Source organism: Devosia sp. 1635, assembly GCF_013185955.1.
GTDB lineage: Bacteria > Pseudomonadota > Alphaproteobacteria > Rhizobiales > Devosiaceae > Devosia.
Map to the genome: position 1 here is coordinate 396,473 of NZ_JABAOM010000005.1, position 54,214 is coordinate 450,686.

A 54,214-nucleotide genomic window follows, 5' to 3' on the forward strand; every position below is an offset into this window, starting at 1 on the left:
CCTCGATATCGGCCGTGAGCCGATTTATGGGGAAGGGCGCGAATCAGCTATGGCAGATGCCGCCGATGAGTTGATGCGCGAGGCCATGAGTGGCCCCGAAGGACAACAGCGCTCCGGCGAAGCGGTTTAATACGGACGGCCCGGAGAGTTGCGCTCCAAGGGCAAGGACAAGCTTTGAGCCAAGTCTTATCTACAGCCGAGATCACGGAGACCCCGGTCTTGCGCTTTGCCGGACACTTGTTTGAGCCGCTCCCTTCGGGCGCCCTGTATTGGCACGCCCAAGGGACGCTTTTGGTCGCTGACCTGCATCTGGAAAAACTCAGCTCCTATGCCCGCCATGGCCAGATGCTGCCGCCCTATGACACGGGGGTCACGCTCGCCAAGTTGGAACGGGACCTGCGCCGCACGGGCGCGACCCGCCTTATTGCCCTGGGCGACAGCTTCCACCGCGACGAAGGCTCGCGCACCCTCAACGACGGCGATCGTGCTCGGCTCGATGGCATGACCGACATGGCCGAATGGCTCTGGCTTTCCGGCAACCACGATCCCGCGCCCCACGCTCTGGGCGGGCGCTGCCTGCCCCATCTCGATCTGGCGGGCCTGCACCTGACGCACGAGCCACGTCGCGACCGGCCTGGCCTCATTGCGGGCCATCTGCATCCCGGCGCTCATCTCCATATGGCCGGTCGCACCACGCGTCGGCCCTGTTTCGTGCACGACAACCGGCTGCTGATCCTGCCGGCCTATGGCGCAGCCACGGGATCGCTCAATATCCTCTCGCCCGCCTTTGTCGGCCTCTTCCATTGGCCAGCGCTCGAAGTCACCATGCTGGGCAAGCACCGGCTTTATCCGGTCAGCCCCAGGCGCCTGGTGCGCGGCTAAGCTAGCGCCGGAAGATCACCCCACCCGCCCAGCCGGTGAACAGAGCCAGCACGACGCAGATCAGCCCGTAAGCCAGCGGGTATTGCTTGGAGGTGATCGCCAGAAACCGCTCGAACCCGATCTTGCGCACGGCAAAGCCCTCGGATTTGCGGGCGATCACCTCGCCATTCTGGAACACATAAGTGAGCGCCAGATAAGGGCCGGGCGGCGCATTGCTGGGGAGGGTCAGGCGCGCCGAATAAAAGTTCTCGGTGGGAAAGTTGATGGCGTTCTCATCCACCCCAAACAAGCCCTGCTCGGTCATCAGGCGCACCAATTCGCGCCCGAACACCGCTGTCTTCCACCAGCCGGCATCATTGGGCGTGAGCGTATAGGCTTCGGGTAGGATCTTTTCGGCCGTCAGCGTCGTCAGATTGGTGATGTCACGCAGCCGCCCGCTCGAAAGCACATGGAAGTAGCTGGGGAAGTTGGGAAACACCACCTGGTCGGTGTTGAGCCAGATCCCCAGATTATGCGTTTTCTGCCGCGCCACCCGGTTCTGGGTCGGCCCGACCACCACCACCACCACATGGAACGGCCCAGGCACCGTCAACTGGCTCGAGCCCACATCAGGCGCGATGGTGCCAAAAAACGTCATCCGCTCACCCGAAAAGCTTGAGGTGATATCCACCGTATCGCTGGAGAGCTGGGACACCAGCCGCGCGCCCTGCGCCGGCATGGCGAGAAGCAAAGCGGCGACGAGCCAGAGCACCAGTCGGATCATTGCAGTGACCCAATCACGGCCATGCTGAACGGATCGGCCGGAGTCAGCACCAACGACAAGCCAAATCGGATCGCCACCGCCAGCACCAAAAGCGCCAGCAGTCCCCGCAACTGCTCGCCGCGCAACTGCTTGCCGGCCGAAGCGCCGAACTGCGCCCCCACCACGCCCCCCACCATCAGGCAGAAGGCGAGGAGAATATCGACGCTCTGGCTCTGCACGGCATGCAGCACCGTCGTCACCGACATCATCGCCACCACCTGCAGCGAGGACGTCCCGATCACCACATTGCCCGGCACTCGCAGCAGATAAACCAGCGCCGGCACCATGATGAAGCCGCCGCCAATACCGAGTAGCGAGCCGACAAAGCCGATAAACAGCCCGATCACCAGCACCGGCAGCACGCTGATATAAAGGCGCGACTTCTTGAACCGCACGCGCCAGGGCAGGCCGTGCATCCAATTATGTTGGTTGGCCTGCCGCTCCCGCACCACCACGCCCGACCGCCGCCGCAGGATGGCGCGGCTAGATTCGATCAGCATCATGATCCCGATCGAGCCAAGCAGCACCAGAAAGCCCAGCGAGATCACGAGGTCCAGCTGCCCCGCCGCGCTCAAGAACGAGAACATCGCTACGCCCGCAAAGGCGCCGAGCACGCTCGACAAGATGAGATACATCGCCAGATGCAAATCGATCCCGCCCCGTCGATAATGACTGAGGGCTCCCGAGGTGGACGCGGCCACCACCTGGCCGGTTACCGAGGCCACGGCAACAGGCGCCGGCACGCCCGAAAAGATGAGGAGCGGGGTGAGGAGAAATCCGCCGCCCACGCCGAACATGCCCGACAGAAAGCCGACCGCCCCTCCGATCCCCACGAGAAAGAAGAGGTTCATGGAAAGTTCGGCGATCGGCAGATAAACCTGCAAGATCCAAATCCATCCAGGGCGGCCGCCCGCTGGCAGGCCTGCCAAAAAACGCGGCAGGGTCCCGGCAGTGTTTTGCACCCCCGGAACCCGCAATGCTTGATGGGCTTACGTGCCCATCCCGCTCGTGTCAAACGGCTCGGGTCAGGCCGGCTGGCTACCCAGCACCGCGAGCAGCCGCGGATTGATGGCGCCGCTTTCGCTCATGCCCGTGCCGCGCTCGAAGGCCTTGATGGCTTCGGCTGTCTTGGGGCCGGCCATCCCGTCGGGCGTGCCCACATCAAAGCCGAGTTTCGCCAGCGCCTGCTGCACCTTGGCCACAACATCGGTCTTGGTGATGGTTTCGCCCGCTTCGAAGTTGGCCAGCCAGGTCCCGATCGGAGCATAGTTCGCCGCCAGATCGATGGGCTGGGCCCGCCAAGCCGCAATCTCGTCACCCACGGTCTGGACGGCGTCGGCCGTCAAAGACTTGGCCACGTCATCGCGCGCTTTGGTCGCATCCGCATCGCCACTGCGCGCCGCCAGCGAGAACCACTTGAACGACTGCTCGAGATTCTGCTCGACGCCCAGGCCACGGGCATAAAGCATGCCGAGATTGAACTGGCTGTCGGTCATTCCGAGCATTGCCGCTTTTTCGAACCATTCGGCGGCTAGCTCGAACTGCTGCTCGCCCATTTGCCCGCCAGCATAAAGCGCCGCCAGATTGTGCATGGCCATGCGATTGCCGGCCTCTGCGCCGCGCTGATACCAGAGCTTGGCGACTTCGAGGTCCTTGTCGACGCCGTTGCCGGCCTCATAAAGATTGCCCAGCCGATACTGCGCCGGGCCAAAACCCTGCGCTGCCGAGCGCTCATACCAGATGGCAGCTTCGGCATAGTCCTGGGCAATTGCCTGGCCTTCGGTGTAGATCGCAGCCACTTCGAACTGGGCCTTGGCATCGCCATCGGCAGCCGCCTGGCGCAACTCGATCGGACCGATCGCCTCGGGTGGCAAGCCAAAGCTCTGCACCGGCGCGCTGGTATCGGGAGTGCTTCCCGTCACCAGCCCGGCCGGCTCGCCTGCGGCAGGATCAAGCGGCAGGTAAGCCATGGCTGCCGCAACGGCGTCTTCGGTCAGGGCCTCGGGCAGGGCGGCAGCGTCGCTCGACTTGCTGAAGCTGGTCGTGGCCGCGGGGTTGATGGAGCCCGTGGCGGTGTCGTCGATCATGTCGATCACGCGCGGACCGGTGGAAACGTCGATCCCGTCCTCTGCGGGCGCAGGCTCGCCCGTAGGTGGAACTGCAGGCTCGGCCACGGGCTCTTCCGGAGTGCTTTGCACCATGGCCGCGGCGGCAGGCGGCGCTGCCTCTTCCATGCGCTGCATCACCAGGTTGAGCGCCAGCATCGATACGGCTGCCAGTGTGGCGGCCAGTAGAATGGGGCGGCGATGACGCAGCAGGAAGCTTTGCCGCGCCGGCTCGGCTTCGGAACCGTCCGCATCAAGATCAAGCACGGGCTCTGGTGCGGGATCCGCTGCAAGGCGCGTCTTGCGCTCCTTCTTGGGCTTTTCGCGCTTGATTGGATTTTCGGCTACCGCAACCTCATCGGGTGCAGCTTTGGTGTCGGGCGCAAGTGCTGTCTCATCGGTAGCAGCGGGCCGGACGCGGGCAAGTGCCCGGCCAATCAGCGAGCCGCCAGCAGCAATGCCGGTGGGCTGTTCCACCTTGGCCCGCTGGGCGCGGCGAGCGGCCGCCACAAACGTGCTGGTGCTGCTCTGGCTGGGGGTCGCCTGCACCGACGGGGCTGCCGGTTGGGGCGCCGGGGGCGCTTCAAACGGATCCACCGTGTCGCTGCCAAAGCTTGACTGGGGCCGCGGTGGCGGCTCCACCGTGCTTGGGTCAAAGCTGGGGCGTGCATCAGCCATTGCCGCCGTGGCGCCAGGCTGGGGCGGGCGGCCGACTGGCCGGGTGATCGGTCCGAAATCCTTGAAGCCCGGATCAAGCAGTGGCGCTTCATCGGCGGGATTGGCCGGCATGGAGTCGCCCTTGGATTGGGCAAGTGCGGTCAGCATGGCTTCGAGCCCCGCCATTTCCGCGGCAGCCTTGGTGGGCTTGCTGGCTTCCCGCGCCGGAGTGGCCGTGGCGTCGATCTGGACGGCTTCCCGCTCCCGCAAGGTGGCTTCAAGCCGCGCCAAGCGTTCGGCCGTGTCCTTGCCGGCGGTGTTGAACAAGGCCGTCATGCGCCCTTCAAGGGCCGAAAGATTCTCCTCGCTCAAGCCTGGGCCGGCTGTGGGAGCAACGCCGGCCACAGCCTGCGAGGTCTTTTCTGCCACCAGATTGGCGAGGGCCTCGATATCGGGTTCGCGTCCTGCCCGCTTGATCAGACCCCCGATACGGTCCTCAATGCTCTTGAGGCTTTCAGGGCCAAACATGGCCACTGGTGCCGGAGCCTTGCGGGTCACCGCATCGCTGGTGCGCTCAGCAACCAGGTTCGCCAGCGCCTCCAGATCGGGCGCATCGGCTTCCTTGGCCGAGTAAAGGCTCGCCAGGCTATTAAGCTGGGCGCCGGTCTCGTCCATGCGCTCCATCAACAGCTTGAGCTGGTTCTCGACCTGCGAATTGTCCGGTACCGGGGCGGGGTTGGCAGCAAGGTCGGTCAGCACTTCGAGCTGGCTCTCGATGCGTGTAAAGCGCGGCTCCATGCCGGCAATCACCGCCTGGCGCAGCGTCGAGATATCATCCTTGAGCCCATCGATATCGTCGTTGCGCGCATCAAACGCCCCAATCCGGGCCGCAAGGGCATCAACCTTGGCGACGAGCTTGCCGGGCTGAGCTTCCCGCTCCTTGATTGCCTTGGTGAAGGCGGCCATTTCGGCGGTCAGCCGTTCAAAGTCGCCCGATCCCAGCGCCACGTTCTTTTCGATCGCGTCGATGCGGTCATAAACATTGCGGACGCTGTTTTCGATCGCGTCCATCGTGGGCGCCAGCGCTTCCACGCCGGCGGGCCGGGGTTGCTGCGCGCGTCGATCCTCGCGCACAATTTCCCGCTCCATCTGCTCGGCCTGCAACTGGGCAAGCTTGCCCACCGTAGCCGACACATCGTCGAGCCTGGTGTTGATGGCGGAAAGATCAACCTGGGGCGCTTCCCCGATCAGGCGCGCCAGGCTCCCGATCTGGGCTTCGAGCCGCTTGACCTGCCCGGTTTCGCCGACGGCGCCAGCCAGCAGTTCCACTACATGGGTGAGTTGTTCGACCTGGCTGGCAACTTCGCGCACATTGCCATGGCCGTCGCGCTGCGCTTTGAGTTCGCCTTCCAGCCGCGCCAGCCGGTTTGATAGACCGCCCACCAGCCCGCTCAGTTCGCGGAATTCAGGCATGTCATTGGCTTGTCGGCGCAGGGCTGCTGCGGGCGCCGACATCTGCCGGCCGCGAATCTCGGCGATAGCCAGCGTCAGCGCATCGGTAGCCTCGGCGGCCTGGTCGTCCTCACGATCGGTGAAGCGATCAACGGCCCGCTTGACGGTCTTGAGCGCCTCGCTGCGGCGGATCGCCGGCTGAGGTACTTCCACTTGGCCACGCAGGCTCCGTACGCGTTCGGCCAATCCGTCGAGGGCGGGATCGGCCTGCTCTGCTTGCACATAGCGGCCTTCCACCTGATCGAGCAGGGCCACCAGTTCTCCGCGCAGCGCCTGCCACTCGCCCGGTTTGGATGGCGATGCTGTCTCGGCCGGTACGGATTTGGAAGAGGCGCGGGCCATTGGTGTCCCCTGATGGGTGTCGGCGGAGCCCTCGCGATGCAACACGAAGGTAGGGACCCTCATTTGCCGAAAACATGGTAAACATCCCGTTAAGCATTGTTGCATTTTGCCGATGCTGGCGAGCTCTGGTGCGGCTAAGTGCCGGTGAGTGCTTGCCGGCAAGCTCCAGGAGGACCACCATTCATGACGCGCCGCCGCATCATCATTGTTGATGACCACCCGCTTTTTCGCGCCGCATTGCGACAGACGCTGTCCGGGGGAGATGCCACGGTCAGCGTCGAGGAAGCGGGTGACCTTGCCAGCCTCAGCGCCGCGCTCGATGCCGATCGGGATTGCGACCTCGTGCTTCTTGACCTCAACATGCCCGGTGTTCGCGGTTTTTCCGGCCTGCTGCTGTTGCGGGCGCAATATCCCGAGATTCCCGTGATGATCATTTCCGCCGTGGAAGACGCGGTGGTCGTGCGCCGCGCCTTTGAGCTGGGGGCCGCGGGCTATCTGCACAAGTCGGTGGGCCCCACGGAAATCCGCCGCGCCATCGAAACCGTCTTGTCGGGCGAAGTGTTCGTGCCGGAAGGGGTAAGCCTTGGAGTGGAGGACGCCAACTCCGCCCTGATGCGGCGCCTCGCGACCCTCACACCCCAGCAGGTGCGCGTGTTGATGATGCTCAGCGACGGGCTGATGAACAAGCAGATCGCCTATGAACTCTCCATTTCCGAAGCCACGGTGAAGGCCCATGTTTCGGCCATCCTGCAAAAGCTGGACGTGGACAGCCGCACCCAGGCGGTGATCGCCGCGTCGCGGATCGAGGACGGCCAGTTCGAAGCCTTGTTCGCCACTGGCGCAGAAAAGGCCTAAGCAGCGCTCAGCCGGTGCGTTTGACGGGCCGGCCGGTCTGGCTGGCGAGTCCCGTGATCGCCGCGCGCAAGGCCGCGGGCTTGACCGGCTTGGTAACGACGGCCACGCCGCGCTCCTCGGCCAGCGTGCGCACTGCCGGGCTCCGGTCGGCAGTTACCAGCGCCGCCGGCAGGTGCCCGCCCAGATTGTGGCGCAGCCACTCGATGGCATCGAGCCCCGAAGTCTGGTCCAGATGGTAATCCATCAGCACCAGGTCGGGATACCACCCTTCCAGCAGCCGCTCCCGGTCGATCTGCTTGAGCGACAAGGCCGAGCGCACATCGCAGCCCCAATGGGTGAGCAGGCCCTCCATCGCCTCAAGGATCGAGCGCTCGTTGTCGACGCATAGCACTTTGAGGTTGAGCACGCCAAAGGCGGGTTCCGCCGGCGCCAGGTCATTGCCCTTGGCCGGCGTCACTGCCCTTGCGGTGGGCAAAAACAGCGAAAAGCGCGAGCCGCGCCCGATCTGGCTATCCAGCTCCAGCGTCAAGCCCATGGCCGCCACCAGCCTCTGCACGATTGATAATCCCAGCCCCAACCCCTGCGCCATGCGCGCGCCGCGTTCCAGCCGCGAGAACTCGGCAAACACCAGCCGGTGCTGATCCCGGGCAAAGCCGATCCCGGTATCCACCACATCGAGCCGCATTCTTTGCCCCCGCCGCCGCAACCCCACCAGCACCTTGCCGCCCGGCGGGGTATATTTGATCGCGTTGGAAACGAGGTTCTGCACAATGCGCCCCACCAGCGTGCGATCCACCAGCACCGCGCTCTTGGTGGGCAGGATACGCAGCGAAATCGAGCGCTCCCGCGCCATCGGCCCGAACTCGACCTCGAGCCGCTTGAGCAGATCATTGCCGTTCACCGGCATGGGCGCTGGCCGCAGCACGCCGCTATCGATCCGTGAAATATCGAGCAGCGCCCCCATGATGTCTTCCACCGCCGTCAGCGATGCCTCGATCGAGTTGGCGAGATCGGCCAGCCCGGTCAGCTTGGCGCGCTCCATCAGCGTGGCGGTATAAAGCCGCGCCGCATTGAGCGGCTGCAACAGATCGTGGCTCGCGGCGGCCAGGAACCGCGTCTTGTCGTGATTGGCCGCATCCGCTTTGGCGCGGGCAATTTCGAGTTCGGCATTGACCCGCGTCAGCGCCGCCGTGCGCTCCTCCACCCGGGCTTCCAGCGACTGGTTCATGCGCTCGAGCGAACCTTCGGTGTCCTCGCGCGCCGTCACATCGGCCACGCTGATCACGAGACCCCCATCGGGCAGGCGGCTCGACTGGAACTCCAGCATCTGCCCGCCGATCCCGGTGCGCTGGCTCACCGTCGTGGGTGCTGCCGTCAATGCATTGATGCGCTCGATGGCGAGGCGCGCGGCGTCCCCCGGCCCGAAATCCCCCCGATCACCCTGCCAGATCGCGAGGTCGAACAATGGCGTGCCCGGTCGCATCAACTCCTCGGGCAGCATCAAAAGCGTGCTGTAGCGCTGGTTGGAAAACACCAGCCGCAACGCATTGTTGAACACCGCAATGCCCTGGGGCACGAAATCCAGCGCCTGTCTGAGGCTCGCTTCAGCGGTGAAAAGGCTCGATTGCATCTGAAAATCCTGGTGACCGGCTGGACTATCGACCTCCGCGGTCTGCCTCGCAAGCTCAACTCTTGGCCCATTGCTTTGCCCGGCTGCTTGGAGGATGAATGATGCGCTCGATCAGCCAAGAGGATACTCAAATGCTCAAGGAATTTCGCGAATTCGCTATGCGGGGTAATATGATCGATCTCGCCGTCGGTGTGATCATCGGCGCCGCTTTCGGGGCTATTGTCTCGTCTATAGTTGATGACATCTTTATGCCGATCATCGGATTGTTGATCGGCGGCATCGATTTCTCCAATTTGTTTATTGTTCTTTCCAATCCCGACGGCGTTCCTGTTCCCTCAATTGAAGCTGCCCGCGCCGCTGGAGTTGCAACCCTCAATATCGGCCTCTTCATCAATGCCGTGGTCAAGTTCCTCATCATCGCTTTCGCGCTGTTTCTCGTGGTCAAGGTGATCAACCGCCTCAAGCGGGAGGAGGCTACCGACCCCGGCCCGGCCGAGCCGACCCGGCAAGAAGTTCTGCTCACCGAAATCCGAGACGCGCTGCGGCAAAGCCCGGTCCAGCCGACGGAAAAATAGGAATAAAAACCATTGACTTGACCTAATCTAGGCCGATATACCTATATTGGCCTAGGTAGTTCCTCCTACGTGTTCCCCTTATCGGACTGCATCTACACTTAGTTCAAATTACCCGGGTGATGACCGAGCAGCATCTTCAGTCAAGGCCAAAGTTCAGGCTAAGATTAAGTCGCCCTCAGGTCGGAGAGCATCGATCGTGCGACGCAGCCTATCAAGGACGAGGCAGGATGAGCGAACACCCTTATTACCATTCCTTTTTGAACCGTGACCGACTGATCCATATTGTTGATGCCGACCCGGCCGTGTGCGAAGCACTAAGCGTGCTGTTCCGGCTGGAAGGTTTTCAAACAACTTTCTCGCTGGACGCCACCCATTTCGCCGCCGCCATGGAGCGTCGGCGTCCTGATGCCGTGGTGCTCAATTTCGAACTCGGCGACCAAAGCGGCCTGGGCCTGCTGCAGCGCATCAAGGCGGCACGCCACAGCACGCCGGTGTTCATGCTCGCCCAAACCTCGCAGGTCGATGCCATTGTCACGGCAATGAAGCTTGGCGCCTCCGATGTGGTCACCAAGCCCATCAACAGCGATTATCTGCTTAGTGCCGTGCGGGCGGCCATGCGCCACGAAGCTCATCTTGGCGGCGGCCAGCAGTCGGGCCGCCCGGTGGAAGTGCGCGGCTTTTCCCAGCTGACGCCGCGCGAGCGCGAAGTGCTGCAGCTGATTTCCAATGGCCGCTCCAACAAGGAAGCCGGCCGCCAGCTCGGAATTTCGCCGCGCACCATCGAAGTGCATCGCGCTCGCGTGATGGAGAAGCTGGGCGCTCGCAACACGGCCGACCTCATGCGCATCGTGCTCACGAGCTAAGCTAGCAATTTTGCTTAAGGCGGCCCTTAAGGCGGAGCGTGACGTCCCGCTCCATGGCCGGGGCGTGGAGCGGACCACAATCCGCCTCGTGGGACATCCTATCCCCCGCCGGGCAATGGTGAGCGAACCCACCACGATGAGGGTTTTTGACGCCCCGGGGCGAACTTATTCGGCTGCGGGATCATAGCTTTGGGGTGGCTGAGCGGTGTCCGAAAGCTGCGCCAGGTCTACGCCGACCTCGCTTAAGGCTGCCTCAGCTTCCTTGCGCTCTTTCGCACTCAATTCGGGCTCGCGCGCCAGGATCCAGCCGGTATTGCCCTCTGGCGAATAAACCGCCGCCCAGGGATATTGCCCGCCGTCTTCCTCGCCAACTGCCGCCACGACATAGTTGACGCCTGGAGCGCCGCTATCTTCGCCAAACTCCACCGAGAACGTGTTGAAGTTGCCATTGACCACTTCAGCCGTACCAACCACGCCCTGCTCATCGCCTGAAGCACGATCGCAGCGGTTGATTACCTCGACGCTGGTTTCATCAAGCAGACTATAGGTGGCCGTCACCCCGCCCTCGCAGTCCTCCTGGTAGGGCGTGGGCGTGCGCGCAATCTCGTACCAAAGGCCGGTATAAGACTGCGGGTTGATTTCCAGCGCTGTTGTGGTGCCAGCTTCCTGGGCCGAGGCAGGAGCCGCTGCGATCAATGCTGCAACAAGGGCGATGGGCAAACGCATATCGTTCTCCATTTCTGCTGTTGCGGGGTCAACAGCAATGGAGAGCCGGGGTTCCGGTCCTGGCTTATTCGTGAGGGCACCAGCGCCATCAGCCTTTGCCACAATGGGGACCAGGCCTTCGTTGCGGCCCTGATCATGGAGCGTTGGCCTCCCGGTTGGCCGCAATGACTTGCGCATGGGTGGGGTTGGCGCCCAGCTTGGCAAATTGTTCCGGCAGCCGGTCGCGCTTGGCCGTTGCGGCACCCTGTTTGGCGGCCGCCAATGCGCGGATGGTCTCTTCTGCATTCCAGTCACAGCAATAAGCAGGGGTGGACGGCTGCTGCCGCCAGCTATCGTCAAGTGAGCCGGCATCGACCGGATCAAAGCCCACTTCGTCCACAATGCTCATGGCGATGCGCTTTTGGGCATCGTCGTCGCCGGCCACGGCTATCGCCAGCCTGTCGGGTGCCCCCCGTGGCCGACCCAGATCTTTCAATGAATCCGCCAGGATGTTGTTGAACGCCTTGATCACCGGCCGCCCAAGCTGTTGGGAAACCCAAACGCTTTCCGTCATGCCGTTGTCGATCGCCGCAATGTGAGGGTCACGCATGTCAGGATAGTAGTTGCCGGTGTCGATCACCGGCACCGAGGCAGGCACGCCCGCAATCTCTGCGGCAAGCTTGGTTACGGCCGGAAAGGGGACCGAAAGGATCACCACCTCAGCGTCGGCAACAGCCCCAGCTGCATCGGCGGCAATGGCGCCAATCTCGTCGGCGAATGCCTTCACCGCGTCCGCACCTTTTGAGTTTGCCACCCGAACCTCGTGGCCATTTTGGGCAAGCTTGCGCGCCAGCGTGCTGCCGATATGGCCAATGCCGATAATGCCGATTTTCATGATGGGTGCTCCAGCTCGAGGCCCCCTCACTTGGGGAGCGCTGCCGGCTGTCACAAGGACCCGCCTTGTAGTCGGCTTTAAACGACAATGCCCCGGCGCGGTCGCCGGGGCACGTTATCAAAGATTGCCTGGATACGCTTGGGCCCCTTAGCCGCCGCTGGTCGGCAGCGTTAGATTGCCCGAGGTTAGCTTGCTCGCCGTGATGGCGGCATCGGCCGGCTCGCGCGGTAGCTCGAGGCTTGTCCAGACGCTGACCAGCGCGTGGCGCAGTGCAAAGATCATCTCGTCGGTATGGAGCGGGGTCGGGGTGATCCGCAGCCGCTCGGTCCCTTTGGGGACGGTGGGGTAGTTGATGGGCTGGATATAGATATTATGTTTGTCGAGCAGCATGTCGCTGGCCGCCTTGCACTGGCGTGCATCGCCCACCATCACCGGCACGATATGGGTTTCGGTTTCCATCACCGGCAGGCCCGCATCGCTGAGCATTGCCTTGAGCAGCCGCGCCTGGCGCTGCTGCATGGCGCGCTCGGTCTGGGATGCCTTGAGGTGCTCGATGGATGCCCGCGCTGCGGCGCAAAGGGCTGGGGGCAGGGCGGTGGTGAAGATGAATTCGGGTGCATAGGAGCGCACCGCATCGATGATCGACTTGTTGGCGGCGATATAGCCACCCATCACGCCAAAGCCCTTGGCCAGGGTGCCCTCGATGATGTCGATCCGGTCCATCAGCCCGTCGCGCTCGGCAATGCCGCCGCCGCGCGCGCCATACATGCCGACGGCATGCACTTCATCGATATAGGTCAGCGCGCCGAATTCCTCGGCCAGATCGCAGATCGCCTCGATCGGCGCGATGTCGCCATCCATCGAATAAACCGACTCAAAGCAAATGAGCTTGGGGCGCTTGCGGTCGGTCGCGGCCAGCAATTCGCGCAAGTGAGCCACATCATTGTGCCGGAAGATGTGCTTTTGCATCCCCGACTGGCGCACGCCCTGGATCATCGAGGCATGGTTGAGCTGGTCCGAAAAGATCACGCAATCGGGCAGGAGCCGGGCAATGGTGGAGATCGCTGCTTCGTTGGACACAAAGCCCGAGGTAAAGACCAGCGCGCCTTCCTTGCGGTGCAGGTCGGCGAGCGAACGCTCAAGCTCGACCAGCGGCCGGTTGGTGCCCGAAATATTGCGCGTGCCGCCGGCGCCGACCCCGAGCCGACCCGCAGTTTCCTGCATGGCGCCGATCACGGCCTCATGCTGGCCCATGCCCAGATAGTCATTGGAGCACCAGATGGTGATTTCACGCGCATTGTCGGCTTCATCGCGAAAGATCGCCTTGGGAAAGCGTCCGGCAATCCGCTCCAGATCGGCAAACACTCGGTAGCGCTTTTCCGCTCGCAACGAGTCCACCGCATCTTCGAAGATTCCGCGATAGTCCATCCCACTGTCCTTCTGCATTGATGCCGGCAGGCCGATCCGCTGCTGCCCGATAGATTTAGGAGCACGCCGCGACCATGGGTATGAGCCAATTCGACGCGCACCCGACCGCTAACTCGTTCCAACGCCACGAGTCCGGGTGCCAAGATAAGACCTATTCTAAACTAAGCGCGGTCCATCTGCCAATGCACCAGCGCACTTTGCTTGACCAAATATGAGCTTGGTCCCCCAATAATCCCGACAACTTATCGGGGGTTAACTGCGCAACAGCAGTGCAGTTGAAGCCTGCCTTGCGAGCGTTTACAACAACAGCAACAGCACCCGAACGGGTATTGGGGGGAACAGGGGTGAGCGACTTTCCAGAAACGAGCGCCGCCGGCAAAGGCCCGGCAATGCTCGATTGGGCAGCGGCCGCGGTGCGCAAGGATCCGCAGGCGCTGTTCACCAATTTCCAGTGGTTCTTATACAACTCCAAGAACACTGTTTATTTCACGGCCTACTCGAAAACGGCGTTCACCAGGGAAAGCCTGGCCAACTTTGTTGCCGAAATGGTGTCTCTGGCACCCCAACTGACCCATGGCTTCAAGGGTGCCTTGCCCGGCCAGCCTTTTCCCCAGCACCTGTTGGACGCCATTACTTCGGTGATCGAGGTCGACAGCTTCGAAGGCTATCCCGACAAATGGCTGGGCAAGGGGCTCGACATTTTCGAGCGGCAGGACCTGCCGCTGTTTCGCGTTTATGCTGCCACGTTGCGCGGGGGCCCTGATGGGCAGGGCCATGCTTCCATGGTCCTGGTGCGATCGAGCCATGCGCTGCTGGAGGGACATGATTCGTCCCTGTTGACGCGTTCCCAATCCATTGCCCGCACCCCCGAAGCGGCCAAGCCAAAGCAGAAGCTGCCCTTCAAGCGCCGGATGGGTCTGGCCGTGGGTTCGGTGATGGGTGCCACGCTGCAGCTTTATTACGCCAACAAGAGCGATGTGCCGGTCAAGAACATCCAGTTCCGCTCATTGGCTATCACCCGTAGCCGCATCCGCGCCCTTGCCAACCGCATCGGCGTACGCCAGCGGGCGCTGATGTTCGGGCTGATCACCCAGGCCCTCAATGTCGCCGAAAAGGGTCCCGAGGCCAAGGTCATCACCGCCGCCTATACCATGCTGGACAACTCCGAGCGCAGCGAGGTCGATGACGACCAGTTCCGCGTCCGCGCCCTCATGGCCGGCTTTGCCGTAAAACCTGATTTCATCGACTATGTCCGTGGGATCGATGCGACCCTGAGTGAAATCGAAGCGCGCGATACAACGACCTACCAATTCATCCTGATGGGCATGTTCGCGCTGCATCGGCGCATTTCTCGCCTGCTGCCCTTTCTTTATGGCGACAAGTTCTTTCGCTTCAGCCGCACCACCGACGTGGTGCTGACCTTGGTGCCGCCGCACCGCATGTATGGCAACATGACTCGTGATCTGGTGGAGCCCGTTTATGTCGGCTCGTTCCACCCGAGCGCCAATCTCTGCACCTTTGTGCCCAATCGCCAATATATCACGCTGAACTTCGCCATGGAGCAGCGCTATATCGACCGGGTTGATGATATCGTGACGCTTCTCGAGACCACCGAGGTCCGCTCAATTCACCCGGCCCCAATTCCTGCAGAAAGCCATACCAGCCTTGACTGAATATAGCCGTTATCCAAGCCTAGCCGGCACTCCCGTCGTGATCTCTGGCGGTGCCTCGGGCATCGGCGAATGCCTCGTGCGCAGTTTTGCCGCCCAAGGCGCCAAAGTCGGCTTTGTCGACATTGCACAAACCGTCGGCGACAGCCTTGCTGCCGAACTCGTGGCGGCCGGCCATCAGGTGCGCTTCACCCCTTGCGACGTCACCGATACCGCTGCCTACCAAGCCGTCATTGCGGGCTTTGCCGAAGCCCATGGGGATGCCCTGGTGCTGGTCAACAACGCCGCCCATGATCAGCGTCACAACTGGAGCGAAGTGACCCCGCAATATTGGGACGATCGGATGGGGGTCAATCTCAAGCACAGCTTCTTTGCCATCCAGGCCGTCGCCCCCGGCATGCAGGCGGCGGGGCGCGGCTCGATCATCAACACCGGCTCGATCAGCTGGATGATCATGTCGCCCAACATTCCGGTCTACGAAACCGCCAAGGCCGCCACCCATGGCCTCACCCGCGCCATGGCGCGCGAATTGGGTAAGTCCGGCATCCGCGTCAATACCGTTGTGCCCGGCTGGGTGATGACCGAGCGCCAGCTCACCCACTGGATCGACCCGGCGGCCGAACAACTGATCGATGCCAGCCAGGCCCTTGCCGGCCGGGTGTATCCCGAAGACATCGCTCGCATGGTTTTGTTTCTCGCCAGCGAGGACAGCGCCATGATCTCGGCGCAACAATTCCTCGTCGATGGCGGCTGGGCCAACACCTGACAGCTTTCGTTCATTACCCGTTCACCATGATGACATAATCAGGGCGCACCGACGGCCAAATCCATCAGGGGTGACTCGATGAAGTCCAAGCTACTCGTTGCCGGCCTTGCCGCCCTGGCGCTCAGCGCCTGCTCCAGCATCAATCCATATACTGGCGAATCCCAGCTCTCCAACACCGCCGGCGGCGCCCTTCTGGGCACGGGCGGTGGCGCCATCACCGGCGCTCTTGTCGGCGCTGCCGTGGGCGGGGACCCACGCGTGGGCGCCCTGATCGGCGCCGGCGTGGGCGGTCTCGCCGGCGCTGCCATTGGCGATTACATGGACGACCAGGAAGCCGAACTGCGCGCCCAATTGCAGGGCACTGGCGTGTCGGTGACCCGCGTTGGCCAGCAGATCATCCTCAACATGCCTTCCAACATCACCTTCGCCACCGACCAGGCGAGCGTGCAGCCCCAGTTCAACCAGACCCTGGTTTCTGTCGCGCTGGTGCTCAAGAAGTTCGACCAGACCATCGTCGACGTCTATGGCCACACGGACTCGCAGGGTGACGACAACTACAATCTAAGCCTGTCGCAGCGCCGTGCCGTAGCGGTTGCCACCATCCTGGCCAATCAGGGCATCGACCAGCGGCGCTTCTTCATTGAAGGCAAGGGAGAAACCAGCCCGATCGCCTCCAACGCCACCGAATCCGGCCGCGCCCAGAACCGTCGCGTAGAGATCCAGATTTCCCCGATCAACCGCTGATCTGATAGGGCGGCGAGCGCGGCCAGCCGCGCTTGCCCCCATTCTATGGCGTTGGCGCCACGGGTTCCACCACCGGCTCGGACACTGGCGAGCCCGGCTGCACGTCGGTTCCAGGCGCCCCATTGAACAACTGCATCAGCAGCAGCATCGCAATCACCACGGCAAGCCCGATCAGCCCATAAAGCCACCAATTAGTGGGCCCAGTAGCGCCGACGCTCGCTTCGTCCCCCGCCGCGACTTTCAGCGCCGAGTCCTCCGGCACCACGATGGGCGAGCCATTCTCATCAATTAGCGTGTCCACTTCTGCCACGGTGCGCGTCGGCTTGTTGGGAACAGTCGCCATAGCTTTTCTCCCTTGATCCCGGGCGAGTTCGCCCTTGTCTGCAAGAAGCAATGCGGGGAAGCGGCGGCGGTTCCTCCATCCTTGCCCCTCGGAACGGGGCGATGCAGGAGACGTTGTACCTGCCAGCGGCAACAAGGGAGCAGGGTAATGGCTTATGAACAAGCTTCCGGGCAGGACGTCTATGTCAAGGAAACGCACGACCTGATCGGTTCAGACAAGGTCGAGGGCACCAAGGTGTTCGACCGATCCGGCGAGCATATTGGCTCGATCGAGCGGCTCATGCTTGAAAAGCGCAGCGGCAAGGTCAGCTATGCCGTGCTCAAATTCGGCGGCTTCCTCGGGATCGGCGACGAGCACTACCCACTGCCCTGGTCCAAGCTCGACTATGATGAAGCGCTGGGTGGCTATCGCGTGGATATCACGCGCGAGCAGCTCGAAGGGGCGCCCCGCTACGACCGCGACGATGACGCTTATTGGAGCGCCGACAACGGCTTGCGGCTTTACGAATATTACGCGGTGCCGCCCTACTGGATCTAAAAACGGCGGCCGGCATTCAATCGCCGGCGTCAAGCCTCAAGCCGCCTTTTTTGCCCGCGGCTTGGCCGTGCCCGTCTTTTTTACCGCTGGTGACTTGGATTTCGGTGCGGACATGGCTGCTCCCGCCAATTCCTCGGCTGCGGCAAACCAGAACCGCTGGTCCTGACCCTCTGGGCGGCCAGCCGCTTCCCAAAGTGCGTAAGCGCGGTCCTTGATCTGAGTGTGCATAGTTTGCTCCTTGCAAGATGCTGTCCGGGCAGACTGGCTAAGCAGGGTTAAAGCAAGGTGAACGCCACGCTCGTGCTCGAGGCGCGCTCCGTCTCCAGCAGGCAGTAGTTGCCCCGGCTTGACCCTCTCCCACGCCGCGCATCTCAATGTGCCGGGCCGTCCCGTGGCTCAGCAAGAGGTCGGCTCGGATCCATGTTCAAAAGCTGGTGGGTGCAAGGTGCAAGGGGAGGGGGCGGCAAAGCGGCCGTGGCCCGGCTACAGCCACTCCGTCACCTTTTGCCTTATCTCCTGCGCTACCGGGTTCGGCTTTGCTTGACGCTCACGTTCTTGGTGTTATCGACGTCGGCGTCCTTGTTCATCCCCCTGTTTTTCGGGCGTATGATCGACACCGGCTTTGTGGCAAGGGACCTAGGTACGGTGGGCCACCATGCCTGGATCATCGGACTATTCGGGGCTGCCGCCGCCCTTGCCAATGGCATTCGCTTTTATCACATAGCCTATATCGGCGAGCGCATCGTCGCCGATATCCGTTTGTCCGTGTTCGCCCACCTCCTGAGCCTCGATCCCGCCTTCTTCGATCGCCACCGCGTGGGTGATCTCGCATCTCGCCTTAATGGCGATGTGTCGACCATCAAGGCCGCAATCACCGCCACAGCGTCAACCGCGCTGCGGGCTCTGGTCACCATGGCCGGGGCGTTCCTGTTCATGCTGACAACCAATGTGTTCCTCACAGTCGCAGTGGTCCTGGCGGCGCCGTTAATCATGCTGCCGCTGCTGCTCATGGCGCGCCGCTTGCGCAGCATGTCTCGGCGCAGCCAGGACGCGCTAGCTGATCTTGCGGCCCGCTCCACCGAAGTGCTGAGTGCCACGCGCACGGTGAAATCCTTTACCCGCGAGCGTCAGGAGGTTGGCCGTTATCAGGCAATCGGGGAGGGCAGTTTTCGCTCCGAAATCGGACGGCTCAAGTCGCGCGCGCTGATGATGTCGCTGCTGATGCTGCTGTCGAGTACCGCGATGATCTTCGTGATCTGGTGGGGCGCCCAGGCGGTCTTCCATGGGCTGGCCAGCACAGGAGAACTGACTCAATTCCTGCTTTATGCCTGGATGGGGGCAGGGGCGCTCGCCACCCTATCGGAGGTGGCCGGGTCGCTCCATGTGGTCGCCGGTTCAACCGAGCGCGTTGTGGAAATCCTGAGCACCCCCGCAACAATCGCCACCCCCGCAGCGCCCGAGGCCTTGCCCGCAGAAGGCACGGGGGTCATCGCGTTCCGCAACGTCACTTTTCGCTTCCAGCGAGACGATCCGGAACCTGTGCTTGACCGCCTGAGCTTTGAGGCCAAGAGCGGCCAAACCATCGCCCTGGTGGGATCCTCCGGGGCGGGCAAGTCCACCATCTTTTCGCTCCTGCAGCGATTTTATGACGTCGAGATCGGCGCGATCCTCGTCGACGGCGTGGATGTGCGGCATGCGGACCTGCATCAACTGCGCCGCCGCATCGCGGTGGTGGAGCAAGAGCCCACGATCTTCTCCGGCACCGTCGAGGACAACATCCGCTTCGGCGACACGCAAGCCAGCCGGGATGCGGTGGTTGCTGCTTGCGAGATGGCGCTGGCGCACGAATTCATCGCCGCGATGCCGCTGGGCTATGACACCCCAGTTGGCGAGCGGGGCGTGACCTTATCAGGCGGGCAGCGCCAGCGCCTGGCCATCGCCCGCGCCGTGCTGAAAAACGCGCCGATCCTGCTGCTCGACGAAGCCACCAGCGCCCTCGACTCCAACAGTGAGCGGCTGGTGCAGACGGCCATTTCCCGGCTGCGCAGTGGGCGCACCACCCTGGTGATTGCTCACCGCCTCGCCACTATCCGCACAGCCGATACCATCCTGGTGATCAGCCGGGGCCGGATCGTCGACCAGGGCTCGCATGACGAACTGATGGGCCGCGATGGGCCATATGCCGACCTCGCCCGCCTGCAGTTCAGTTTGGCAGTTGCCTGAACCGCAGCCCTTCGGCGTGAGCCTCGCCTAAGTAGTCTTCACAATTCTGCCGCCAAAGACCGCGTTCATCATTGGCGTTACAACAGTCCTGCTGAAGGTTGCAGATGCAGGAGCCGGCCATATTGAAGGACACCCAATCCAGCAGCCATTGGTCTGCCGGCTCCGCCCGCCACCGCAATCTCGAACTGGTCAATACCGTGCGGCGCCCTGAGCTCGACGATGAGCTCTCATCCGATATTCGCTTCATCGATATTGGCAAGATCTTGATGGCGCTCCGCCGTCAAATGCCGGTTGTGCTCGCCGCAGCACTGCTTGGCGCCTGCTTTGGCGTTGGTTACCTCATGCTCGCGCCGCGCAGCTATGTTTCGGTCAGCCAGATCATGATCGACCCCCGGGTGGGCGCCGTGATCAATGACGAAGAGAGCACATCCTCGCTGGCGGGTGGCGAGACTGACATCCTCAATCAACTTGAGGTCCTGCGATCCACCAGGCTTGCGGGCGAAGTCGCGCGTGGCGAAAACCTCGGTTCGGACCAGACCTTCCTCAACCCGCCGCCTTCATTTACCGGCCGCGTGCGCGGCATGATCGGCGATCTCGTCGGAATGCTGCTGAACCGGCCGCCAGTGGAGCCGGAGCGCCTGACTGAACTCCCCGACGACATGGTTGCCGGGCTGCTGCGCCGTAACGTTCTCGTGGAGCGGGTCGGCCGCAGCTATGTGATCAGCCTGGGCTATCGCTCGCCAGACCCGGAGCTTGCCCATCGGATTGCCTCTGCTTATGCGGACGCTTTCGTGCAGGACCAGCTCAACACCAATCTCGATGCATCACGGACCGCGGCGGACTGGCTGCAGCAACGCTTGACCGAGCTGAGCGTCAGCCAGCAAGAAGCCAGCCGTGCCGTCGAGGAGTTTCGTCGGAGCGCCGACCTTTCCCTTGCCGATAGCGACAATCTCGTCACCCAGCGCTCCGAAACGCTAACCCAACAACTGGTCTTGGCCCAAGCCAATACGGCGCAGATGCGGGCCCAGGCAGAGCAACTGCAAGTAACTCTGGCAGGTGGTCCTGAAGGGCTGGCCGGCCAGTCGCGAGTGCTATCCGACGGCAGCCTTGATGCTGGCAATGTCGCAGAGCTGCTCAGCCGCCAGAACACCATCACGGCCCGGATCGCCGAGATCACCAGCAATTTCGGACTCGATCATCCCCAGATCGCTGCCCTCGAGACTGAGCTCCGTTCCGTGAGGAATGAGATTTTCAATCGGCTGCGTGACAGGCTCGACTATTATCGTGACCAGGTCGCGGTTGCCGAACGACGCGAGGCGGAGCTGCGCAACAATCTGGCGGCGGAAAGCGCGCTGGCTTCGCAGTCCAACCAGGACCGCGTGCAGCTCAACGAATTGCAGCAACGCGCAGAAGCCCTCAATCTCCTGTATAATTCTTTCCTGTCCCGCTACGAAGAACTCCTGCAGCGCCAGTCATTTCCGATCCCGACGGCCCGCATCATCAGCCCTGCCGAAGTGCCATTGGCTGCCTCCAGTCCCAACCTGCTGTTCTCGCTGATCGGCGCGACCATGGGGGGCCTGTTCATCGGCGCGCTGCTCGCCTTTCTGCGCGAAATCCGAGACCGCTCCTTCCGCATCGGCGAACAAATCACCAGCGAACTCGGGCTACGGTTTGTTGGCTATCTGCCCTGTCTGCGTGGGCGGCGCAGCAAGGCAGGTGAGCGCCAGGCGGGCACCAGGTTCAGGGAGGCCTCTGTTTACCGCACCGCTCACCAATTGATCCTCCGCCAGAAGCCGTCCGCACCTACTTCCGCTTTTGCCGAAACTCTGCGTTCGGGCAAGCTGGCGCTGGATGCGGCAGCCCCGAACAGCAACGGTAATCAGGTCGTCGGCATCGTTTCGGCGCTCCCGGGCGAAGGCAAGACCACTGTCGCGATCGCCTTTGCCGAAATGCTCTCTGCCGGAGGCTCGCGGGTCGTGCTGCTGGATGCCGACCTTCGGCATCAGGGCGCGAGCAGGCTCCTCGCGCCAGGAGCACGTCCAGGCTTGCTCCAGATCGCTGAAGGCGCGGACTGGCGTAGTCTGACCTGCATCGAGGACGCAACTGGCCTGACAGTGCTTCCAGCAGGGGGCGTCGGTGCTAATGCCAAGAACCGGGATTTCTTGGGTTCAACCGCCATGCAGGAACTCATAAGTGAGCTACGGCGGGAGTTTGATTATGTGGTCATCGACCTGCCGCCCTTGGCGCCGGTGGTTGACGCCAACGTCGTCCTGCCCTGGACCGATGCCTTCCTGCTGGTGGTGCAGTGGGGTAAGACCCCGCGCCGACTGGTGCGTTCGTTGCTCGAGAAGGACCCGGTGCTGGCCGCCCATATTCAGGGCGCGCTGCTCAACAAGGTCAACTTTGCAGATCTACCCGGCTTCAGTGCGCCCGATGGGTCGGAACGGTATCTCAGCACCTTCAAGAACTATTACCGTGAGCCAGCGCGGGGTAAAGCGTAGGCCGCTTTGGCTAATGCTGCCAAAGCGTTAGTTCTGCTCCGGCAGGCGCCGACCTTCAAACAGGCGCAATGCCGCTTCCGATGCGAGGGCCCTGGCCACCTCCTTGGCGTATTGCGTCCGCTGACCGAGGCACAGCTCCCACAGCACGTCCCGGCGCATGGGCCAGACCAGCTCAGGGTCATCCGGGGTAAGGATCATGCGGGTCAGCGTCTCGTCGGAGATGTTCGCCAGGACGGGTGGTCCTCGGTCAAGTAGTTGATTATCAGTGCCAAAAAGCGCGGTTACGGCGCGTAGCGCTAGGAGCGCCGTGCCGCCGAGACCCTGGTCGGCGGCCGTGGCGAGGAACCGGTCTGGGGTGGTGAGATCGTCCTGCAACAGCACGAAAAGATCGCAGACATGGGCGGCGGTGGCTTCGCGGTTGTAAAGCCCCTTGGCGATGCTGATGGCTGAGATCAGAGGAATCTTGTGCCGAGAAAGGCAGGGGAGCTGCGTTCCTGAGAACTCGATTTGATCAAACATTTCAAGATATTGACCGGCGCGTCGAGGGGCGGGGGAGCCGGGTTGTTGGAGGCGGTAGTGCAGGTCGATGGTGGTGGGAAAGGCTCCGATCTTGACCAGATGCTCTTCGCCAAGGAACAGGCGCCACCAGAGCGAGGTAGAAGCTGATCTATAGTTTAATGCTGCCAATGACTTGACCGCGGCGCGATGATGGCGGCGGGGGAGCAGCACGTCGATATCCGCAACCGGGCGGGTGAAAAAGTCACCGTGAACCAAGCGCTGTTGCAGCGGTCCCTTCATGTAGATGAACGGAGTCTGAACGGCTTTGAGCGTGGCAAAAACTGCCAGGCTTTCGCGTAGCAGCGTCGAGTTGATCTGGAAGGTTCTGAACTTATAGGCGGCAACGGCGGCCTGCTCGCTCGGGCTCAATCGGTGGCGGAGCGGCTCGCTGATGTAAAGCAGGATCTTGTTGGCGATGGCGATGCGCAAGACTCCGCTGCAATCGCCGGCATAACCGGGCGCGGGACCATCTGGTGCGCCAGGGGCAAAGTGCTGGCGCAGCGCGTGGACCACGGTTTGTAGCTCGGCGCGAATTGGCGGGCCCCGCTGGATAGCTGACAGCAAGTAGATAACTGTTGTTTGCCCGCGAGAGAACTCGAATCAACGCCAATCTTCCATATACGTGTCTCTACCTAGTAGTTAATGACGCGTTGACTTGTTGTGACCCAAATGAGCAGGATCAGTTGTGTTGCAGCAAGCGCACAAAGTTCAACTGTTCTGGCTGGAGATTGACATGACGAAACTCACTTATACTGCGCCGCGGCTGGTCCGCCACGGGTCTGTAGAAGCCGTGACCAAGGGTGCATCTACGGGTAGCGCCCTGGACGCGACTTTTCCCACAGGCACCCCTTTTGGCGACCTTACCTTCTCGTAAACGCGTATTCGCTGCTGGGTCGTCGCATTCGGCAGCGAACATTCCTCTTGGCAGGAGCGGGGTTTGACCCAAGAGCTGAACCAGGCCACCAGCGGCACCCTGACCTTCCGTGCCGTTAACGGCGATGCTGTGCTGACCACGGCACTCGGCGACGGCCTTGCGCTGCTGGATCTGAGAGCCAACGAATATTTCACGCTCAACGGCGTGGGAGCGCTGCTGTGGCGCCGGTTGCAGGCGCCGCAAAGCAAGGCTGAACTGATCCAGGCGGTGCAGGCCGAATACGACGTCGATGCGGCGAGCTGTGCCGGGGATGTCGATCTGATGTTGGATGACCTGATTGCAGCCAAGCTTGTGGATGTTCGCTAGATCACTGCTGTTCCGATTGAGACGGTTGCGCGCCGCGGACTACCGTCTGCTGGCGGAGGCCATCATCCTGTTGCTCCAGGTTCGCCTTGGTCTCAGCTTTTCCTCGTTGCAACAGCTGCAGCACAAGTTTCTCGGCCCTGATCGGCAAGAGTCGGCGGCGAGGGCGGATGTGCCACGCATCGCCCGGGTCGTTCGCAACGCGGCGCGACTTGTTCCCGGAGCCAGTTGCCTGACCCAGGGGCTGTCCTACCAGATCCTGCTGCACCGGCGCGGCGTTCCTTCCGAACTCAAGATCGGCGTCCGGCACAACGAGCGGGGCGAATTTGCCGCCCATGCCTGGGTCAGCGTCGCCGGGCAGGTGCAGCTCGGGGGTTCGCGGCAGCAAGTCGCCGCTTTCGCCCCAATCGCACAATTCTGTGCTGGCAGAAAATGAGCGGCATTGCTGGCCTCCTGCTGGCCGAGCATAGCCGGGTGGCACGTCCCGAGTGGCTGGATCGCCAAAGCCGAGCCTTGCATATGCGCGGGCCCGACGGGCAGGGGAGTTGGAGCGGGGGCCGGGTTTATCTCAGGCACGCACATCGCCACAGCACGGGCTTTGTTGAAAGCAACTTCGCGGCGGCCGAGACGGGGATCGTCGGGCTTGCCGATATCCGGCTCGACAACCGGGCGGAACTTGCTGACCTGCTTGGCGCCGATGAGCGCAGCGCCAGCGATATTGCGCTGGTTAGCCTGGCTTATCGCCACTGGGGCCCCGATTGCTGCAGCCGCTTGCTCGGGGATTTCGCCTTCGCCCTTTGGGACAAGGGGTCACAGACCCTGTTCTGTGCGCGAGACCAATGGGGTGTGAAGCCGCTGTTTTACGCGCAAAGTGGCGGCGGGTTTTCCTTCGGTTCCGATCCTGGAGCCCTGATTTGCGACGACGACGGGGTCAACGAGCATCGCGTCGCCAGCTTCATTGCCGGTTTTGTGGATGATCCCGCCGCCACCGCCTTAAGCCAGGTCCGGCGCCTGCTGCCCGGCCATTGGCTGCAGCTCAAGGACGGCGAACTGGTGACGCGGCGCTATTGGAGAGCGCAGGCAGCTCCCGACGCAGGTCTTTCACCTCCTGAAGCCGTCCGCGACCTGTTGCAGCAAGCCGTCCGGGCTCGGCTGCGCGGCGCGCCGGCGATGGGGGCCATGTTGAGCGGCGGCCTCGATTCATCTTCGGTCGTGGCGACTGCGGCACGCCTGCGCCCGGGCGTGAGCCTGCGCACCCTGTCGTTCGACTATCCCGCCACGCCCGAGCTCAGCGAGCGCCGCTACGTCGATGCCGTGCTCGCCGCTTATCCGCTCCAGCCGAGTTTTGTTCCCTTCGACGATCTGGCGCCCTTGCAGGGGGTTTCCCAACTGGCGCTTCGTGATGCGGATCTGCTGTTTGCCCCAGGTTCGGGCAAGATGCTGCGCTTGTTCAAAACCGCAAAGGAACTGGGCGCCACCGTGCTGCTGGACGGCCATGGTGGCGACGAGGTGATCTCCCATGGCTATGGCCGGCTGGCGGAGCTGGCGCAGGCGGGTCGGTGGGGTGCACTCTATGGTGAGTTGCGTGGCGTTGCGGCGACGTTCAACGATAGTCCCAGTCGCGTGTTCCTGCGCTATTTTGCGGCTTATGGGCCGGGGCGCCGGCTGGCGGGGAGGGCGCAGAGGCTTTGGTCGGCATTGCGGCCGCCCGAGACCGGTGCCGTGGGGCCCACCGCCTTTGTCGCGGCCGACTTGGCGAAGCGCATCTGCCTTGCCGATCGCCATGCCGAGTGGCGGCAGGCGCTGCGGACCGCCCATGCGGATGAGGACAGCCTGCACCGCTGGAACGTGTCGTCCCCTGCGGTGGGGCAAAGTTTTGAGGCGCTGGATCGCGCCGCCGCGCTTGCCGGGGTGGAACTGCGCTTTCCCTTCTTTGACCGCCGCCTGGTGTGCTACGCGCTGAGCCTGCCACCGAGCGAAATCCTGCGCGATGGGTGGTCGCGCAGCGTGCTGCGCCGCGCCATGCAGGACATCCTGCCGCCGCAGGTGCAGTGGCGGCGTGACAAGACCGATTTCAGCTCCGAACTGCGGCTTGGCCTCGTCAAGCATCATGGAGGGGAGCTCGACGCGTTGGACGGCGACAGCTTCGGGGTCAGCCTGTTCCTGAACATGGACCAGGTGCGGTCGACTATTGCGCGCCTCCGTGCCGACCCGCTTCGGCTCGACGCTGGTGAGCTCTTCGGGCTGTGGCGCGCATTGTTCCTGTCGCTTTGGCTGCAGAGCCGGGCGGCTACCTCATGAGCGGATCTGCTCTCGAGCCGGGCTTTCGCTATCGCCTGTTTGGACTGACGGTGTTGTCCGAGATCGAGATGCCGCAGCTGCCCGCTGCGCCGGTCGGCAGGGTCGACCTCACGATCAGCCGGACCGCGATAGATCATCCGCGGCGTCGCGAGCCCGGTGCGGTGGCCGAGTTCGGGCCGGCAATGCAGTACCTCGCTTGGGAAACGGTCGGTGCGTTTCGCATCCGCAGGGCCGACCTGATCGAGGTCGATCCCAATGCGGGGGTAAGCGATGCCCTGGTGGCATTGCCGCTTTTGGGTTCGGTGATGGCAACGCTGCTGCATCGGCGCGGCCTGCTGGTTCTGCATGCCAGCGCCGCTACGCTCGGTGGGCACGGCATTGCCTTGCTGGGCGACAAGGGCGCCGGCAAGTCAACCACCGCCGCAGCCCTGGTCGCCGCCGGCTATACGCTGCTTTCCGATGATGTGGTGGCGCTGGCCTTTACCGGCGGCAACCGGATCGAAATCCTGCCAGCCTACGGCCAACTCAAGCTTTGGGATGAAGCCGTTGCAGGCCTGGCACCGCTACCCTTGCGTGAGGGGGGCCAGCTACACCCGGCGATTGCCAAGTCGCAATATGGCCTTGCGGCAGGTTTTTCCGCCGAAGCGGCGCCGCTTAGATGCCTTTATGTGCTCGGGCGCGGTGACGCGGCGGGGGTGACAATGGTGGAGCCCGGCGAAGGGCTGGCGGCGCTGCTGCGCTACGCTTACATGGCGCGCTTTGGCGAAGCAGGGTTTGGTCCCAGCATGGCGTCCTATTTCGGGCGCGCTGCCGCCCTCGCCGGCGCTGGCAAGGTGCGCATGCTGCAGGTTCCCGAGGGCGTGCAGCGCATCGGGCAAGCAATTGCCGCACTGGAGCATGATCTGGATCTTAGACCTGCGGGTGAGCTGCGCGCTAATATCGGTGCGATGTAAGTATAAGCCCGGTGCTGTGCTCCATCGGTGCTTCTGATAGGCCAGATTGGTGTTGCAACAATGAGGCGCGCAGCTGTGGCGACAAGGAAATTATTCCGGCGACGACCATGCCGCTGAACAGCCGCAGCTTTGCTCGAACGGCGCTGCTTGCCGCAATTTTGGCGCTGACGAGTTCGGTGCAGGCCAAGGCCGGCGATTATCGGCTTAGTGTCTCGGATCGCATTGCCATCAAGGTGGTGGAGTGGTTGCCCAGCGCCGGCGAATTCCGGGAATGGACCGCACTGGCCGGAGAAGCGTCGATCGGCCCCAACGGCTCGGTGCCAGTGCCGTTTCTGGGCGAGGCTGCGGCGGCGGGAAAGTCGCCGGCCGAACTGGGCGGGGAGATCAGCAAGGGGCTGCAGCAGGTTTTCGGGCTCAATATCGCGCCCGATGTCACCGTCGGGATCATCGCCTATGCCCCTGTCTTTGTGACCGGCGATGTGCAGGCGCCGGGGCAGTTTCCCTTCACCCCGGGGCTCAATGTCATCAAGGCGGTAAGCCTGGCAGGCGGCGAGCGCAATTCTACCGACGCCCTGCTGCGGGGTGAACGGGACCTGATCAGCGCCAGTGGCAGCGCGGAAGTGGCCCGCGGCAAGCTGCAGCGCCTGCTGGCGCGGCGCGCGCGCCTCACCGCCGAACTGGATGGGGAAAGCCAGGTGCCGGTCCCGTCCGAACTGAGCGCGGTGGCGGATGGGGCCGCCGTGGTGGCGGTAGAGCAGGCGATCCTACGCGCCAATGCCAGCCGGGCGCAGGCGCAGGCGGCATCGCTGCGCGAGCTGATCAACCTGCTCAATCGCGAGCTGACAACGCTGGCGCAAAAGCAGGCGACGGTGGAGCGGCAACTCGAGATTGCCCGCCGTGAGCTGGGCAATATCAAGTCACTGGCCAGCGATGGCCTTGCCGCCAATACGCGGGTGTCCGCCATTGAGCAGAATGTGGCGGAACTCGAAACCCGGCTGCTCGATATTGGCACCGCCATTCTGCGCGCCCAGCAAAGCATCAGCGATACCGACCGAAACCTTGCCGCGCTTGACAATGATCGCACGGCCGAGCTCACGGCTGAGCTGCAGCAGGTGGATGGGCAGATCGACGAGCTCAATGTGCAGCTTAATACCCAGCAAGCGCTGATCACGGACGCCATAATTTTGGGCGCCGCGCTGCAGGCCGAAGGGGATGAGCTGGTCGCCTATAGCTATTCCATTGTTCGGGCCGGCAGCGAAACCGCGGGCACCGAAACCAGTGAACTGCAGCCCGGCGACGTGATCCGGGTCACCCGCTCCATCAGGGTTGCGAGGCCATGACGCATCAATTCGGAGGTGGCACCATGCTTGCCCAAACGCTGATGGTGATGTTGCTGGCCTCCTGTTTTGCCCTGGGCGGCGTTCACGCCGAGGAGCGCGAGCTGGGCGGGAGCTTTTTCGATGATTTCGACAGGCTGGACCCTGAGCGCTGGTTCGCCTCCGATGGCTGGAGCAATGGCAATCACCAAAGCTGCGGCTGGTCCAAGAACGAGATCGCGGTAACCGGGGGCGTGCTGCAGGTGGGGTTTTCCCGCAATCCGGCCGCCAACCGGCTCTATCGCTGCGGGGAACTGCAAAGCCATGCCCGGTTCAGCTATGGCACATATGAAGCCCGGCTCAAGACCCCGCCGGAGGCGCCGGGGCTGAACGCGGCCTTTTTCAGCTATGGCGGCCCGCCCGTCGGCGAGGTGCATGACGAGATCGACTTCGAGATCCTGCTCAAGGACCCCGCGCGGGTGCAGGCCGGTGGCTATGTCGGTGGCAAGGGCGTGGAACTGGCCACCCCGCTGCTGCCGCAGCCAGCCGCAAAGGCGTTTATCGATTATGCCTTTGTCTGGGAGCCGGGGCGGGTGCGCTACTATGTCGATGGCGCACTGGTGCATGAATTAGGGGAGCCCGCACCGACCCCCGAGCATCAGCAAAAGCTTTATTTCAGCCTGTGGTCCACCGAAACGCTGAGCGACTGGATGGGCAAGTTCCAGGATCCGGGCGCACCCCTGACCATGGAAGTGGACTGGGTGGGCTATACGGCCCCTGGGGAGCGCTGCTTGTTCCCCCAATCGATCACCTGCTGAGGTGCTTGCCCGTGAGCGACAGCACGCCTGAGGCCAATGCGAGCCAGCGGGGCGGGGGCCTGGCCGGCGGCGTCTGCGTGATCATTGCGGCCAAGGATGCTGCCGCAACCATCGGGCGCGCGGTGCGCTCGGCGCTGGCAGAGCCGGAAGTGCGGCGCGTCGTCGTGGTGGATGATGGCTCACGCGATGCCACCAGTGAGCTTGCCAAGTGGGAAGGGACGGGGACGGATCGGGTTACGGTATTGCGGCTCGAGCAGAACCGGGGGCCGGCTTATGCCCGCAACCTCGCCATCCAGAGCAGCGACGAGCCATTCATTGCCATTCTTGATGCCGATGACGCCTTTTTGCCCGGCCGCTTCGAGCGCCTGGCGCAGTTCAAAGGGGCGTGGGATCTGCTGGCCGATGACATCGCCTTTGTGGCCGATCCTGATGTGATCCTGCCCGAACGTTCGATCGGGGAGCCGTTCTATCTAGGTCTGGCGGCGTTCGTGGCCGGCAATCTGGCGCGGGCGGGGGTGGACCGGGGAGAGTATGGGTTCCTCAAGCCTGTGCTGCGGCGCGAAACGCTGCTGCGCACCGGCTGCCTCTACAACCCCGCGTTGCGGCTGGGTGAAGATTATGACCTTTATGCTCGTTTGCTGGCCCGCGGCGCCCGCTTTGCGGTGGTGCGTTCTTGCGGGTATCGGGCGCTGGTGCGAGCCGATAGCTTGAGTGGGCGCCATCGCACCGTTGATCTGCAGCAATTGGTTGAGGTGGACGCGGCGCTGCTGCGCGATCCCAACCTGCCGCAAGCGGCCCGCAGCGCCCTGCTCGTGCATCTGCGCCAAACGCGGGCCAAGTTCGAGCTCCGCCGCTTTCTCGATACCCGGCGGCAGCAGGGCCTTGCGGCAGCCTGCCGCCAACTGGGGTTGAGCGGGCCCGCCTGGGCGGCGGTGGCCGGTGGCATTGTTCGCGACAAACTTGCGACCGGGCAACCGCCGCGTGAGCCGGTGAGGCAGGGGGTGCGTTACCTGCTGTAACGCAGAGGGCTGCGGCGGGGAATTTGAGACGCGGCGCGGATGGCGTAAACCAGGGCCAGCAGCACCACCACGGTTTGGAAGCTGAACTGGTAGAACACCTGCACCTCAACCATGGAGGTGCAAAGGATCATGGTCAGGTAACCGGCAAAGAACGCGTTGGCGGCAGAGGGCGCGCGCAGGCTCCAGCGCAGGGTGAGGATGAAGGCCGTTGCCAGCAGCATCACCTGGAGAGCGACGCCGACAATGCCGATCTCGACGGCATTGGACAGGTAGGTGTTGTGGAAATTGAAGCCACTGCGGCTGCCGATGCCGAACTGGGCCCACAAGGCTTCGGCAGGCGCAAAGCCATGCAGCCAGAAGGCCCGAAAACCCATGCCGAACCATGGCCGTTGGCTGATGAAATCGAGCGCAACAGCCCAAAGCTCGGTGCGGCCGGTCAGGGTGACGTCCTTGCCCGAACTCTCGAGCACGAGCTGCATGATCTCGTTCCAGTATGCGGCGATCAGCAGGGACATGGCGGCAGCGAGCATGAGGAGGGCGGCGGCAAGCACCACCCGGTGCGTCGGAGCGAACCAGCGCATGAGCTGCACGATCATGATCAAGGCCGCGCCCGGCAAAACCACGATGATGGCCCCGGCCGATTGGGCCAGCACGATCAACGGCAAAGCGAGCAGCAGCCCGGCAAGCCCGCTCCAGCGTTCCAGCGCTGAGCCGGCCCGGTCGCCCAGGGTGGCGAGGGACGCCAGGAGGAAGACGGACACCGCGGCGGCAAAGGCATTCTTGCTGCCAAAAATGCCGACCCAGGCGCCGATATCGGCGCGTACACGGCCAAACAACACGCTGGCGATCATGGTGAGGAACATCACGACAAAGATTGCACGCAAGGCAGAGCGCGGCGGCACCCGAACGGCAATGGTGATGGCAATGATGACCGTCAACCAAAGCTGGATGGCACCGCGAAAGGAGTCCGGGGGCGCTTCGGACCACAAGGTCGATGCCAGGCAATAAAGCGGCAGCAGCAGAATAAGCCAGAAGCGCAGGAGGCCCTGGATGTTGTGCTGCAGATTGCTGAGCACCAACACGGCGCCGCAGCCAAGGAACAGGAGGATGGCCCGGCTACCCAGCAGCGGATCGAGTTGCAGGGCGCCGAGGCAGATCGCGCTCAACGGGGCGGCGAGATTGAGGCGCATCTGCCAGCCAAGGCTGAAAGCGCGAGGGGAATGGACTGCGAGCGTCATGGCGACAACTCAACCGAATTGGACGAACGGTGTCCCCTTCGGGCGAGCCGTTCGCGCACAGAAACAGCCAGGCGGCGGATGAGAGCGGGTTGGCGCAGCACCGCACTGGCGGCGGGGGCGAACCGGCGCTGCTTGAGTGCCTCGACCAAGTGTTCATAGGCCAGTTGCTCGCTTAAGATCTGCCGACGGTGCACAAAGGCGGCCCGGATACCGGGAGATGTTGCAGCGTAAACTCGCGCAAGGTCATCATGGCTCTGCAGCATGGCGCGCGCAGTATCGATCGACAGCCGATGGGAGAGGGACGCGCTATGCCGCCGGTAATGATAAAAGCTCTGCGGCGTAACGCAAAGCCTTGCACCCTCCAGCACTAGGCGCAGCAGCAGTTCGTAGTCCTCCCCAATGCGCAGCTGTTCGTTGTAGCGCGCGGTTTTGGCGAACTGGCGCCGTATCATCGGTTTGAGATAGCCGAACTGGACGCTGGCTCCGCGCGCCGCCGCGCGTTCCGTGATCAGCATTTCGGGGGTGATGGTGGTTGGTTCCGACAGTTCCAGGCCGCCGAGCAAGCGGTGATGCGGCGCTGCTCCCTCCATAAAGAAAGCAAGGTCGTCGGCGACAATGTCGGCCTGAAAGGCACGGGCCAAGTGCAGCAATTGCGCCAGTCGGTCGGGCTCGATCAGGTCATCGGCATCCACAACGGCAACCCATTCGCCCTGCGCTGCGTCGAGACCCGCATTGCGCGCGGCTGCCGGCCCGCAATTCTGTGGCAGGGCAAGCAGCCTCAGGCGAGCATCGCTCGCGGCAAGGGAGCGGATGATCTCTACGCTGTTGTCACGCGAGGCATCATCCACCACGATTAGTTCCAGCTTGTCATGACTCTGGCGGAGCACCGATTGGATCGCAGTGGCCAGAAAGGGTGCGCCGCAGTGATTGGCCATGACGACGCTGACCAGCGGCTCACACCCCGATTGCACAAGGTGCCCGGTCACCGGAGGTCCCGCTCGCTGGGCCGGAGGCCCCCGAAATTCACCGGCTGCCCTTGCGCACCAGCACGACAACCAGCGTGCGCAGCAAAATGCTGAGATCGTTGGGCATCGACCAGGTGTGGACATAGTGCTCGTCGAGCGCCACCCGGCTGTTATAGTCCAGATCGCTACGGCCGCTGACCTGCCAAAGCCCGGTGATCCCCGGCCTGGCGCTCCAATAGGCCGAGATCGCGTCGGCATAACGGGGCACTTCGGCCTGAACGATCGGCCGCGGCCCGACAAGGCTCATCTCGCCCTTGAGCACATTGATCAGTTGCGGCAGCTCATCGAGGCTGGTGATCCGCAGGAATTGACCGAGCGGCGTGATGCGGGGGTCACCGCAAAGCTTTTGGCTGGCGTTCCATTCGGCTCGGGCCCCCGGCGAGGCCTCCAGATGGCGGGCAAGCACCTCGGACGAGTTGACCACCATGGAGCGGAATTTGAGGCAGCGGAAGCGCCGCCCCTTATAGCCGATCCGCTCATGGGCGAACAACACCGGACCAGGATCCCAGGTGGCGATCATCATTGCAATGATGAGCATGGCCGGCAGCGCCAGGAACAGCAGGATGGCAGCGGCGCCTATATCGAAACTGCGCTTCAGCCTGCCCCCGCGCGGCAGTTCCGAGAACGACGGAATTCGGGAAACATCAGAATTGACCAGCGACATTCGTGCCTTGCCTCAACCATACCGACGCGACCCCAGTCCGGATTGCTTCCGTGGCGTGCTCCACCGGCGGCCCATCTCGCCCAAGGCGGAATGAACGCGCTGTTGGCACCAGGCAGAAAGTAATCCTCGAAGACAGGGTGATATGCGTCCCAAGCCGCGAGTTAACAAAACATGAATGAGGAAGATAAACAATGCCCAGAACGCATACGGTCTATGCGTAATTCTGGTCAACCAAGTTCATTACGTTGTTTTCTGAGCATGAATAGTACAACTACTTACAGTATTGGTGGAGTTGCGGATACTTTAACTGAGTAAAGGCGAGCGGGTGAGAAGAGGGTCTCGCATTGGCCTTCTTCAGGCGCCGTAGTGCCGGGCCTGTCTGGTGCCGAAAAGGCCTCCCACAACGCCGAGATGCAGCACGCCCCGAAGCAGGTTCTTGCGCCAAGCTATGGGCGACCACGCTGTTGCGAGGGTCAGTCCCAAGCACAACGCCGCCTTGGCGCTGGCGAGCGCTACCGCTCGCGGCCGGTTCTCGCCGGTTGCGAGCAGCCGCGCTCCATAGGTCTGCCCGGAGCGAAAGCGGCGCCGGACGAGCCAGCCGAGGCCGGTGCGGCTTGCCGGAACGGGCTCATAAACCCAAGCCTCGGGCGCAAAGGCAATGTGGCCGCCCGCGTCGGTGAGGCGGTAAAAGAACTCGGTATCCTCGCCACCCGTTTGCCCCAAGCCCAGGTCAAAGCGCATCGACTTGACCTCAGCGGTGCAGCGCAGCAGGACGTTGCAAGTATAGCCGGTGCGGATCCCGCCCCCGGTTTGAACCGGCAGGGTGGAATGAAAATCACCCACGCGCTGCCAGGCGGGCACCGAAGGCTCGTAAAACGCGCGCACCGGGCCTAGCACCACATCGGCCTGGGTCTGCCGGGCAGTGTTCAGAAGCGCTTTCAACCAGCTCGGCGAGACCAGTTCATCATCATCCACAAAGGCGACGAAATCGGCATCGGCGTGCTCGAGGCAGGCATTGCGCGCCAGCGAGATATTGGCCGAGGGGACATGAAGGTAGAGCAGGGAAAAGGGAAAATCGGCGCGCTGCGCCTCCACCAGGGACGCTGCCGTTGCGACCGCATCATTGTCGGCGACCAGCACGCGGATCTGGGCGCCGGTAGCATCGATCGCGGCGATCGAACCCAGTGTTAGGGCAAGGTGCGGTCGCCGGAAGGTGCAAACACAAATATCGACACTTGTTGAAGCAGCCGGCGGGCTGTCGACAGGGGGGACTTGTGCAACAGCCTCGGTCACGCCAACGCCCCCGCCGCCTGCGTGTCGGCGCTGCCAAGGCTCGCTAGCCTCGCTACCAGCGCGCGGCAGTCTTCGGCTCCATGGGCGAACTGGGTGGGCTCCGCCTGCGCAACAGCAGCCGCCAGCCTCTCCATCCGCTCGGGCGTCAGTTGGGCCACCATATTGTCGAGGGTGGCGGCTGCAATATCGGGCACAACGACGCCGAGGCCGTGGCGCTGGAGATAACCGGCCGTTTCCGTGCCGGCCACGGCAATGGGAATGGCGCCAAACAGGCAGCCTTCATAAAGCCGGTTGGGCAGCAGCCAGGCCGAGTTCTGGCCTTCCTCGAAAAAATCGATGGCCCAGCTTGCATCCACCTCGGCATAAATCTGGGGCAGCTCGGCAGCACTGTAGGGCCCGAGAAAGCGCAGATGGGGGTGCCCGGCAATCTGCGCGAAAAAATCGCGAAATTCGCTCAGCGCGGGCCGGCCGCGAAGCACGACCTCCACCCTGCCGTCCCAGCGATCGCTTAGGGCGGCGAGCGCATCCAGCGAGCGCTGGCAGCGTAGCGCCCCGAACCAGCCGATCCTGATCACCCCATTTGGGCACATTGTGCGCGGGGAAGGGGGGATGGCGCCCTGGGTCAGCAGCACCTTGTTTTCGAGGAGCAGGGTGGGAAGGCTGCTCTGCGCATCAAAATAATGGCGCAGAAAGCCGGGAGAACTCGTGATCAGCAGCGCTGCAGTTCTTGACCAGTGCCGCTCCGCTGCGCGCAAGCTGCGCCCGAGCCAATCCTGGCGCAGCAGCAAACGATGGATGTCGAGGCATTCATAAACCAGCTGGGGCTGCCGGGCCCATCGGTTTTGCAGCCGCCGCGCCAGGGGCAGCATTTCGAGATTGCGGGCAATGATCAGGTCCGGCCTGGGCCAGTTCGCCAAGCGGCCGGTCATGCGCAGCACGCCGCGGACGACGGCTGCGATGCGTTGCGTAAACCGGGCGTCGAAAGTGTGCCCGAGGCAAACGCAATGCTGCACATGGAGCTCGGGCACTACCGCGCCGCCGCGCAGAAAGCCGGCAACGGAAACCGTTGCGCCGCCCGCGCGCAACATGGCAATGCGGCGTGCCACCGCCGGATCGGCCAGGTTGGGAACGAGATAAACGATGCTCGGCATGGCGCGGTCTCCCGCAGCAGCACTATTGCAGGCAGCGCTCCGCACAAGCGTTCAAACGCTTAGGGAGTGCTCCGAATAGTGGCGCGGGAGGTCGGGTCCTTGCCCGCGGCGCGGCCCTTCTGGCCGGGCTAGTTGCCGTGTTCGAGCTTCTGCTCGACCTTTTTGCGGCTATTGCCGACTTCCTGGACGGCTTCCTTCACTTCCTCCTGGGATACGCCTTCCTTGCGGGCTTCATAACGAACCTCATGCTCCTGCCCGCCAGCAACGCGTGCCCGGTCCTGGGCGCGCCCACGCGCGGTGTGTTGGTTTGACATTGCAGCCTCCTTGCTCCGTTAACCCTCTTAACGCGAGGGGTGGCCCCATGTTTCCACGCCAGCAACGAAGGGCTCCAATCGCCGGCTCACGCGTTGAGTGCAACAACGCCGCCGGCTGCATCGGGCTGACATTGCGCCATGGGCGAGGCAAGGGAGTGATATTGTGGGCCAAACCATTGAACTGACGGCGAGCGACGGCGCCCGCATTGCGGGTTACCGCGCTGATCCCGAAGGGCCGGCCAAAGGCGGCATCGTGGTGATCCAGGAGATTTTTGGCCTCAACCATCATATCCGCGCCGTGTGCGACCGCTTTGCGGCGCAGGGATACCTTGCCGTGGCACCGGCCATGCAGGATCGCTGGGCCCCCGGCTTCGAGGTCAACGATTACGGCCCCGAGCAATTCGCCAAGTCGCGGGCCTTCTTTGGCAGCTTCCGCCCGGAGCAGGGTCTTGCCGATGTGGCCGCCGCCGTTGAGGTGGCAAAGGAAGCCGGCAAGGTCGGCATCACCGGCTATTGCTTTGGCGGCATGGTGACCTGGCGCGCCGCGCATGCGGGGCTCAGGCTTGCCGCGGCCTCGGGTTTTTATGGCGGCGGCATCCCCAATTACATTGATCTGGCGCCCACCATCCCCATCGAAATGCATTTTGGCGACCGCGACACCGGCATCCCTCTCGAGCAAATCGAGCAGTTGCGCGCGCGCTATCCGCAGGTGCCGGTATATTTGTATCCAGCGGGGCACGGCTTTTTCAACGATGAGCGGCAGTCCAGCTATGACGCGGCCAGCGCCGCAACGGCGTGGCAGCGGACGCTGGACTTTTTCGCGCAGCATCTGCAGTGAGCAACGGGGAAGCCATACCCGCGCCCGGTGGAGCGCGGGAGCAGCTCGCCGCCCACTGGCACCTGCTGCAGCGCGACTTTGCCGCAAGCCAATGCGCACGTCTGTCGCTGCGCAAGGCCTGGCTCGTCGCGGTGCTGCTCGATCATGTGCCCGACCGGATCTGGGACGCCTGCATCGAGGCGGGCGCGCCATTGCCGCATGGCGCCCCCGATTTTCCCTCTTATCGCGCCTGGCTGCGCTCCAGCGCGCCGGCCTTGGCCGATATTTTCGCTCTGGTGGCGCTACAGCCGGACGGCCCACGCCTCGAACTGCTCCCGGTCGCCGTGCCGGCCGAAGCGGTCGAGGCGCTCCCTGTCGAGGACTTCATGATCAGCCTTTACAACGACAATCACATCCAGCAGCTGATGCTCACGACGGCCGCCGGTGCCATCCCGGCCCATGACCGGCTCGCAGCCGCCATGGAAAGCCTGGGCAAGGAACTGGACTTGGTCCGCCCCTGATTCGGGAGCGGCACGAGCCAGGGCGAAGATCTGTTATGTAGGGAAGAAACTGGTGCTGCCGGACAGGATTGAACTGTCGGCCTCCCCCTTACCAAGGGGGTGCTCTACCACTGAGCTACGGCAGCATTGGGTGGTTGCGGGGCAGTGCCCGGCGACCGCGGCTCTACTGCCATAGGCCTTGGCTCGACGCAAGGCTAAAAAGCTTTTATAGGCAAGCTTCACTCGTGTTGATCACCATGACCAAATCCACCCAAGCCCTCCAACGTGAGCAAAGATTGGCCGCAAAGCTGCGTGAAAATCTCAAGCGCCGCAAAGGTCAGGCCAAGGCTCGGGCCGATGCGGACACGCAGGCGCCCCCTTCTGCGCCGGCAACACCGCCGGTCAAGGATCCGTAAACCATTTTCAGGCGAACTATCTTGCCTGTTTCCACCGGTGCCGGCCCACAGGCTCTCGCTTCGAGGCCCGGGCAGGCACCACGCTCGCTTCCCGGGGTTTGCACCCCACACCCAGGATTTCTCCCAAATGGATCGCATTCGTCTGGTCGGCGGCAATGAACTGCGGGGCGAAATCCCCATCTCGGGCGCGAAAAACGCCGCCTTGCCGCTGATGATCGCCTCGCTGCTGACCGATGAGCCGCTGGTGCTGCAAAATGTGCCGCGCCTTGCCGACGTCAAGCAGCTCGAGCGTATTCTCGAGAATCACGGCGTCGATATTGCCGTGCATGGCCGCCGCCGCGGCGAGGAAGACGCTGTTGGCCAGCGCATGACGTTCCTCGCGGCAGATATCGTCGACACCACGGCCCCCTACGACCTCGTCAGCAAGATGCGCGCCAGCTTCTGGGTGATCGGCCCCTTGCTGGCTCGCTGCCACGAAGCGCGGGTTTCACTGCCCGGCGGCTGCGCGATCGGCACGCGCCCGGTGGATTTGTTCCTGTTCGGGCTCAAGCAGCTTGGCGCCAGCATCGATATCGACGACGGCTATGTGGTCGCCCGCGCCCCCAAGGGTGGCCTACGCGGTGCGCATATCGTTTTTCCCAAGGTTTCGGTTGGCGCCACCCACACCATCCTGATGGCAGCCACACTCGCCAAGGGCACGACGGTGATCGAAAATGCCGCCCAGGAACCCGAGATCACCAATGTCGCCGAGTGCCTCGTCGCCATGGGCGCTGACATCACCGGCATCGGCACCCGTACGCTGACCGTGGTCGGCGTCGACAAGCTCCATGGCGCCACCGTGGATGTGATTCCCGACCGCATCGAAACCGGCACCTTTGCCATGGCCGCCGCAATGACGGGCGGCGATGTGCTGCTGCGCGGCGCGCGCGCCGAGCACCTGCAGTCAGCCTTGGGCATTCTGGGCCAGACCGGCTCGGAAATCATCATCGAGGACAAGGGCATTCGCGTGCGCCGCAACGGCAACGGCATTCAGCCCGTGGATGTGGAAACCGATCCTTTCCCGGGTTTTCCGACCGATCTGCAGGCCCAGTTCATGGCGCTGATGACCATGTCCACCGGCGTATCCAAGATCCGCGAAACCATCTTTGAAAATCGCTACATGCATGTGGCCGAGCTCGCCCGCTTTGGCGCCGATATCCATGTTGATGGGCAGGTGGCGACCATCACCGGCAAATCCCAGCTCAAGGGTGCCCAGGTCATGGCGACCGATCTGCGCGCTTCGGTGTCGCTGGTGATTGCCGGGCTCGCTGCGCGCGGGGAAACGGTGGTGAACCGCATTTACCATCTGGACCGGGGTTTCGAACGCCTCGAAGACAAGCTCAGCCGCTGCGGCGCCGAGATCGAGCGCATCGCAGGCTAATGACGAGGGCCGGTTCTGTGTGAACCGGCCCCATTTCTTGGCAAGTGCCTCAGCGGCAGGAGGCCACATCCACCAGGGCGTCCCGCTCGCGCGGGCCAACAACGCTCACGAGCTCGATCCGGAATGGCTTGCCAGATAGGGCAATCGCCGTGGCGCGGTGATTGCCGTCGAGGATGAAGTGCTCGCTTGGCGCGAACCGGTAGGTCGGCAGTTCAAGCTGGAGTGGCCCCGGGCTGCTTGCCCACTGCGCCACGAAATACTCGACGCTCGCCCGGTGTTCGGCCGGTATGCGGGCGAAGTTCTCCACCACATCGCCCATCCGCATCTGCTGCGAGGCGAGCCAGTGCAGGAAATGCGGCATGATCCGCCCGAGGCTCTTGCGGAAAAATGTATGAAAGCCGAGCAGTTCCTGGCGATTGGTCAAAGTCCGACGCTCAATGGGCCAGCGTTCGGCGGCGAATCGCTCCCAGTTCAGCCCAACCGTGATGTCGGGAAACTGCTCCCGGTAATCTGCGGCGGTCAGCTCGGGAGGGCGGAGCAGTGTTTGAGTCATAGTCGATTTGTATTTGTGACAATAACGTGACGCAAGAGCTCTGCCGCGCCCAGGCAATGCTCCGGGCCAGCACAGCTTTTCTGAGGGTGGTGACATTGCCCGCGAGGGGGCAAGCTTGTAGATCAGCTAAAGGGTGCCCAGATAGGCGTATTCCCACCCATACAAGGCTTGCCCCATGACCGATCTGAAGCTCCTCGCGCTTGATAGCGAAGATCTGGAAGTGATTTCCGCCCATGTGCAGGATGCCGTGGTGCGGGTCAGCGACATGGGCTATGCCCGCGCCGATCGCCGCTTCGCCCTGCTGATGAACCGCTTCGATTGGGAAAGTGCCGATGCCCGCGGCAAGGGCTTGCGCAAGCGGGCCGGCCTGCACTTCGATAGGGTCAGCCATGTGGCGATTGCCGGTTTTGATCCCAATGCGCGCGATGGCGTCCTGGAATTGCTCGCGGTTACCTTTTCGGTTACCGACGATCCCGCTGGCATTGTCGAACTCAGCTTTGCCGGCGGTGGCACGGTGCGACTGACGGTGGAGTGCCTTGAGGCCCGGCTGGCTGATCTCGGCGCCGCCTGGGCGGCCGCTGCCAAGCCAGCCCACAGTCTCGAGTAACCATAAGGCCGCCTGATGCCCCTTCGCCTAAACACTGCCCAATCCGATTTTGAAGCGCAATTTGCCGCCCTGCTCGGTGGGAAGCGCGAAGCCTCGGTCGAGGTGGGCGATGTTGTTGCCGGCATCATTCGCGATGTGCGCACTTCAGGCGATGCGGCCGTGGTGGAGCTGACCAATCGCTTCGACAAGGCGGGCGTAACCGCCCAGACCCTGCGCTTCACCCCCGAAGAAATAGACGCTGCCGCGGCCCGGGTGAGCGCCGATGTGGTGGCGGCGCTGCAAACCGCCCATGACCGCATTCGCTCGCATCACGAAAAGCAGTTGCCGCAGGATCATGTCTATACCGACGCGTTGGGCGTAACGCTCGGCAGCCGCTGGACGGCCGTAGACGCCGTGGGCATCTATGTGCCGGGTGGCCTGGCCTCCTATCCTTCCTCGGTGCTGATGAACGCCGTACCGGCGCGGGTGGCGGGCGTCGAGCGCATCGCCATGGTGGTGCCCACGCCCAACGGGCAGCTGAGCCCCTCCATTCTGGCGGCAGCGCGCATTGCCGGGGTGTCCGAGATTTATCGTGTTGGCGGTGCCCAGGCGGTGGCCGCTTTGGCCTATGGCACGGCAACCATCGCCCGGGTCGACAAGGTCGTGGGTCCCGGCAATGCCTATGTCGCGGCGGCCAAGCGCCAGGTTTTCGGGCAGGTCGGCATCGACATGATCGCCGGCCCGTCCGAAGTGCTGGTGATCGCCGACGGCTCCGCCAATCCCGCTTGGATAGCGGCCGATCTTATTGCCCAGGCCGAGCATGGCGGCGGTGCCCAATCCATTCTCGTCACCACCGAGCCGGACCTGGCCGACGCGGTTGCGAGCGAAGTGGATCGCCAGCTTTCCTTGCTGCCCAAAGAGGGTCTGGCGCGTGAAGGCTGGGACGAATTTGGCGCCATTATCGTCGTGCGTTCGCTCGGCGAAGCCGTGGAACTGGCCAACCGCATCGCTTCCGAGCATGTGGAACTGGCCGTCGACGATCCGCAGGCGCTGGTGCCCCGCATCCACCATGCCGGCGCGCTGTTCCTGGGCCATCATACACCCGAGGCTATCGGCGATTATGTCGGGGGCTCCAACCATGTGCTGCCCACCGCCCGCTCGGCGCGCTTTGCCTCGGGCCTGGGCGTGCTCGACTTCATGAAGCGCACCTCGATCCTGGGCTGCACGCCGGGTTCGCTCGCGGCGCTTGCTGAGCCCGCCATCACCATTGCCAATGTGGAAGCACTCGAAGGACACGGGCGCTCCATCGCTATTCGGCTAAACCGTTGAGCATTTCGATGGAGCTACGATCGGCAAGCGCGGAAACGGACCGCCTCGTGACGGTCACGCTCGATCCCAACACCATCACCTCGATCAATCCCGACGAGGTGCATGAATGGCGCATTGCCATCTATGACCTCTTGGAAGACAACAGCTTCCGCCCCGCCCGGGTGGATGCTGTTGGCCCCTTTGCGCTGCATATGTCGATCATCGGCAATTACATTGTGCTCGATGTGCGCCATCCCGAAACCTTCCAGCCCATTGCGGCCCATTACCTGTCACTGACCCCGTTCCGCAGCCTGATTCGCGATTATTTCCGCATTCGCGACAGCTATTACGAGGCGATCCGCTCGGCCCAGCCGTTCCAGATCGAGACCGTCGACATGGCCCGCCGGGGCATGCATGACGAGGCGGCTGAGCTGCTGCGCACGCGCCTTGCCAACAAGCTCATTATCGATCTGCCCACCGCGCGGCGCTTGTTCACCCTGGTTTGCGCCGTGCAGCCCTATGCCAGCCGGATCGACCAGCGCAAAAGCGAGCTGCCGAGCGTTTTGTTCGTATGCTCGATGAACTCGGTACGCTCACCGATTGCCGCCGCGCTCGCGCGCCAGCTGTTCCCCGGGCGCCTGCTCGCCCGCTCGGTGGGGGTGAATGGCGGGGTGGCCGACCAGTTCGTCCATGAGGTCATGGCCGAAATCGGCATTGATATGTCGGTGCACACCCCCCATATCCTGGATGAACTCGTCGCCAACCGCTTCGACCTCGTTGTCACCCTTTCGGATGACGCCCCCGGGGCCGTGGAGCGCAAGGGCCTTGAGACCAATGAGGTCCAACATTGGCCCCTGGCTGATCCCTCCAGTGTGGAAGGCAATCGCGAGACAGTTCTTGGGGCCTATCGCGAGCTTCGCGACAGCCTGCGCCGGCGCGTGCGCGAGCAATTGGAGCCACTGGTTTCCGGTGGTTCACAAGTCCCTTGAATTCCGTTAGGTTGCGCGCAATTTCAGGACCCCGGCCGGCAGAACCTGCCCGCTGGGTTTCTTTTCAGGAGTTTTCATGGCGAAAGAAGAAGTCCTTGAGTTTCAAGGCACCGTAGTAGAGCTGCTTCCCAACGCGACCTTCCGGGTCAAGTTGGAAAACGATCACGAGATCATTGCGCACACTTCGGGTCGTATGCGCAAGAACCGCATTCGCGTGCTCACCGGGGACAAGGTGTTGTGTGAAATGACCCCTTATGACCTCACCAAAGGCCGCCTGACTTTCCGCTTCCGGTAAGGCCATTTGATGGCCACCCGTCCGGAACTCATTCTGGCATCTGCCTCGCCCCGGCGTTTGGCTCTGCTCAATCAGATCGGCATCGAGCCTGAGCACCTGGTGCCCACCCATGTCGATGAAACCCCCGAGAAGGCCGAGTTGCCGCGCAAGCTGGCAGCCCGTTTGGCTGATCTCAAGGCACTGACTGCCCAGCACAAGGCCCGCACGGCCGGCTTTGGCGGCGAAGCCTTGGTGCTGGCCGCCGATACGGTGGTGGCGGTGGGCCGGCGCGTCCTGCCCAAGGCCGAAACCATGGAAGAGGCTGCCAATTGCCTCAGCCTCTTGTCGGGCCGCTCGCATCGCGTCTTCACCGCGATCACCGTGCTCACCCCCGGCGGGGCCAAGCGCCAGCGTATCGTGGAAACGCGCCTGCGCTTCAAGCGCCTGTCGGTGCGCGAAATGGAGGCCTATCTCGCCAGTGCCGAATGGCAGGGCAAGGCCGGCGGCTACGCCATCCAGGGCATTGCCGGGGCTTTCGTGATTAAGCTCTCGGGCTCCTATTCCGGGGTTGTCGGGCTGCCCCTGACGGAGACCGCCGCGCTGCTGGCCGGCGAGGGCTATCCCGTGCACTTCAACTGGCTCAACAAATCCAGCCATTCAGGCGTGTGATGGCCCGGTTACCCACAACCAAGCCCTGTCCCATCTGCGGCAAGCCGCCGGTGGAAAAATTCCGCCCCTTCTGCTCGGCGCGCTGCGCCGACGTGGATCTCAACCGCTGGTTTACCGGCGCTTACGCCATCCCGGCCGAGCCCATTGGCGATGGGGAAGGGGGCGCTGGCGTGCCCGACGGCAGCGAGGAAGACGACGAGTTCTAAGCCCAAGACACGATTTGGTTTTCCACACGCTGCTTTGGCTCTTGCACCGGCAAAACCGATCTCCTATAAGGCCCTCGGCTTCAGCCAAGGCGGTTCACCCCGCCACTGCCCGGGTAGCTCAGTTGGTAGAGCAGCGGATTGAAAATCCGCGTGTCACTGGTTCGATTCCGGTCCCGGGCACCACTATTTCTTGTTCGGTTACAGCAGTTCAATGAGGGTTTTGCCATGAGGGCAATGCCTTCAGCGTCCATGCGCGTTGCGCTGCGCTCTCCAGCATTTCCGGGATTTTCTGGACAGCCTCGGCGAATCCATCCGACATGCAATGCGGCATGGCGCGCACGCACAAAGCCCTGCAGCACATTCCTAAGTCTGATCTAGCCGCTTGGTGTGATCAGGACACGCCAGCTTGCATCCCCGCTTTGATGACAGCAACAGAACAAAGGCCAGGCCGCCAGCGCTGAACCTATCAGCGCCTAGGCCGGCACCCCTGCTCATATGCGTTCAAGGGGCGGCTGATCGCCGCCCCGATGCACGGTTCAGTTGGGTACTGCTGCGTGCCCACGAGTGCTCTGGATCGTCAGCCATATGGCTGAGAGCAGGAAGTAGAAGGCGCCAAACGCAGCATAGGGAACAATTGCAGTGATGTCCGGCGGGGTGTCAGCACGCGCCATGACGACGAAGGCCACGCCTGCCAGTGCAGACTGCGCGCCGCTCAGGATCATCACCCACTGGGCCCCTGCCGTTCTCCACCGCCGAGCAGCGGTAACGAGTTGGAACACCCCTGAAAGCGCTGCCCAAATCCCGAAGACAACGAGCACAGTGTTCATGCTCATGCCCAAGGCAAATGCAACAGCAGCGGCCGTAAATACGCCAACGGCGAGGTTCAGGGTCTGGCTCAGATTGGATCCGAGGCCGCCATTTTTTTGTGCATCGAGATAGTTCGCCAGGGCATCCCATGCCGGGTAGGCGACAAGCAAAATGGCAGCCACGGCAGCGTTGCTTCGGCCAATGATCAGTGCCGCCGCGATCCAGCCGATCGAAACTGCTGCGCGGGTGAAGTAATAACTCCGCAGCCAATCGCTGGGGGCGGGGGCCTGGGACTTGGCGGTGGAAAGATCAGTCATGATATGTCTCGATTGTTGTTGGTGTTTGCTGAAAGGTGGGTCGGAAGGTGAGTTGGTCTCGAGGAGGCTTTCGGGTGAACGGATGGCGTTCTTTGCCGAGCCTCGAGGCCCAGCGAGGGTGGCCGGGACCTGGGATGCAGGCTGACGGACGCAGAACTTATTTGCGCCAGCGCCGCAGAAGCTGGTTCCTTTGGGGATCGCCATGCCTGGACGCGAGTAGCGCTGCCCATACGTCAACTGGGTCAGCTTTGGGCCAATCTGTTCCACGATGGGAGTGAAGGCCTGTCCGGGATGGCCAGCAATGATCAGCTAGCGAACTGAGCGTGGAGCAAGTTCGCTCTGGGTGTTAGGCATTTATGAAGATAGCGGGGAGGAGAATACTTCATCTCGGATGTTCCTTGCTGTTGAACATCATCACCCTACGGACCAACAATTGCCCCAACATTGTGGAACCAGATGGGGAAGGTTTGGCGTCTTGCTTTTCTAACTTTGCTTGGCCCTGCGCCAGATGATGATTTCTGGCGTGCAGTGGTGCGGGCCTCTGGCAGCAACAAGGGTGTCCGGGTCGCGGCAGCCCAGGTCAGGCTGGACTGCTTCGGCGACGAGCCTGTATCGTTCAACCAAGGCTGATCGATAACCAAACCCCGAGAGGTTCAACCCGGCCTGATGGTGCCCTTCACCTGTGCGTCGCCGTTTAAAGGGGGGCAGAGCCGCTCGACTGTCCGGGGGTGAACGGATCTTCCGCCTGGAAGCTGTTGCGCCTGCACCAGATCCGCGTTGATCAGGCGCTCTGTGCAACCCGAGTGGGGATCACGGGAAGCGATATTTCGAACAGCGCACCGCCTCCGGGAGCGTCACCTACGGTGATTTTCCCTTTGTGCCTTAGCACAATATCCTTGACGAGGTTCAGGCCAAGTCCCGCACCTTGGTCCAGCGGAACGACGCGGCAGAACGGCTCGAAAATTGCCTCCCTGTTTTCAACCGCTATTCCCGGTCCTGTGTCAGCGACCGTCAGCGAACCTTTGCGGCATACCGCCACCCGTATGTTCGTTTTCCGACCGCCATGGATCACGGCATTCTGGATCAGATTGATCAGGGCCCGCGAGAGCGAGGCCGCGTCCGCGGCAACAGTGACGCTCTCGACCTCGGCATCAAAGGAGATCTCATCGCCTGCTGCAATGGCGAGAGGGGCCATGTCGGCCGTGACTTGCGCCGCCAGGTCAACGAGATCCACCGGCTGCAAGATTGTAAGGTCAGCGTCGAAACGCTCCAGATCAAGCAATTGATTGGCCAGATTGGCCAGGCGCGCCACATCCAGCATCAGTCGGCTGCGCTGCTCGTCGTGCGGCAGTAATTCGATACGGGTCTGCAAGATCGCCACTGGCGTTCGCAGTTCATGTGCCGCATCGGCCAAAAACCGTTGCCGGCGCTCAATGCCGTCATCAAGGCGCTGCAAGGCAGCATTCACAGCACGCACCAGCGAATGCAATTCATCGGGCACATGTTGGAAGGAGAGACGCATGCCGCGCTGGGCGATGTCGATCTGTTCAGCTTCTGCTGCCGCCTTGTTTACACCCCGGAACTGCAGCCTTACGATTAGGGGAATGACCAGAAAGGACACTGCAGTTAGCAGTGCCAGCAGTTGCAAGTACATCGGGCCGCCGGCGGCTGCAAACACTGCCCGGAGCGGTGTATCCGGTCCCCCGGCGGTTGCCACCCAAAGCAAACCTGCGGGGCTGTCCTGGCGCCGCACGATCGTGGCGGGCTGCCCCGGAACATCCATGTCGCCGATGTCAGCCGAATGCAACCGGGTGAGACCGGCAATCAATGGCGCCATCCATTCAGGGATGTCGCCCATCTGGACCGAGGTGCCGTTTGCATCGGCAGCGTAAAACCACATTCCAGGGTATTCAGCCGTCAATCGGATAAGATCCTCGCTGGGGACCAGATCCAGTTGACCGGGCCCCCGGCGCTGGACAGACTCAGCAAAGGACTGGATGACACTGTCATCCAGCCCTTGCTCTGAACTCATCAAGTTCGTCATCGGGATCGATGCAGCAAAGATGAATGCGACCAACGCAATGGCTTGCACCAGGACCAGGTAAATGGTCAGCCTTGCGCGCAGGGAACCCAGTCGCCAGTTCATCAAGATATCGCCCTCAAAAGATATCCCAGTCCGCGGATCGCGTGAATCTCAACTCCGGCGCCGCTGATTTTGTTACGCAAGCGCGAGATGTGGGAGTCGAGGGTGTTGGACGAGATCTCGTCATCATAGCCATAGACTGCTTCTTCCAGCGCGCTGCGAGACACGGTTCGTCCCGAGCGCCGAACAAGGATCTCCAGAGCCAGCAGTTCACGACGGGTAAGGTCAAGCGGCTGCCCCGCTACTTCCGCCTGACGGTCCGTCAAGTTGAATCTGAGCAGACCGACATTGATCGCAGTCTCACCGAACTGAGCTGGGCGTCGCATCACCGCACGCAATCTGGCCATCAACTCGTCGATCAAGAACGGCTTGGGTAAATAGTCATCGGCCCCCGTATCAAGTCCGGCAACCCGTTGCTCTGCCGATCCCATGGCCGAGAGGACAATGACCGGCAAGCCCGGGCGCTCGCGCCTGATCAGAGGGATCAATTTCAATCCCTCCCCATCGGGCAGCTTGCGGTCCAGCAACACGGCGTCATGTACTCCGCTGCGGCATGCTTCCTCTGCAATCTCCAGAGTGGAGGCGTGATCCACTACAATGTCATGCCGGCTCAGCGCGGCGGACAGTGCTGTGGCCATGTCCAGTTCATCTTCGACCAGCAGGATGCGCATGAATTTACTCTTTTGTTTGTACGCTCAACTGTCAATCCTGCGGCTGCGTGATCCGGTGCAGGGTGGGCACTGGGCAGGTCAGTGGAGACAGGAACGAAGCAATGGCGCCGGCACGCGGGATGCCAAAGTTTTCGCTGTCCCCGTCCTTGGACATCCCTATCTGGCGATCCAACCATTGCCCGAACATTGCGGCGCGCACTCTCCTGAACTGTTCGTGGTGACTTGCCGCATCTGGTGGCGCACCGATGTAGCGCCCTGACGTCCCATTGGAGATGACCTCCGCTGTGTGTTGAACGGCGAAGTCACGCGCACAATGCCGTGGGCCTGTAGCGAGAACAGCGACGTTGAAGCGAATAGTTTCGGGAAAGAAATCTCGACAATGTTCGCGCAATGAACAGAGATCAAGTTCGGGGTGTTCAAAACGAAAGGAACACCAAAATGAAATCTCTCTCCTCCGCCAAAGTTATTGCACTTACCCTCGCCCTTCTTGTTGCGTCCCCAACTGCATTTGCAGCGGAAAGCCTGATCTCGGATCGCGCGCTGGACGGCCGGCCCATCTCCGAGATCACCGCCACACTGGCCTCCCGGGGAATTATTGCCACCGAGATCGAAAAATGGGGCAGCGACATCCGCGTTTATGCCCAAGGGCCTGACGGGTCCGGACGTGTGTTGATCCTCGACAAGGACACGCTCCGCCCGCTCAACGCCCCCACTCAGGTTGGTACGAACCTGGATGTAGGCCAGACGCGACCCGCTGCCCGACCGGCCAGCAACGCCTATCGTGTGCCACAGTCGCTATCGGAAAATACCGAAGAGTGAATTCCCATCCGATCCGGGGCGCCACAAGCCCCGGATCCTATGTGCTTTGCACCCGAAAGCGTCCGCCATTCATCTTGGCAACTTCGCCACTCCCGCGCGGCGCTCCTAAAGAGATCTATCATGTCAATTGATTACTCAAGGGCCGATGTTGTGCGCCCGTTCGATGCCATCATCATTGGTGCTGGCCAGGCTGGTCCCTCGCTGGCGTCCCGGCTGGCTGCAGCGGGCATGACCGTTGCGATCATTGAGCGCGACCAAGTGGGTGGAACCTGCGTGAACACCGGTTGCAAGCCGACCAAAACCCTTGTTGCCAGCGCCTATGCAATCCACATGGCAAGGCGGGGCGCCGACTACGGGTTCTCCCGGTCCGACGTCGTCGTCGACATGGCTGCCGTGGCGGCACGCGCCCGCAAGGTCATCCTGGACTCGCGCCAAGGAAACGAAAACTGGCTTGCCAGCATGCCCAATGTCGAGTTGATCCGCGGCCACGCGCGCTTTGAAGCAACCAACATCGTCGTGGTGAACGGAGCCAGGCTCACCGCCCCGCGCATCTTTATCAATGTCGGCGGACGGGCGGTTATTCCGGAGTTGCCCGGGCTCCATGATGTGCCGTTTCTAACCAATAGCGAGATCGTCGCCCTCGAAACCGCTCCTCAGCACCTAATCGTGGTCGGGGGCAGCTATATCGGGCTGGAGTTCGCGCAGATGTATCGCCGCTTCGGCGCGCAGGTCACGATCATCGAACGATCGGATCGGCTGATACCGCGCGAGGATCGGGACATTTCCCAGGCTGTCGAGGAGATCCTCCAAGCCGAAGGCATTTCCGTGCGGACCGGTGCCAATTGCATCGGCTTTCAACGGCATGGCGACGGCGTCGCGGTGTCGGTGGATTGCGAGGTTGATGCCTCTCCGGTGATCGGCAGTCACGTGCTGATCGCGGCTGGGCGCCGGCCCAATACCGATGACCTCGGGCTTGATGCAGCTGGCGTGCTCACCGACGAACGCGGTTACATCACAGTCGACGACCACCTCCAGACCAGTGTGCCCGGAATATGGGCGCTGGGGGACTGCAATGGGCGGGGCGCCTTCACCCATACCGCCTACAACGACTTCGAGATCGTTGCCGCCAATCTGCTTGACGGAGATGACCGGAGGGTCAGCAGCCGGCTGCCCGGTTACGCCCTCTATATAGATCCCCCATTGGCGCGGGTGGGGATGAGTGAGGCTGAGGCGGCCCGGACCGGCAGACGGCTCCTCTTCTCCAAGCGGGCAATGGCCCGCGTTGGCCGCGCCGTGGAAAAAGGGGAAACCCAAGGCTTCATGAAGATCGTCGCCGACGCCGACACACACCGCATCCTGGGTGCGGCAATCCTGGGCACAGGCGGCGACGAGGCCATCCATGGCATTCTCGACATGATGAATGCCGACCAGACTTTCGATAGCTTGCGGTGGGCGGTGCCTATTCATCCCACCGTTTCAGAACTCATTCCGACTCTGCTGCTCGACCTGGCAGAGCCCTGAATTCGTCTCGCCAGCTGCGAAACGATGCCGACACGCACAGTGTCACCCTGAGCGCCCACAAGATGTGGGCCACAAACACCCCCAAAAGGAGACTATGATGTCTGTTGATGTAAAGTATAAGACCTCCGCAACTGCGACTGGTGGACGCGACGGCAAGGCCCGCACCGAGGACGGCCGGGTCGACGTTGTGTTGAGCACACCCAGGGAACTGGGCGGACCGGGCGGTGAAGGCACCAACCCCGAACAATTATTCGCCACCGGCTATTCGGCTTGCTTCCTGGGGGCCCTGAAAGTGGCGGCCCAGCAACTCAAGGTAAAAGTGCCGGCCGAGGCCAGCGTAACGGCCACAGTCGGGATCGGTCCCCGCTCGGAGGGCGGTTTCGGCATCACTGCCGATCTGGTGGTGGCTTTGCCAGGTCTTGATCGTGACGTGGCATCCACGCTCGTGCAGACGGCGCACCAGATCTGTCCTTACTCAAACGCCACCCGCAACAACATCGATGTGGGCCTCTCGGTGGCTTGAGCAAGGGCTTAGGAGAGCCTGCTGATCCTTTTGCTTGTCGGCAGTCCGGTGCAAAGGAAAGTCCTTCTTGCCGGTTTCCCAACAGGGAAACGGGCAAGTCGGTTTCACTCCATGATGAGGGCAGTTCGGCGATGGTCAAACCAGAATCAGGACCTCGGTCTCGAACCTGTACATGGGTGGCCTCCTCTTTAGATGAAGGCGGTAATGGTCTGGGCGGCCATGTAAATGGCGACGGCCACGATCAGACCGGCGAAAGCGGTGTTCAGCAGCCCCTTTTTGCTGGCCATTAAACCAGCAAGCCGCGCGCCAGCCAGTCCACCGACCACCCCGCCACCGATAAACACGGCAGCCAGTGGCCAATCGACCAGGCCCGAAAAGGCGTAGCTCAAGGCAGTGGTGAGCCCGAAGGCGGTGACGGCGACGAGCGATGATCCGATGGCATTGAGGATCGGCATGCCGGTCGAGGCCACAAGACCCGGAACGATCAGGAAGCCGCCGCCGATACCGAAGAAGCCGGAAAAGGCGCCGGTGAGACCGCCATAGCCCAGCACCTTGGGTGCCTTCTCTCGATTGCAGGTGGCGCCAGGTATCCCGGGATCACCCCGCCCGCGGAACATCAGCACGCCTACCACCAGCATGAGGATGGCGAACAGGAACAGCAGCTTGTCGCCGTCCATGGCCTTGCCCAGCGTGGAGCCAAGGAAGGCCCCGGCAATGCCAGCGACGGTGTACATGAGGGCGCAGCGCCAGATCACGTTGCCCTTGCGGGCATGGGTGACAAGGTTGGTGGCAGCGTTGGTGGCGACCGCAAAAGCACTCGTTCCGATGGCCACGTGTGCGACAGGAACCCCCACGACATAGACCATGAGCGGCACAGCCAGAATGGAGCCACCGCCGCCGAACAGGCCGAGGGTGAAGCCCACCAGGCTGCCCGATAGGGCACCAAGCAGGTATTGCAGGGGTTCGAGAAACATCGTCGTCTTTCAGTTACAAAGTGGCAGCGTAGAGGCTGCCGGCGCGCCCACCGGAGCGGCAGTAGCCCAGGATGGGCCCGTCGGTTTCGGCCTTGGCCTGTTCAAAGCGGATGAGCTGACCTTCGGTGAGTTGACCTGACACGGGGATGTGGAATGCCTTGACACCGAACCGCTCGGCGACCTCAGCGATCTGCGCAAAGGATGGCTGATCAGGGTCTTCGTTATCCGGGCGGGCGCAGACGATGGCTTTGTACCCCGCCTCAGCGATGAGCCTGACATCATCAGGCTGGATCTGGGGGGACTGGGCGAACTGGTCGTCGATCTTGTTGATTGCCATGGTGTTACTCCTTGGAGGTGGAGAGCCCATTGATGGGCACTTTGAGGTAAGTCTTGCCGTCATCATCGGCTGGGGGAAGCTGTCCCGCCCGCATGTTGACTTGCAGGGATGGGATGATCAGCTTTGGCATGGAGAGGGTGCTGTCCCGCTCTTCCCGCATCTTGACGAATTCGTCTTCGGACGTGCCGTGGCCGACATGGATGTTGTGATCACGTTGCTCCGCAATTGTGGTTTCCCACTGAATGTCGCGACCGTTCGGCCCATAGTCGTGGCACATGAAGAGCCGCATCTCGCCTGGCAAGGTCAGCAGCCGCTGTATTGACTGGTAGAGTGTACGAGCGTTACCACCGGGAAAGTCGGCACGGGCCGAGCCGCCATCAGGCATGAACAGGGTGTCGCCAACGAATACGGCGTTGCCGATCACATGCACCATGTCTGCCGGCGTATGGCCTGGCGTGAACAGCGTATGGGCGGTCATGGTGCCGATCTGATAGCTGTCGCCATCCTTGAACAGGCGGTCGAACTGCGACCCATCACGCTGGAACTCTGTTCCTTCGTTGAAGATCTTGCCAAAGGTGTCCTGGACCACGCAGATCTGGTCGCCGATCCCGAGCTTGCCGCCTAGCTTGGCCTGGATATAGGGCGCAGCTGATAGGTGATCGGCATGGACGTGGGTTTCGATCAGCCATTCCAGCTTCCAGCCCTTGTCCTGGATGTGCGCGATGATCTTGTCGGCGCCCTCATAGGCAATGTTGCCAGAGGCGTAGTCGAAGTCCATGACGGAATCGATCACGGCACAGGCGTCGGAATGGGGATCCTTGACGATGTAGCTGATGGTGTTGGTCGGCTCGTCGAAGAACGCCACAACTTCCGGTTTCACGCCCAGATCGGGTGCAAATGGAATGGGTTGGGTAGACATGGAATCTCCTTACCAGTTCGAAGGTCAGGCCAAGGCTTGACGGCGGGTGAAAGCCGCCTTGAGCGCATTGGCACCGAGGATGCCGCCGATCATTGCGGCCACGAAAATGAACGGTCTCGGCTCGCCCGTACCTAGTGCAGGGATGGCGCCGCCGGGGCAGAACCCGGCAATGCCCCAGCCGACGCCGAACAGGGCCGAGCCTGCGATAAGCGGCACGTCCAGATCTCGTTTGGTTGGCAAATGGAACTTGCGATCGAACGTCGGAGCGGGGCGCTGCAACACGAACCGGTATCCGACGAAGGTAACGACCAGGGCCGACCCCATGACCAGAAACAGGCTGGGGTCCCAGGTGCCGAACACGTCAAAGAAGTTGAGCACCTTGGCCGGGTTGGCCATCCCGGAGATGGCAATGCCAAGGCCGAAAACAAGGCCGATCGCCGCTGCAGAAACAACGCGGAGCATCAGAAGCCCCCCAGGACATGACGGACGATAAAGACGGTCATGAAGGTCGTCACCATAAAGGTCAGGGTGGCGACAACGGAGCGGGTCGAGAGCCGGGCCATGCCACAAACGCCGTGGCCCGACGTGCAGCCGCCTCCGAAGGTCACGCCGACGCCGACCAGAAGGCCACCAAAAATAATGGCCAAGGAAGGAAGCTCAGCCTGCAGCGGCAAGGACGTGCCCGTGAGCAGTAGGATAAGAACGGGTGCCACAATTGCACCCAGCAAAAAGGCGAGGCGCCAGTCCCAGTCACCTTTTGGCAAGATCACGCCGGTCAGGATACCGGTCATCCCGGCAATCCTGCCGTGGAAGGCCATTAGGGCAACGGCGGCAATTCCAATCAAGGAGCCGCCGAGAAGTGCTTGGGTGGGTGTGAATGATGTTTCCATATGCCTATATGCGGTTCGCTGCGGCGCGTCAGGAATGAACACCTGATCGCCGAAATGTATTTGCCATATATATTAGAATGTTCTAATATGTCAACCATGCAAACCAATGAAGCTCTTGTGATGCAGATCACCGACCTTGAACCCAAGGCAGAAGAAGCTGCTCAGTTGCTGACTGCCATGGCCAATCCGAAGCGACTGCTGGTCTTGTGCAACCTCCTTGAGCAGGAGCGCAGCGTAGGCGAGCTGATCAAGATTGTAGGGCTGGAGCAGTCGCCGCTATCCCAGCATCTGTCGAAGCTGCGAGCGTTAGGGCTGGTCAAGACGCGTCGGGACGGTCAGACCATTTTCTACCGTTTGGCCTCGGAACCGGTCACGCGGGTGCTGACGACGCTCTACGACATTTATTGCCGGTCAAGCGAACCAGCGGGTGATTGAGCTAGATGCTCTGGGGTTATGTACAGTCAGCTTTGGGAATAGTTATTCGAGAAGCCGCCCGTCCTCTTTCCACCCGAGGCTGTGTGAAAACCCCTGATGATGCTATGATCTGGCACTGCTTCGGGGGTGCCATATGGGACGTTTCGTTGAAGCTGTTGACCGTGACCAGGCGAGCTTTTTGCCGGCCTGTCTTGAAGA

General features: G+C 62.6%; 56 protein-coding genes, 2 tRNA genes and 2 pseudogenes (1 of these 60 only partly in view). 34 read left to right on the forward strand and 26 right to left on the reverse strand.

Annotation, left to right across the window (positions count from 1 at the left end):
• Positions 1–130, forward strand: partial view of a ligase-associated DNA damage response DEXH box helicase gene (locus HRU92_RS18135; protein ID WP_248305228.1) — the end only. The gene continues 2,396 nt to the left of window position 1, outside the view; 130 of the gene's 2,526 nt are visible here — the last part of the coding sequence; its start codon lies beyond the left edge, outside the window; the stop codon is at positions 128–130.
• Positions 131–174: 44 nt separating this feature from the next.
• Complete coding sequence (gene pdeM, locus HRU92_RS18140; protein ID WP_172122462.1) at positions 175–882, forward strand: ligase-associated DNA damage response endonuclease PdeM; 708 nt, start codon at positions 175–177, stop codon at positions 880–882.
• Between the two features lies 1 nt (position 883).
• Here pdeM and HRU92_RS18145 read toward each other — a convergent pair whose 3' ends face one another.
• The 3 genes from HRU92_RS18145 to HRU92_RS18155 form a co-directional block, all read right to left on the reverse strand.
• Positions 884–1,645, reverse strand: a complete 762-nt coding sequence (locus HRU92_RS18145) for a TIGR02186 family protein (RefSeq protein WP_172122463.1) — start codon at positions 1,643–1,645, stop codon at positions 884–886.
• Positions 1,642–2,568, reverse strand: a complete 927-nt coding sequence (locus HRU92_RS18150) for a sulfite exporter TauE/SafE family protein (RefSeq protein WP_127752052.1) — start codon at positions 2,566–2,568, stop codon at positions 1,642–1,644. The genes HRU92_RS18145 and HRU92_RS18150 overlap by 4 nt, the downstream gene beginning before the upstream one ends.
• 141 nt (positions 2,569–2,709) lie before the next feature.
• Entirely contained in the window at positions 2,710–6,300 is a 3,591-nt protein-coding gene (locus HRU92_RS18155) for a peptidoglycan-binding protein (protein ID WP_173088824.1), read from the reverse strand.
• Positions 6,301–6,483: 183 nt separating this feature from the next.
• Between HRU92_RS18155 and HRU92_RS18160 the strand changes: the two genes are divergently transcribed.
• On the forward strand, positions 6,484–7,155 hold the full coding sequence (locus tag HRU92_RS18160; RefSeq protein WP_127752054.1) for a response regulator transcription factor: 672 nt from the start codon (positions 6,484–6,486) through the stop codon (positions 7,153–7,155).
• 7 nt (positions 7,156–7,162) lie between these two features.
• Here HRU92_RS18160 and HRU92_RS18165 read toward each other — a convergent pair whose 3' ends face one another.
• Positions 7,163–8,785, reverse strand: a complete 1,623-nt coding sequence (locus HRU92_RS18165; protein ID WP_127752055.1) for a PAS-domain containing protein — start codon at positions 8,783–8,785, stop codon at positions 7,163–7,165.
• 131 nt (positions 8,786–8,916) lie between these two features.
• Here HRU92_RS18165 and mscL point away from each other — a divergent pair, with 131 nt between their 5' ends.
• Entirely contained in the window at positions 8,917–9,360 is a 444-nt protein-coding gene (mscL, locus tag HRU92_RS18170; protein ID WP_173088872.1) for a large conductance mechanosensitive channel protein MscL, read from the forward strand.
• Between the two features lie 227 nt (positions 9,361–9,587).
• Complete coding sequence (locus HRU92_RS18175) at positions 9,588–10,223, forward strand: LuxR C-terminal-related transcriptional regulator (RefSeq protein WP_172122466.1); 636 nt, start codon at positions 9,588–9,590, stop codon at positions 10,221–10,223.
• A 165-nt stretch (positions 10,224–10,388) separates the two neighbouring features.
• Here HRU92_RS18175 and HRU92_RS18180 read toward each other — a convergent pair whose 3' ends face one another.
• From HRU92_RS18180 to hemA, 3 genes are all read right to left on the reverse strand, one after another.
• Entirely contained in the window at positions 10,389–10,949 is a 561-nt protein-coding gene (locus HRU92_RS18180; RefSeq protein WP_173088826.1) for a lipocalin family protein, read from the reverse strand.
• Positions 10,950–11,082: 133 nt separating this feature from the next.
• On the reverse strand, positions 11,083–11,853 hold the full coding sequence (locus HRU92_RS18185; RefSeq protein WP_282567571.1) for an NAD(P)-binding domain-containing protein: 771 nt from the start codon (positions 11,851–11,853) through the stop codon (positions 11,083–11,085).
• A gap of 117 nt (positions 11,854–11,970) precedes the next feature.
• Positions 11,971–13,251 (reverse strand): 5-aminolevulinate synthase, encoded by a 1,281-nt coding sequence (hemA, locus tag HRU92_RS18190; RefSeq protein ID WP_127752059.1) that lies wholly within the window; start codon positions 13,249–13,251, stop codon positions 11,971–11,973.
• A 344-nt stretch (positions 13,252–13,595) separates the two neighbouring features.
• Here hemA and HRU92_RS18195 point away from each other — a divergent pair, with 344 nt between their 5' ends.
• From HRU92_RS18195 to HRU92_RS18205, 3 genes are all read left to right on the forward strand, one after another.
• The gene (locus HRU92_RS18195) at positions 13,596–14,924 is read left to right on the forward strand and encodes a hypothetical protein (protein ID WP_173088828.1); all 1,329 of its coding nucleotides are present in this window, start codon (positions 13,596–13,598) and stop codon (positions 14,922–14,924) included.
• Positions 14,917–15,687 (forward strand): SDR family oxidoreductase, encoded by a 771-nt coding sequence (locus HRU92_RS18200; RefSeq protein WP_173088830.1) that lies wholly within the window; start codon positions 14,917–14,919, stop codon positions 15,685–15,687. The genes HRU92_RS18195 and HRU92_RS18200 overlap by 8 nt, the downstream gene beginning before the upstream one ends.
• Before the next feature lie 78 nt (positions 15,688–15,765).
• Complete coding sequence (locus HRU92_RS18205) at positions 15,766–16,431, forward strand: OmpA family protein (protein ID WP_172122470.1); 666 nt, start codon at positions 15,766–15,768, stop codon at positions 16,429–16,431.
• 43 nt (positions 16,432–16,474) lie between these two features.
• Here HRU92_RS18205 and HRU92_RS18210 read toward each other — a convergent pair whose 3' ends face one another.
• Entirely contained in the window at positions 16,475–16,774 is a 300-nt protein-coding gene (locus HRU92_RS18210) for a hypothetical protein (RefSeq protein WP_127752063.1), read from the reverse strand.
• 147 nt (positions 16,775–16,921) lie between these two features.
• Here HRU92_RS18210 and HRU92_RS18215 point away from each other — a divergent pair, with 147 nt between their 5' ends.
• Positions 16,922–17,311, forward strand: coding sequence for a PRC-barrel domain-containing protein (locus HRU92_RS18215; RefSeq protein WP_172122471.1), 390 nt, complete (start codon positions 16,922–16,924; stop codon positions 17,309–17,311).
• Between the two features lie 120 nt (positions 17,312–17,431).
• On the opposite strand, the pseudogene HRU92_RS20665 reads toward HRU92_RS18215, so the two are convergent.
• A pseudogene (locus tag HRU92_RS20665) lies at positions 17,432–17,539 on the reverse strand (DUF2934 domain-containing protein); the annotation flags it as partial.
• A 312-nt stretch (positions 17,540–17,851) separates the two neighbouring features.
• Here HRU92_RS20665 and HRU92_RS18225 point away from each other — a divergent pair.
• Together HRU92_RS18225 and HRU92_RS18230 are read left to right on the forward strand one after the other, a co-directional pair.
• Complete coding sequence (locus HRU92_RS18225; protein WP_248307220.1) at positions 17,852–19,534, forward strand: ABC transporter transmembrane domain-containing protein; 1,683 nt, start codon at positions 17,852–17,854, stop codon at positions 19,532–19,534.
• A gap of 122 nt (positions 19,535–19,656) precedes the next feature.
• Entirely contained in the window at positions 19,657–22,035 is a 2,379-nt protein-coding gene (locus tag HRU92_RS18230; RefSeq protein WP_172122474.1) for a Wzz/FepE/Etk N-terminal domain-containing protein, read from the forward strand.
• A 27-nt stretch (positions 22,036–22,062) separates the two neighbouring features.
• Here the strand turns inward: HRU92_RS18230 and HRU92_RS18235 are convergent, their stop codons facing one another.
• Positions 22,063–23,022, reverse strand: a complete 960-nt coding sequence (locus HRU92_RS18235; protein ID WP_172122475.1) for a nucleotidyltransferase family protein — start codon at positions 23,020–23,022, stop codon at positions 22,063–22,065.
• Between the two features lie 508 nt (positions 23,023–23,530).
• On the opposite strand from HRU92_RS18235, the gene HRU92_RS18245 reads away from it, so the two are divergent.
• The 7 genes from HRU92_RS18245 to HRU92_RS18275 all read left to right on the forward strand — a co-directional run bounded on the left by HRU92_RS18245 (position 23,531) and on the right by HRU92_RS18275 (position 30,237).
• Positions 23,531–23,833, forward strand: a complete 303-nt coding sequence (locus HRU92_RS18245; protein ID WP_172122477.1) for a PqqD family protein — start codon at positions 23,531–23,533, stop codon at positions 23,831–23,833.
• Between the two features lie 16 nt (positions 23,834–23,849).
• Complete coding sequence (locus HRU92_RS18250; RefSeq protein ID WP_172122478.1) at positions 23,850–24,266, forward strand: lasso peptide biosynthesis B2 protein; 417 nt, start codon at positions 23,850–23,852, stop codon at positions 24,264–24,266.
• Positions 24,263–26,131: an asparagine synthase-related protein gene (locus tag HRU92_RS18255; protein ID WP_172122479.1), complete on the forward strand. Its 1,869-nt coding sequence runs from the start codon at positions 24,263–24,265 to the stop codon at positions 26,129–26,131. Before HRU92_RS18250 ends, HRU92_RS18255 begins: the two co-directional genes overlap by 4 nt.
• On the forward strand, positions 26,128–27,084 hold the full coding sequence (locus tag HRU92_RS18260; protein WP_173088832.1) for a serine kinase: 957 nt from the start codon (positions 26,128–26,130) through the stop codon (positions 27,082–27,084). Before HRU92_RS18255 ends, HRU92_RS18260 begins: the two co-directional genes overlap by 4 nt.
• A 107-nt stretch (positions 27,085–27,191) precedes the next feature.
• Positions 27,192–28,424, forward strand: coding sequence for a polysaccharide biosynthesis/export family protein (locus HRU92_RS18265; RefSeq protein ID WP_173088834.1), 1,233 nt, complete (start codon positions 27,192–27,194; stop codon positions 28,422–28,424).
• Positions 28,421–29,218 carry a family 16 glycosylhydrolase gene (locus tag HRU92_RS18270; RefSeq protein WP_248307221.1) on the forward strand — a complete coding sequence of 266 codons (798 nt, stop codon included), beginning with the start codon at positions 28,421–28,423 and terminating at the stop codon, positions 29,216–29,218. The genes HRU92_RS18265 and HRU92_RS18270 overlap by 4 nt, the downstream gene beginning before the upstream one ends.
• 11 nt (positions 29,219–29,229) lie before the next feature.
• Positions 29,230–30,237 carry a glycosyltransferase family 2 protein gene (locus HRU92_RS18275; RefSeq protein ID WP_349236877.1) on the forward strand — a complete coding sequence of 336 codons (1,008 nt, stop codon included), beginning with the start codon at positions 29,230–29,232 and terminating at the stop codon, positions 30,235–30,237.
• Here HRU92_RS18275 and HRU92_RS18280 read toward each other — a convergent pair.
• The 6 genes from HRU92_RS18280 to HRU92_RS18305 form a co-directional block, all read right to left on the reverse strand.
• The gene (locus tag HRU92_RS18280; protein WP_173088836.1) at positions 30,225–31,475 is read right to left on the reverse strand and encodes an O-antigen ligase family protein; all 1,251 of its coding nucleotides are present in this window, start codon (positions 31,473–31,475) and stop codon (positions 30,225–30,227) included. The genes HRU92_RS18275 and HRU92_RS18280 overlap by 13 nt on opposite strands.
• The gene (locus tag HRU92_RS18285) at positions 31,472–32,461 is read right to left on the reverse strand and encodes a glycosyltransferase family 2 protein (RefSeq protein WP_173088838.1); all 990 of its coding nucleotides are present in this window, start codon (positions 32,459–32,461) and stop codon (positions 31,472–31,474) included. Before HRU92_RS18285 ends, HRU92_RS18280 begins: the two co-directional genes overlap by 4 nt.
• Positions 32,462–32,498: 37 nt before the next feature.
• Positions 32,499–33,164, reverse strand: coding sequence for a sugar transferase (locus HRU92_RS18290; protein ID WP_173088840.1), 666 nt, complete (start codon positions 33,162–33,164; stop codon positions 32,499–32,501).
• Positions 33,165–33,518: 354 nt separating this feature from the next.
• A complete protein-coding gene (locus HRU92_RS18295; protein ID WP_173088842.1) occupies positions 33,519–34,457 on the reverse strand; it encodes a glycosyltransferase family 2 protein in 939 nt (312 codons plus the stop codon).
• On the reverse strand, positions 34,454–35,608 hold the full coding sequence (locus tag HRU92_RS18300) for a glycosyl transferase family 1 (protein WP_173088844.1): 1,155 nt from the start codon (positions 35,606–35,608) through the stop codon (positions 34,454–34,456). The genes HRU92_RS18295 and HRU92_RS18300 overlap by 4 nt, the downstream gene beginning before the upstream one ends.
• A gap of 128 nt (positions 35,609–35,736) precedes the next feature.
• Positions 35,737–35,922, reverse strand: a complete 186-nt coding sequence (locus tag HRU92_RS18305) for a DUF3606 domain-containing protein (RefSeq protein ID WP_173088845.1) — start codon at positions 35,920–35,922, stop codon at positions 35,737–35,739.
• A 163-nt stretch (positions 35,923–36,085) separates the two neighbouring features.
• On the opposite strand from HRU92_RS18305, the gene HRU92_RS18310 reads away from it, so the two are divergent.
• Both HRU92_RS18310 and HRU92_RS18315 read left to right on the forward strand, forming a co-directional pair.
• Complete coding sequence (locus HRU92_RS18310) at positions 36,086–36,760, forward strand: dienelactone hydrolase family protein (RefSeq protein ID WP_173088846.1); 675 nt, start codon at positions 36,086–36,088, stop codon at positions 36,758–36,760.
• A complete protein-coding gene (locus HRU92_RS18315; protein WP_173088848.1) occupies positions 36,757–37,260 on the forward strand; it encodes a hypothetical protein in 504 nt (167 codons plus the stop codon). The genes HRU92_RS18310 and HRU92_RS18315 overlap by 4 nt, the downstream gene beginning before the upstream one ends.
• Before the next feature lie 50 nt (positions 37,261–37,310).
• On the opposite strand, the gene HRU92_RS18320 is transcribed toward HRU92_RS18315, so the two are convergent.
• Positions 37,311–37,385: transfer RNA gene (locus HRU92_RS18320), tRNA-Thr, on the reverse strand.
• Positions 37,386–37,782: 397 nt separating this feature from the next.
• Here HRU92_RS18320 and murA point away from each other — a divergent pair.
• Positions 37,783–39,075 (forward strand): UDP-N-acetylglucosamine 1-carboxyvinyltransferase, encoded by a 1,293-nt coding sequence (gene murA, locus HRU92_RS18325; RefSeq protein ID WP_172122512.1) that lies wholly within the window; start codon positions 37,783–37,785, stop codon positions 39,073–39,075.
• Between the two features lie 49 nt (positions 39,076–39,124).
• Here the strand turns inward: murA and HRU92_RS18330 are convergent, their stop codons facing one another.
• Complete coding sequence (locus tag HRU92_RS18330; RefSeq protein ID WP_172122513.1) at positions 39,125–39,628, reverse strand: hypothetical protein; 504 nt, start codon at positions 39,626–39,628, stop codon at positions 39,125–39,127.
• 175 nt (positions 39,629–39,803) lie between these two features.
• On the opposite strand from HRU92_RS18330, the gene HRU92_RS18335 reads away from it, so the two are divergent.
• The 8 genes and pseudogenes from HRU92_RS18335 to HRU92_RS18365 all read left to right on the forward strand — a co-directional run bounded on the left by HRU92_RS18335 (position 39,804) and on the right by HRU92_RS18365 (position 43,843).
• Positions 39,804–40,235, forward strand: a complete 432-nt coding sequence (locus HRU92_RS18335; RefSeq protein ID WP_172122514.1) for a DUF2948 family protein — start codon at positions 39,804–39,806, stop codon at positions 40,233–40,235.
• Positions 40,236–40,250: 15 nt separating this feature from the next.
• A complete protein-coding gene (gene hisD, locus HRU92_RS18340) occupies positions 40,251–41,543 on the forward strand; it encodes a histidinol dehydrogenase (RefSeq protein ID WP_172122515.1) in 1,293 nt (430 codons plus the stop codon).
• Between the two features lie 8 nt (positions 41,544–41,551).
• Positions 41,552–42,025: pseudogene (locus HRU92_RS20670) on the forward strand (UPF0262 family protein); the annotation flags it as partial.
• Between the two features lie 6 nt (positions 42,026–42,031).
• Positions 42,032–42,511 (forward strand): arsenate reductase ArsC, encoded by a 480-nt coding sequence (locus tag HRU92_RS20675; RefSeq protein WP_349236879.1) that lies wholly within the window; start codon positions 42,032–42,034, stop codon positions 42,509–42,511.
• 76 nt (positions 42,512–42,587) lie between these two features.
• The gene (gene infA / locus HRU92_RS18350; protein WP_127752095.1) at positions 42,588–42,806 is read left to right on the forward strand and encodes a translation initiation factor IF-1; all 219 of its coding nucleotides are present in this window, start codon (positions 42,588–42,590) and stop codon (positions 42,804–42,806) included.
• Positions 42,807–42,815: 9 nt separating this feature from the next.
• A complete protein-coding gene (locus HRU92_RS18355; protein WP_172122516.1) occupies positions 42,816–43,454 on the forward strand; it encodes a Maf family nucleotide pyrophosphatase in 639 nt (212 codons plus the stop codon).
• Positions 43,454–43,660: a DNA gyrase inhibitor YacG gene (gene yacG, locus HRU92_RS18360; RefSeq protein ID WP_127752097.1), complete on the forward strand. Its 207-nt coding sequence runs from the start codon at positions 43,454–43,456 to the stop codon at positions 43,658–43,660. The genes HRU92_RS18355 and yacG overlap by 1 nt, the downstream gene beginning before the upstream one ends.
• 107 nt (positions 43,661–43,767) lie before the next feature.
• Positions 43,768–43,843, forward strand: a tRNA-Phe gene (locus HRU92_RS18365).
• Between the two features lie 353 nt (positions 43,844–44,196).
• On the opposite strand, the gene HRU92_RS18370 is transcribed toward HRU92_RS18365, so the two are convergent.
• The 3 genes from HRU92_RS18370 to HRU92_RS18380 all read right to left on the reverse strand — a co-directional run bounded on the left by HRU92_RS18370 (position 44,197) and on the right by HRU92_RS18380 (position 47,598).
• Complete coding sequence (locus HRU92_RS18370) at positions 44,197–44,784, reverse strand: DUF308 domain-containing protein (RefSeq protein ID WP_173088850.1); 588 nt, start codon at positions 44,782–44,784, stop codon at positions 44,197–44,199.
• Positions 44,785–45,565: 781 nt separating this feature from the next.
• A complete protein-coding gene (locus tag HRU92_RS18375; RefSeq protein WP_172122518.1) occupies positions 45,566–46,930 on the reverse strand; it encodes a HAMP domain-containing sensor histidine kinase in 1,365 nt (454 codons plus the stop codon).
• Positions 46,930–47,598, reverse strand: a complete 669-nt coding sequence (locus tag HRU92_RS18380) for a response regulator transcription factor (protein WP_172122519.1) — start codon at positions 47,596–47,598, stop codon at positions 46,930–46,932. The genes HRU92_RS18375 and HRU92_RS18380 overlap by 1 nt, the downstream gene beginning before the upstream one ends.
• Between HRU92_RS18380 and HRU92_RS18385 the strand changes: the two genes are divergently transcribed.
• The 4 genes from HRU92_RS18385 to HRU92_RS18400 all read left to right on the forward strand — a co-directional run bounded on the left by HRU92_RS18385 (position 47,597) and on the right by HRU92_RS18400 (position 50,461).
• Positions 47,597–47,857, forward strand: coding sequence for a hypothetical protein (locus HRU92_RS18385; protein ID WP_172122520.1), 261 nt, complete (start codon positions 47,597–47,599; stop codon positions 47,855–47,857). The genes HRU92_RS18380 and HRU92_RS18385 overlap by 2 nt on opposite strands.
• 179 nt (positions 47,858–48,036) lie before the next feature.
• Positions 48,037–48,417, forward strand: a complete 381-nt coding sequence (locus HRU92_RS18390) for a hypothetical protein (RefSeq protein WP_172122521.1) — start codon at positions 48,037–48,039, stop codon at positions 48,415–48,417.
• 120 nt (positions 48,418–48,537) lie between these two features.
• On the forward strand, positions 48,538–49,938 hold the full coding sequence (locus HRU92_RS18395) for an FAD-containing oxidoreductase (protein WP_172122522.1): 1,401 nt from the start codon (positions 48,538–48,540) through the stop codon (positions 49,936–49,938).
• A 97-nt stretch (positions 49,939–50,035) separates the two neighbouring features.
• Entirely contained in the window at positions 50,036–50,461 is a 426-nt protein-coding gene (locus HRU92_RS18400; protein ID WP_172124845.1) for an organic hydroperoxide resistance protein, read from the forward strand.
• Between the two features lie 188 nt (positions 50,462–50,649).
• Here the strand turns inward: HRU92_RS18400 and HRU92_RS18405 are convergent, their stop codons facing one another.
• The 5 genes from HRU92_RS18405 to HRU92_RS18425 are packed head-to-tail and all read right to left on the reverse strand — an operon-like array spanning position 50,650 to position 53,581.
• The gene (locus tag HRU92_RS18405) at positions 50,650–51,435 is read right to left on the reverse strand and encodes a sulfite exporter TauE/SafE family protein (protein WP_173088852.1); all 786 of its coding nucleotides are present in this window, start codon (positions 51,433–51,435) and stop codon (positions 50,650–50,652) included.
• A 13-nt stretch (positions 51,436–51,448) separates the two neighbouring features.
• Positions 51,449–51,772 carry a TIGR01244 family sulfur transferase gene (locus HRU92_RS18410; protein ID WP_127752105.1) on the reverse strand — a complete coding sequence of 108 codons (324 nt, stop codon included), beginning with the start codon at positions 51,770–51,772 and terminating at the stop codon, positions 51,449–51,451.
• A gap of 4 nt (positions 51,773–51,776) precedes the next feature.
• Positions 51,777–52,691, reverse strand: a complete 915-nt coding sequence (locus HRU92_RS18415; RefSeq protein WP_127752106.1) for an MBL fold metallo-hydrolase — start codon at positions 52,689–52,691, stop codon at positions 51,777–51,779.
• 24 nt (positions 52,692–52,715) lie between these two features.
• Entirely contained in the window at positions 52,716–53,153 is a 438-nt protein-coding gene (locus HRU92_RS18420; RefSeq protein ID WP_127752107.1) for a DUF6691 family protein, read from the reverse strand.
• A complete protein-coding gene (locus HRU92_RS18425) occupies positions 53,153–53,581 on the reverse strand; it encodes a YeeE/YedE thiosulfate transporter family protein (RefSeq protein ID WP_172124847.1) in 429 nt (142 codons plus the stop codon). The genes HRU92_RS18420 and HRU92_RS18425 overlap by 1 nt, the downstream gene beginning before the upstream one ends.
• A 120-nt stretch (positions 53,582–53,701) precedes the next feature.
• On the opposite strand from HRU92_RS18425, the gene HRU92_RS18430 reads away from it, so the two are divergent.
• A complete protein-coding gene (locus tag HRU92_RS18430) occupies positions 53,702–54,016 on the forward strand; it encodes a metalloregulator ArsR/SmtB family transcription factor (RefSeq protein ID WP_172124849.1) in 315 nt (104 codons plus the stop codon).
• Positions 54,017–54,214: the final 198 nt, after the last annotated feature.

Bases quoted from the DNA above. Each gene is read 5' to 3' on its own strand.
- HRU92_RS18145 (WP_172122463.1), bottom strand. From the start codon at position 1,645: ATGATCCGACTGGTGCTCTGGCTCGTCGCCGCTTTGCTTCTCGCCATG.
- HRU92_RS18155 (WP_173088824.1), bottom strand. From the start codon at position 6,300: ATGGCCCGCGCCTCTTCCAAATCCGTACCGGCCGAGACAGCATCGCCA.
- HRU92_RS18160 (WP_127752054.1), top strand. From the start codon at position 6,484: ATGACGCGCCGCCGCATCATCATTGTTGATGACCACCCGCTTTTTCGC.
- HRU92_RS18165 (WP_127752055.1), bottom strand. From the start codon at position 8,785: ATGCAATCGAGCCTTTTCACCGCTGAAGCGAGCCTCAGACAGGCGCTG.
- mscL (WP_173088872.1), top strand. From the start codon at position 8,917: ATGCTCAAGGAATTTCGCGAATTCGCTATGCGGGGTAATATGATCGAT.
- HRU92_RS18175 (WP_172122466.1), top strand. From the start codon at position 9,588: ATGAGCGAACACCCTTATTACCATTCCTTTTTGAACCGTGACCGACTG.
- HRU92_RS18180 (WP_173088826.1), bottom strand. From the start codon at position 10,949: ATGCGTTTGCCCATCGCCCTTGTTGCAGCATTGATCGCAGCGGCTCCT.
- hemA (WP_127752059.1), bottom strand. From the start codon at position 13,251: ATGGACTATCGCGGAATCTTCGAAGATGCGGTGGACTCGTTGCGAGCG.
- HRU92_RS18205 (WP_172122470.1), top strand. From the start codon at position 15,766: ATGAAGTCCAAGCTACTCGTTGCCGGCCTTGCCGCCCTGGCGCTCAGC.
- HRU92_RS18210 (WP_127752063.1), bottom strand. From the start codon at position 16,774: ATGGCGACTGTTCCCAACAAGCCGACGCGCACCGTGGCAGAAGTGGAC.
- HRU92_RS18215 (WP_172122471.1), top strand. From the start codon at position 16,922: ATGGCTTATGAACAAGCTTCCGGGCAGGACGTCTATGTCAAGGAAACG.
- HRU92_RS18255 (WP_172122479.1), top strand. From the start codon at position 24,263: ATGAGCGGCATTGCTGGCCTCCTGCTGGCCGAGCATAGCCGGGTGGCA.
- HRU92_RS18260 (WP_173088832.1), top strand. From the start codon at position 26,128: ATGAGCGGATCTGCTCTCGAGCCGGGCTTTCGCTATCGCCTGTTTGGA.
- HRU92_RS18265 (WP_173088834.1), top strand. From the start codon at position 27,192: ATGCCGCTGAACAGCCGCAGCTTTGCTCGAACGGCGCTGCTTGCCGCA.
- HRU92_RS18270 (WP_248307221.1), top strand. From the start codon at position 28,421: ATGACGCATCAATTCGGAGGTGGCACCATGCTTGCCCAAACGCTGATG.
- HRU92_RS18280 (WP_173088836.1), bottom strand. From the start codon at position 31,475: ATGACGCTCGCAGTCCATTCCCCTCGCGCTTTCAGCCTTGGCTGGCAG.
- HRU92_RS18290 (WP_173088840.1), bottom strand. From the start codon at position 33,164: ATGTCGCTGGTCAATTCTGATGTTTCCCGAATTCCGTCGTTCTCGGAA.
- HRU92_RS18300 (WP_173088844.1), bottom strand. From the start codon at position 35,608: ATGCCGAGCATCGTTTATCTCGTTCCCAACCTGGCCGATCCGGCGGTG.
- HRU92_RS18305 (WP_173088845.1), bottom strand. From the start codon at position 35,922: ATGTCAAACCAACACACCGCGCGTGGGCGCGCCCAGGACCGGGCACGC.
- murA (WP_172122512.1), top strand. From the start codon at position 37,783: ATGGATCGCATTCGTCTGGTCGGCGGCAATGAACTGCGGGGCGAAATC.
- HRU92_RS18330 (WP_172122513.1), bottom strand. From the start codon at position 39,628: ATGACTCAAACACTGCTCCGCCCTCCCGAGCTGACCGCCGCAGATTAC.
- HRU92_RS18335 (WP_172122514.1), top strand. From the start codon at position 39,804: ATGACCGATCTGAAGCTCCTCGCGCTTGATAGCGAAGATCTGGAAGTG.
- hisD (WP_172122515.1), top strand. From the start codon at position 40,251: ATGCCCCTTCGCCTAAACACTGCCCAATCCGATTTTGAAGCGCAATTT.
- infA (WP_127752095.1), top strand. From the start codon at position 42,588: ATGGCGAAAGAAGAAGTCCTTGAGTTTCAAGGCACCGTAGTAGAGCTG.
- HRU92_RS18355 (WP_172122516.1), top strand. From the start codon at position 42,816: ATGGCCACCCGTCCGGAACTCATTCTGGCATCTGCCTCGCCCCGGCGT.
- yacG (WP_127752097.1), top strand. From the start codon at position 43,454: ATGGCCCGGTTACCCACAACCAAGCCCTGTCCCATCTGCGGCAAGCCG.
- HRU92_RS18370 (WP_173088850.1), bottom strand. From the start codon at position 44,784: ATGACTGATCTTTCCACCGCCAAGTCCCAGGCCCCCGCCCCCAGCGAT.
- HRU92_RS18375 (WP_172122518.1), bottom strand. From the start codon at position 46,930: ATGAACTGGCGACTGGGTTCCCTGCGCGCAAGGCTGACCATTTACCTG.
- HRU92_RS18385 (WP_172122520.1), top strand. From the start codon at position 47,597: ATGAATTTACTCTTTTGTTTGTACGCTCAACTGTCAATCCTGCGGCTG.
- HRU92_RS18380 (WP_172122519.1), bottom strand. From the start codon at position 47,598: ATGCGCATCCTGCTGGTCGAAGATGAACTGGACATGGCCACAGCACTG.
- HRU92_RS18390 (WP_172122521.1), top strand. From the start codon at position 48,037: ATGAAATCTCTCTCCTCCGCCAAAGTTATTGCACTTACCCTCGCCCTT.
- HRU92_RS18395 (WP_172122522.1), top strand. From the start codon at position 48,538: ATGTCAATTGATTACTCAAGGGCCGATGTTGTGCGCCCGTTCGATGCC.
- HRU92_RS18400 (WP_172124845.1), top strand. From the start codon at position 50,036: ATGTCTGTTGATGTAAAGTATAAGACCTCCGCAACTGCGACTGGTGGA.
- HRU92_RS18405 (WP_173088852.1), bottom strand. From the start codon at position 51,435: ATGTTTCTCGAACCCCTGCAATACCTGCTTGGTGCCCTATCGGGCAGC.
- HRU92_RS18410 (WP_127752105.1), bottom strand. From the start codon at position 51,772: ATGGCAATCAACAAGATCGACGACCAGTTCGCCCAGTCCCCCCAGATC.
- HRU92_RS18415 (WP_127752106.1), bottom strand. From the start codon at position 52,691: ATGTCTACCCAACCCATTCCATTTGCACCCGATCTGGGCGTGAAACCG.
- HRU92_RS18420 (WP_127752107.1), bottom strand. From the start codon at position 53,153: ATGCTCCGCGTTGTTTCTGCAGCGGCGATCGGCCTTGTTTTCGGCCTT.
- HRU92_RS18425 (WP_172124847.1), bottom strand. From the start codon at position 53,581: ATGGAAACATCATTCACACCCACCCAAGCACTTCTCGGCGGCTCCTTG.
- HRU92_RS18430 (WP_172124849.1), top strand. From the start codon at position 53,702: ATGCAGATCACCGACCTTGAACCCAAGGCAGAAGAAGCTGCTCAGTTG.